The sequence below is a fragment of the Aeromonas sp. L_1B5_3 genome (genome assembly GCF_963866575.1).
Classification (GTDB): Bacteria; Pseudomonadota; Gammaproteobacteria; order Enterobacterales; family Aeromonadaceae; genus Aeromonas; species Aeromonas jandaei.
In genome coordinates this window covers 57,672-114,280 of the sequence record NZ_CAWMDN010000113.1, presented here as the reverse complement: position 1 = coordinate 114,280, position 56,609 = coordinate 57,672, and the positions used below count along the sequence as shown (strand labels likewise).

Sequence of the window (56,609 nt, the reverse complement as noted above, 5' to 3'; positions counted from 1 at the left end):
CGCGGCTGGTCGGTTCGGCACGGCGGATGATCTCGGCCAGCGAGATGCCATTCCAGGGCAGCACCATCGACCAGGCTTCGACGCAGCGCAGCCGGTAGATCCGCTCCTCCAGCTCGGTTTTGTTGATGAGATCCCACACATCCAGAGTGAAGGGTTTGGCGACTTCCCCCTCCACCTTCAACGTCCAGGGTTCGGGTTTGAGGTAATGGGCGTTGCGGGCCGGATCCGTCTTGTCGGTACCGAGCTCATAGAAGTTGTTGTAACTGGTGGCCTTCTCTTCCGGTGTCAGCACCAGATCGGCTGGCCGCGGGGCCTGCTTGCTGTTGAGCGGTTTGGTAACTAGCTGGGGCGCATCCTCTTTACCGCGCAGCAGATCGAGTACTCCCGCCTGAGTGGGGAAAGCGAGGGTGGCCGCACCCAGACCCAGCCCCTTGAGAATGAGGCGGCGATCCTGATAAACGGCTTCCGGGGTAACATCCTGTTCGGTGAGATGATGGGGGGCACGACGTTTGATCAACATGAAAAACTCCCGGGGCAGTTAGAGGCGACAGAGATAAGACCCGCCCCGGCAGATTTTTATTTCACACCGGATTACATCAGGTGGTACAGGGGCAGCGCCTTGGCCATGGTTCCGACCAGAAACAGCACTACGAATACCAGCAGGGGAACGATCACATTTGGCACCATCAGACTCACTCCATGAGCAGGACAGGGCCTCTAACTATGGTCGAGGGTTTGGCCGGTCACCAATGAATTTTTTTCGCGAGCGCAAGCGTATTCCTGAGTTGAAAAAGGTGATGGAGATCACACACAATTCCGCCCCCGCTTGCCGCCCCGATTGCCGGGGGTAGGCTGCCCGTTTTCGTGAAGCCAACTGAAGAGTCACGCCATGAGCCCACTGATCGCCATCGCTATCACCACAGGTATTCTCTCCGCCGTATGGGGCTGGCTGGCCGTCGCGCTAGGCCTGCTCTCCTGGGTCGGCTTCCTCGGTTGCACCAGCTATTTCGCCTCCAGCGGCGGCTACAAGGCGCTGCTGCAGACCATCTTCTGCAACGCCAGCGGCATGCTGTGGGCGCTGCTGCTGATCCATGGCGGTGACCTGTGGGGTGCCGGCGTGGCGGGTTATGTGATGACGGGTGTGGTGGCGACCCTGATGTGCGTGCAGGCCAAGCTGCAGTGGCTCGGCTATATTCCCGGCACCTTTGCCGGCTGCTGCGCCACCTTCGGGGCGGCGGGCGAGTGGCGGCTGGTGCTGCCCTCGCTGGTGATTGGAGCCCTGTTCGGTTATCTGATGAAGGCGAGTGGCCTCTGGCTCTCCCAAAAGACCCTGAAGCCCCGCAACTCGGATGGCGTCACCGACCCCGCCTGAGCGATATCCACTGCGAAGCGGCCCTCCCATTCAGGGCCGTTTCGCACAGCGTTACCCTTTCGATTTGAAGTTTGCCGCCTCAATGCCGTGCCGGTTCAATAGTTTGTAGAAATCGGTACGATTCCTCCCCGCCATGTTGGCTGCCAGAGTCACGTTGCCCTCGGTGGTGCGCAGCAGCCGGATCAGATACTCCTTCTCGAACTCGGCCCGTGCCTCGTTGAACGAGGGGATGCCACCGCCACCACCGCTCAGGGCCGACTCCACCATGGATACCCCAATCACCGGGCTGCAGCAGAGGCTGGCCAGCTGCTCCACCACGTTGCAGAGCTGGCGCACGTTGCCGGGCCAGGCCGCCGCTGCCAGCATCGCCAGCGCCTCGGGTGAAAAACCCATGGCGGCGCAGTCGCTGTTGCGACTGCGGTAGTCATCGAGGGCCTGACGGGCCAGCAGGGGGATATCCTCGCTGCGGGCACTGAGAGATGGCAAGGTGATATTGGCGACGTTGAGACGGTAGAAGAGATCTTCCCGAAAGCGCCCCTCCTCCATCGCCCTGACCAGATCCTGATGGCTGGAGCTGAGCACCCGCACCTCCGGGGTGCCCTGACCATACTCCTCCATCACCTGCAGCAGTTTGGCCTGCAGCGACTCCGACAGGCTGCCGATCTCGTCGAGAAACAGGGTCGCCCCCTTGGCCTGCTCGAACAGACCGGAGTGCCCATCCTCCCCGAACAGCTGCAGATCGAGGGCCGCCCAGGGAATGGCGGCACAGTTGATGGTGTGCAGCGGCCGATCACGTCGCTGGCTCGCCTGATAGAGCGCCTGCGCCATCGCCCCCTTGCCGGAACCGGACGGCCCCATGATCAGCACGGGCACCTCCATGGTGGCGATGCTGTGCGCCTGGATCAGCAGCTGCTCCAGCTGGGGATTGCGGGTCAGGATCAGCGACTGCCACTCCAGCTGCTGCTTCGGGCGGGTCAGGCTGAGGGCCTGCTCTATGGTGGCCAGCAGCTCATCCTTGTCGATGGGCTTGGTCAGAAAGCTGAACACCCCGGAACGGGTCGCCTGAATGGCATCGGGGATGGTGCCGTGGGCGGTCATGATGATGACCGGCAAGCCGAGCCACTGGGCCTGGATCCGCTCGAACAGCGCCAGCCCATCCATGCCACCCATGCGCAAGTCACTCAGCACCAGATCGGCGCGCTGCTGCCGCAAACGGTCGAGCGCCCCCTCCGCACTGTCGGCGGTATCCACTTCATAACCCTGACTGCGCAAGCGCATGCTCATCAGTTTGAGCAGGCTGACGTCGTCATCCACCAACAGGATCCGGCTCATGGTACTACCTCGCGATGTTCATTCAGCTTGCGCTGGTTGAGCTGCTCGTCGATGGCCGAGAGCTGCTCGATCTGGCGGCGCAACTTCTGGATCTCCTGACTCTGGTCATCGCGCCGGCTATCGCGGGCCAGCAGCTCCTCGCCAAGGGCGATCCAGCTGCGCAAAAACGCCTGAGCGTCGAGCCCCAGCTCCGGCAGCATCTTCTTCAGGCGCGCCAGACCGGCGCGGCGAGTGGCGACTGCCTCGGCGGGGTGAGAATCAACCATCGCCAGACTGACCCGGCTCTCGAGGTCGTCAGCCCCCTTGAGACGCTGCCGCTCCTGCACCCGCTGCTGGGGATGGCTGGCCAGCAACCAGTCGGAGTATTGCAGGCGCACCTGCATCTCCTTGTTGGCAAACTCCATTCGCTTGGCAAAAGCGATATCGGAGGACTCCTGCCGTGCCTGCGGCGGCAGCCAGGAGCAACCCGCGAGCAGCCCGGCTAGCAGGGCTGGAAATACGCGCTGTATTTTCATAGACCTCATTTCAACGTCAACCTGAAGCAGACATCTGCCTGTTCATCCTTCACCAGAACCAACTCCCCTCCCAGGCTGGAGGCAGACTCGCGAGCGATGGAAAGCCCCATGCCAGAGCCTTTCAGGACACCTTGCCGCACTGTGCTGCCCTGCTCGAAGGGTTCAAAAATGCGCTGCCGGTCTGCCTCGGGGATCTCGGGCCCCTCATTGGCAACCTCCAACCAGCTCGCCTGCTCCTCTGCTCCGGCGCGGATCCAGATATTGCCACCCTGGGCACCATAACTGACGGCGTTGGAGAAGAGGTTATCGAGGATCAACCTCAACCGGTAGGGCTCAGCCCACAAGGTAACCGGTTCGGTCGGCAAGTGTACACGGATCTGCTTGGACTCCAATGCCAGCCGATACTCGGCAGAAAGTTCTGCCAACATGGGCAACAGGGGAACCGGCTCCAGCTCGAACGTCTCCTGCTGGGTGAGGCGGTTGAAATCGAGCAGCCGCTCGATAAGGGTCTGCAAGCGGCGACTGTTCTCATCCAGCATCTGGCAGATCTCCAGCTGATCCGGTGTCAAAGGCCCGACCAGCTGCTCACAGAGCAGATCCGAACCCTCGCGCAGCACCGCCAGCGGGGTCTTCAGCTCATGGGAAACATGGCGCAGGAACTGGTATTTTTGCAGCTCCAGCTCCTTGAGTTTGTCGTGCAGCCAGAGGATCCGCTCCCCCAGCAACACCAGTTCGGCGGGGCCATCCACCGGCTGTGGATCTGGCTCGACCCCCGCGCCCAGACTCAAGATACGCGACTCAATTTGTCGTACCGGATGGGTGATCAGGTAGGTGAAGATAAAGACCAGCAGCAGGCTGATCACCGCCACCACAGCGCTGACCCACCAGAGCTCTTTGGTCAGGGCATCGATGGCCAGACGTACCCGATCCATCTGCTCGTCAACCCGGCTGCGGGTGCCCGCCTCGAGCTGCTGACTCAAGCGATTGAACTGGTCGAGGATGTCACCCGCCACCGCCTTTTTGGCCTGCCCCCCCTCCTGCAACGAGCCAAATTGCGCGAGCAACTCATCAAGGCCGCCATAGAGCTGGGGGTCGGAGAGGGAGTTGCGATGCTCTGCCAGCAGGCGGTGATACCCCTCAAGCTGCAGCCGGTAGCTGGCCAGACTGCGGCTATCCCCCAGCACAGCAAAGCGGCGCAGGGTGCGCTCGATATCGATGGACTGGGCGGTAAGCAGGGTGGCGCGGCGGGTGTCCTTGACCGCCCGTTCCATCTCGTCGCTGGTGAGCTGGCTCAGGTGGGTCAGGGCATTGGTGTTGTGCCAGATCATGCCACCGAGCGGCATTAGCACCAGCACAAACCCTATCAATACCACCTGCAGCAGGGAGCGTGGGCGAACCTTGGTCATCGTCTCTTCTCTTGCGTTCTCACCGGTGCGCCAGCATAGCCCTCAGCGCCCAAAAAACAAAACCGGCCAACAGGCCGGTTCGGATTATCTGGATTGTGGTGACTCACGCCAAAGCGACAGAAGCCAGACAGATGGTCAGGATCATCGCCAGCGCGCCCGAGGCGGTCAACAGCGCCCATTTCAGCTCAACACTCATGCAAACCTCCTTTCTGCCAATCAGTGCCGGATCACAATAGATAAGACAATGTTACGCCATAGTTAATCCAATAACCGTGAGCTGCGTATACATTTCAGATGAGCCCCAACCAAGGATGGTGAACATGTTCTATCTGTGTAGCATTGGTTCCAATCTAGACCCAAATAGTCATGTCACCAAGGTGCTGGAGGAGCTGGCCAGCCGTTTTGGCCGTCTGCAGACCAGCTCGGTGATCAGCACCAAGCCGGTGGGGATGCACTCCAGCCATGACTTTCTCAACTGTCTGCTGATCCTGGAGAGCGAGCTGGATGCCTCCGCCCTGAAACAGACCTTTGTGGCCATGGAAGTGGGTCATGGCCGCGACCGCAGCGATCCCCTCTGCAAGGTGCACGACCGCCCGCTGGACATCGACATTCTCGCCAGCAACCCGCACGGCGACTTTGCTGCGGAGCAGGTCGACTCCTACCTCATCGAGCTGCTGGCCGAACTCTACGGACGCGGCGAGGTGCACGATCCCAAGGTTGCGCTGCAGCTGCATCTGCCCGCCGGCTCGGGTAAAACCGTACATATCCAGTCGATAGGTCTGGAGCCCGCAACGGTTTGCATGCCATCAGAGCACGGCCAGAGCGCGCCCCCCATCCACCTTGATGCTGGCCCCGGTCATATAGCTGTTCGCCATCAGTAACTGCACCGCCTGCCAGATAGGCTCCAGCCCTCCCTCCCGCGCCAGCGGCGTTTTCGCCAACACCTGCTGGCGCCACGCCTCGTCATGCTCGTCGAGAAACAGGATGGGGCCCGGCTCTATGGTGTTGACCCGGATTGCCGGGGCCAGTTCGCGGGCAAAGCTCATGGCCAGCGAATGGGCTCCCGCCTTTGTGGCCACATAGCTGGCAAAGCGCGGGGCCGGGGCGTGGATGTAGATATCGGTGATGTGGATGATGCTGGCGTTGGCGTTGCTCGCCAGTTGCGGCGCCAGCGCCCGGTTGAGCTGGAAGGGGGCCGCCATGTGCACCCGGTAGAACTGATCAAACTGGGTAAGCTGCGCCGCGGGCTCGGCCGCCTGTGGCTCGAACGCCGAGGCGTTGTGGATCACCAGCGCCAGATCCTGATGGGATGCCAGCACGTCGATCAACTTACCCACCTGCTCTTCACTCGCCAGATCGGCCTGCACCAACTCGACACCCAGAGCCCGCAGCCGCGCCAGCTCGGGTCGCTCGCTGCGATAGCTGCCGGTCACCTGCCAGCCCGCAGCCACCAGCTGCTCGCACAGATAAAACCCTAGCCGACGGCCACAACCGGTTACCAATGCACGCATAAGACATCCCTCTCCTTTTATCCTCATCCATGAGTTGCACCGTTAACGCAGTATCAGCCGGGTCGCACCGACGCCACTTCCGGTAACAGAGCTAGACCTGGTAGCGCCCCTTGTCACCAATATCAAAATGGAGGGGCATCCGCCACTTGGCCAGCGCCAGCAGGGTAAGCAGAGCCCCGCTCACCAGGGCAACCAGTGCCGCGGCCCATGCCACTTGCAACCACTCCAGCAACCACAACAGCGGCAGCAGCAATGGCACCAGCTTGATCCCGGGGATCGCAAAACAGAACTGCTCCTTGAAGGCCAGCCCGGATAGGGTGACCAGGGTGGCCCCCAGCACCAGTGCATCCGGTGCTCCGATGGACAGCAAGGCCAGTGCGGCCCATCCAGAACCCTGAAGTATCAGCCGAATCCGCTTGTCGTAGATGTGCAGCGAAAAGGCGCAGATAGCGCTTGCCAGCGCCAGCAACATCAACCATTGTGCCGGTGGCAACAGGTCACCATGACTCAGCAAGGCCGCACCGCGACAGAGTAGCAACAGCGCCGCACCGCTCAAGCCAAGGCGATACAGGAGGACGGTCAATTTGTCTATCCCGTCCAGCGGGCTCTCGATTTCAGGGTTTGCCATACACTGTCGCCTCTACCAATCAGGAGCCACCCAATATACGGGGAGCAGGCTCCAAAGTTCTTCATTCGGGTTCAGGAGGGGTAGTTTGCGTGTAACCCATCTGCTTTGGCTACTACTGTTCCCGCTCAGCCTATGCGCCAGAGAGCTGGTAGTCTGCGGCACCATGGAGCACCCGCTCAAATTTCTCGATGCCAATCAGCAGCCCCGTGGCCTCGATATCGACATCATCACCGCCATCTTCGGCAAGCTGGGGATCCCTGTCCGAATCGAACTAATCGACTCCGGCGCCCGCCTCACCCGCAATGCCGAAACCGGTCTCTGCGATATGGTTCTGACCCACTCCTACAATGCAGCACGCGCGCGCTATCTCATCTACCCCCAGCAGGCCCACGTTCGCCACAGCTGGCACTTCTTTGTACGCAAGGCAGACCTGCTGAAGATCCGTTACGAGACGCTGGCCGACCTCAAACCCTGGCGCATCGGCGTTACCAGGGATTTCTCCTATACCCCCGAGCTCACCGCAGCCATGGCCGATCCGGCCTACCACTTCCAGCAAATTCCGATGAATCGGCTGCAACTGCGCAAGTTGCTGGCCGGGCGGATCGATACCGTGCCCATGCCGCTGGTCACCGCCTTTGCCCAGATCAGGGACGAGGGTCTGGAGGGCAAGCTCGACTACCTGCCCAAACCGCTCAAAAGCAGCCCCTACTTCAACACTTGGACTCGCGCCAAAGCGGACAAGAGTACCCCGGCCCAGATGGCCGCCTACGATGCCGAACTGCTGCGCATGAAACGGGATGGCCGGCTCAAGGCGCTCTACGACAAGTACGGCATTCCCTATATCGAACCCTGATCAGCCGGTCAGGGCTTCACGTCCCGCAGGATCGGATTCTGCAGCGAGATCAGGGTTTCAGTGGACTGGATCTCGTCGATGGTCTGGATCTTGTTGATCAGCACTATCTGCAGCTCATCGATGGAGCGGGTCATCACCTTCATGAAGATGCTGTAGTGGCCGGTGGTGTAGTAAGCCTCCACCACCTCGTCCAGCGCCTGCAGCTTGGCCAGTGCCGAGGGATAGTCCTTGGCGCTCTTCAGATTGATCCCGATAAAGCAGCAGACGTCATAGCCCAGCTTCTTGGGGTTCACCTGCACCCGCGTCCCCTCGATGATCCCCGCCTGCTTCATCTTCTCCACCCGCACATGGATGGTGCCCGGGCTGACCGCCAGCTGCTTGGCCAGTTCGGCATAAGGAATACGCGCATTCTCCATCAGGGCGGTGAGGATGGCCTGATCGAGATTATCGATCCGGTAATTTTCCGGCATTTTTTTGCCCTCCAATTAACGATACATCATTAAAATCACCATTATTTTGAAGAAAAAAACACACTAAGCCTATTTATATTATCGAATATTGAATTTAGTTGGCAATCCGTTGAAGAATCACCACATCCAACGGGGTTTGAAACAGGAATTCAGCATGAAACAGCACTACATTCGCAGCCAACAGCAGATCAGCTTCGTCAAAGAGATGTTCTCCCGCCAACTCGCCCAGCAGCTGGGTCTGATGGAGGTACAAGCCCCCATTCTGAGCCGGGTCGGTGATGGCACTCAGGACAACCTCTCTGGCCACGAGAATGCAGTGCAGGTCAAGGTGAAGACCCTGCCGGAGCACAGCTACGAAGTGGTGCACTCACTGGCCAAATGGAAGCGCCAGACTCTCGGTCGCTTCGGCTTCGGCCCGGGCGAAGGGATCTACACCCACATGAAGGCGCTGCGTCCGGATGAAGACAAGCTCACCCCCATCCACTCCGTCTACGTGGATCAGTGGGACTGGGAGAAGGTGATGCCGAGCGAGCGCCGCGATCTGGCCTATCTGCAGGAAACCGTGCGCGGCATCTGGGCCGCCATCAAGGCCACCGAGCGCGCGGTCTGTGCCGAGCACGAGCTGACCCCCTTCCTGCCGGCCGAGATCCAGTTCCTGCACAGCGAAGAGCTGCTGACCCGCTACCCGGATCTCGATGCCAAGGGGCGCGAGCGGGCCATTGCCAAGGAGCTGGGTGCCGTATTCCTGATCGGCATCGGCGGTGCCCTCTCCCACGGCGAACGCCACGATGTGCGCGCCCCGGACTATGACGACTGGAGCAGCCACAGCGAACTGGGTCTGGCAGGTCTGAACGGCGACATTCTGGTGTGGAACCCGGTACTGCAGGACAGTTTCGAGATCTCCTCCATGGGGATCCGGGTCGATGCCGAGGCGCTGCGTCGCCAGCTGGCAATCACCGGCGATGAAGATCGCCTGCAGTACGACTGGCATCAGGATCTGCTGGCCGCACGGATGCCGCAGACCATCGGCGGTGGCATCGGTCAATCCCGTCTGGCCATGCTGCTGCTGCAAAAAGAGCATATCGGTCAGGTGCAGGTCGGCGTCTGGCCAGCCGAGATGAAAGCTGCCGTGCAAGGCATGCTGTAACGAATGAAGGCCATGCCGGCGTCATCGCGCGGGCGTGGCAACAGGCAGGTGGCCGTCGGGGTTGAGCGAGCGCATCCCCGGCAGGCTGTAAGAAGCGAGGCCAGCAGTGGCCGCGCTTCGCAATCGGGGGCTTGCCCCTGCGACCCGCTCAACCCACGTCAGGTCGCTTCACTACATTCCTCCCGGCAATCTTCGGATTGCCGTTTTTTTTACGCCGAAAACAGGTGCTCAAAACCGGCCCCGATATGACGCTGGCGGGGCAACCCCACCTTTCTGCTGCCGGTGCAGTGGCAGGCAAACAACTGCTCCACCGCCTCTTCCTGCAGATAAGCACCGAGTGCTACCGCCCGCTCTGGGCCGGAAAACTTCAGGTGCAGGCCGCCGATGACGGCGTGGATCCGCTCGTCGCCACACACCTCCTTGGCCCGTTCGATGATGTTTTCGACCCCAGCATGACCGCAGCCGATAAAGACGATGAGTCCCTGCTCACTCTTGTAGGCCAGCGCCGAGTCGTCGCTGATCAGATCTTTCTCTACCCGTCCGCCCCGCACGATGTAACCGAGCAAGGATGGTGCAGCCAGGTCACGCCGCATGATGCTACCGAGAAACACCAGACGATCCGAAAGCCACACCGGCTCGGCCGAGCAATGGGGGAGCAAACCTCTGGCCGGCAGCGACTCCCGAGCCAACGCCCCCGACAGGCGATAGAGGTTACGCCGCCAGAAAGGAAGCGACAGGAAATAGCCCCGCTCGCAGAACACGTCCGGACAGGCGATGAGCGGGATGGGTTTTGGATAGACGGGTAGCGAGCCGATCCCACCCACATGGTCGTAATGACCGTGAGAGAGCACCACATGGGTGAGCGAAGCAAGATCGATCCCCATCATGGCGGCGTTGTGGCGCAGCGCCCGGCCACGGCCGCTGTCGAACAGCACCCTGAGGCCGTCACACTCCAGCAGCAGCGCCAACCCTCGCTCGGGCAGACACTCCGGCAGATGAACCTCGTCATCCACCAAGACGGAAAACTTCAGCATTTCAGTCCCTCAGAAAACAAAACGCAGGCATCAAGCCTGCGTTTTTTATCGACGGTCCCGTTACTGGGTCATGGTGAGGCCGTTGCTGTCGGCCCCCAGCAGCAGTTTCTTGCCGGGGACGATGCGGCCGGAGAGCAGCGCCTGCGCCAGCGGGTTCTCCACCTTCTGCTGGATTGCCCGCTTGAGGGGTCGTGCCCCGTAGACGGGGTCGAACCCGGCGTGAACCAGCTTGTTGAGCAGCGCTTCGCTCACCTCCACCTCGTAACCCTGAGCCTCGAGACGGCCCATCAGGCTCTTGAGCTGGATCCGGGCGATGGACTTGATGTGCTCCTCGCCGAGTGGATGGAACACCACGGTCTCGTCGATCCGGTTGATAAACTCCGGCCGGAAACTGCGGGTCAGCACATCCATCAGCATGGCCTTCATCTCGTCGTAATCCTTCTCGGAGTGGTGCTCCTGAATCAGATCCGAACCGAGGTTGGAGGTCATAATGACCACGGTGTTGCGGAAATCGACGGTACGACCCTGACCATCGGTCAGGCGGCCATCATCCAGCACCTGCAGCAGGATGTTGAACACATCTGGGTGCGCCTTCTCCACCTCGTCCAGCAGGATCACCGAGTAGGGACGACGGCGTACCGCCTCGGTCAGATAACCGCCCTCTTCATAACCCACGTATCCGGGAGGAGCCCCCACCAGACGGGCCACGCTGTGTTTCTCCATGAACTCGGACATATCGATCCGCACCATGGCATCCTGGGTATCGAACAGGAACTCGGCCAGCGCCTTGCACAGCTCGGTCTTGCCCACCCCGGTGGGCCCCAGGAACAGGAAGGAGCCGATGGGACGATTCGGATCGGAAAGACCGGCACGGGAGCGACGAATAGCGTTGGAGACCGCATCGACCGCCTCTTCCTGGCCAATCACCCGGCTGTGCAACTGCTCTTCCATCCGCAGCAGCTTGTCGCGCTCCCCTTCCAGCATGCGGGCGACCGGAATCCCGGTCCAGCGCGCCAAGACATCAGCGATCTCCACATCTGTAACCCGGTTGCGCAGCAGACTGGTCTCCTGCATCTCGGCTTGCGTGGCGAGATCCAGCTGTTTCTCCAGCTCCGGAATGCGGCCGTACTGCAGCTCGGACATCCGGCCCAGGTCGCCTGCGCGGCGCGCCACGTCGAGATCCTGACGGGCCTGCTCCAGCGCTGCCTTGATGTGCTGGGTGCCGGCAAGGGCGGCCTTCTCGGCCTTCCACACCTCGTCCAGCTCATTGTATTCACGATCTTTTTCGCCAATCTCCTGATTGATCAGCTCCAGCCGTTTGCGGCTGGCGTCATCGTCCTCTTTCATCAGCGCCTGCTGCTCCAGCTTGAGCTGGATGATGCGCCGCTCGAGGCGATCGAGCGCCTCGGGCTTGGAGTCGATCTGCAGCCGGATGCTGGCCGCCGCCTCGTCGATGAGATCGATGGCCTTGTCCGGCAGCTGGCGATCTGCAATGTAACGGTGCGACAGCTGGGCCGCCGCCACGATGGCGGGGTCGGTGATCTGCACATGGTGGTGCAGCTCGTAACGCTCCTTCAGGCCGCGCAGGATGGCGATGGTATCCTCCACGCTCGGCTCTTCTACCAGCACCTTCTGGAAACGGCGCTCCAGCGCAGCATCCTTCTCGATGAACTGGCGATACTCATCCAAAGTAGTGGCACCGACGCAGTGCAGCTCGCCCCGTGCCAGCGCAGGCTTGAGCATATTGCCCGCATCCATGGCCCCCTCGCCCTTGCCGGCCCCGACCATGGTGTGCAGCTCGTCGATAAAGAGGATGACGTTGCCCTCCTCCTTGGCGAGATCGTTCAGCACGGCTTTGAGCCGCTCCTCGAACTCGCCGCGATACTTGGCACCGGCCACCAGCGCCCCCATGTCCAGCGACAGCACCCGCTTGTTCTTGAGCCCTTCCGGCACCTCGCCGTTGATGATGCGCTGGGCCAGCCCTTCGACGATGGCAGTCTTGCCGACGCCGGGGGCACCGATCAGCACGGGGTTGTTCTTGGTACGGCGTTGCAGCACCTGGATGGTGCGGCGGATCTCGTCATCCCGGCCGATCACCGGGTCGAGCTTGCCGAGTTCGGCCCGCTCGGTCAGATCGATGGTGTACTTCTCCAGCGCCTGACGGTTCTCCTCGGCGTTGGCATCCTCCACCTTCTTGCCGCCACGCACCTTGTCGATGGCCGCTTCGAGTTTCTCTTTGGTCAGCCCCTGAGCGCGCAGCAGCTCGCCCAGCGTGCCCTTCTCGTCGAGGGCCGCCAGCACGAACAGTTCGGATGAGATGAACTGATCCTTGCGCTGCTGGGCCAGCTTGTCGCAGACGTTAAGCAGGCGGCCGAGGCCGTTGGAAAGCTGTACATCCCCTTCCACACCGCTGACGCGCGGCAGGCGATCCAGCTCCTCGCCAAGGCGGGAGCGCAGGGCATTGATATCCATCCCGGTCAGAGTGAGCAACGGACGGATGGAGCCGCCATCCTGATTGACCAGTGCGGTCATCAGATGAACGGGTTCGATGAATTGATGGTCACGACCCAGCGCAAGAGACTGGGCATCGGAAATAGCAATCTGGAATTTGCTGGTAAGGCGATCGAGGCGCATTGCACTCCCCCTTCAAACAGGCAGACGCCGCTTGCGCGGCAAACAACATAACTTTCTGAGATGAAAGATGAGGCCCGTACGGGCTATTTCAAGGGGCGGTGCTGGTTATTTTTTCTGCAAGACGGGGCGAGAGCGGGATCCCCGCCCTTGCACTATGCAGGGCGGGGAGCTTCATCAGGACGCCAACCAGATGATGGTGGCCATCCGGCCGGTCTGGCCGTCGCGACGATAAGAGTAGAACTGCTCGCTGTCGCTGAAGGTGCAGTATTCGCCACCATAGACGGCGGTGACGCCGGCGCGGGCAAGACGCAGCCGGGCCAGCTGGTAGATATCCGCCAGCCATTTCCCCTCATTGGGCGAAGGGACGAACGCCGCTTCTGCTTCGGCCTGCTCGGCCATAAAGGCCTCGCGCACCTCGCCACCCACTTCAAACGCAGTGGGGCCGATGGCCGGGCCAAGCCAGGCCAGGATCTCGCCCGGCTCGCAGCCCATGGCGGCGATGCTTGCCTCCAGCACGCCATCTTTCAGTCCGCGCCAACCGGCGTGAGCGGCAGCCACCACTGTGCCGGCCCGATCGCAAAACAGCACCGGCAGACAGTCGGCGGTCATCACTATGCAGGCCTGATCCGCCTCATGGGCGCAGGCGGCATCGGCATCCGGTGCCTGCTCATAATGGCTGCTGACCGGATGAACGACGGTGCCGTGCACCTGATTGAGCCAGTTGAGGGGCCCCGGGATGGCGGCCACCTGCTGCAGCCGGGCCCGATTGGCCTCGACCCTGGCCGGTTCATCCCCTACGTGGGCGCCCAGATTGAGACCGGCAAAGACCCCTTCGCTGACACCACCGTCACGGGTGGTCGAAAGAGCCCGGACGCGTGCTGGCGCCGGCCAGTCGGGTTCAATCCATTTCATTGCTCACTCCTTCACGCTCTATCGTTCAAATGGAAACGGGGCTCTTGGCTGCAACCAGTCAAGACGCCCCGTTTCAAGGTTCTGTGTGCTACGCGCTGTATCGGCGGGTTACGGCAGAAGTCGTCGCAACACTGCCAGATTTACCACTATTTCCAGACCAGCTCGTCCGGATTGGCCAACGTATCCGCACGCAGCACCTCCATCAAATCCAGCATGTCCTGCGGCGTGGGGGAGTGCCACTGCATGACCTCACCGGTAATGGGGTGAGCCAGCTGCAGCATAGTCGCGTGCAGAGCCTGACGACGGAAGCCGCGCAGGGCCTCGGTCAGTTCCGGCGTGGCGTTGCGCAGCGGGCGCAGACGGCCACCGTAGGCCGGGTCACCCACCAGCGGATGCTTGATGTGAGCCATGTGGACACGGATCTGGTGGGTACGACCGGTTTCCAGACGCAGACGCAGACGGGTGTGGCCACGGAACTTCTCATGTACCCGGTAGTGAGTCACGGAAGGACGGCCATTGGGTACAACGGCCATGTGGGTACGCTGGGTCGGGTGACGACCGATAGGGGCATCAACGGTGCCGCCGGCGGTCATGTGACCGATGGCGATCGCTTCGTACTCACGGGTGATCTGGCGCGCCTGCAGCGCGTCTACCAGATGGGTCTGGGCCGGAACTGTCTTGGCAACCACCATCAGACCTGTAGTGTCTTTATCCAGACGGTGCACGATACCGGCACGGGGCACCTCGGCAATACCGGGGTAGCGGTGCAGCAGGGCGTTGAGAATGGTGCCATCCGGCGTACCGGCGCCCGGGTGGACAACCAGACCGGCCGGCTTGTCGATCACCAGAATGTGTTCGTCTTCGTAAACGATGTTGAGCTCGATATCCTGCGCATCGAAGCGGGTGTCATCTTCCAGCTCTACATCCACATGCACCTGTTGCCCAGCAATCACCTTCTCGCGCGGGGTATTGGCAACCTGACCATCCAGGGTCACTTTGTCCTGTAAAATCCACTCCTTGATGCGGGTTCGGGAGTAGTCGGGAAACAATTCGGCCAGGGCCTGGTCGAGTCGCTGCCCGAATTGGTGATCCTGGAATTCGCCTGTCAGTTCAATATGCTGGCTCATGTATGGTCTCTTGAGCGGGGGGTATCAATTCGAAATAATCCGGGTATTCTAGCTTTTCTTTTAGCCAAGCATAACGGATACTTTGCCAATTTCGTGGAAATGGACCGGATGTTGTTGATGGGAAAGAAGTCTCACCTGCTGATGTCGCTCGCCTTGGTCGCTACCTTGATCACAGGCTGTTCCAGCACCAAACCCAAGGTACCCGACGAACCGCCGGAGACCCTGTACCAGAAAGCACGCCTCAAACTGGACGTTGGCAATTACGTGCAAGCCACTGAATTGCTGGAGGCTTTGGACTCTCGCTACCCGTTCGGCGCCTACTCCAACCAGGTGCAGCTTGACCTCATCTATGCCTACTACAAGCAGGATGATACCGCTCAGGCGATCGCCAATATCGACCGTTTTATCCGCCTCAATCCGGCGCACAAGAACATCGATTACGTCTTCTATATGCGCGGCCTGACCAACATGGCTGCGGATTACAACTTCTTCCAGAGCCTCTTTGGCATCTCCCGCGATGACAAAGACCCGGCCTATGCCCGCCAGGCATTCCAGGACTTCAAGACCCTGTTGCAGAACTACCCCAACAGCGTCTATGCCGCCGATGCCCGTGCCCGCATGATTGGTCTGAAGAACCGTCTGGCCAAATATGACCTGAGCGTCGCCGAGTACTACGTGAAGCGCGATGCACTGGTCGCGGCTGCCAACCGGGCCAAGCTGATTGTCGAAACCTACCCCGACACAGCCGAAACCGAAAAAGCGCTGGAGATCATGGTCGAGTCTTACGACACCCTGAAGATGCCGGAGCTGGCCAAGCATGCTCGCGAAGTGCTGGCCAAGAACTACCCGGAAAACCGCCTCGCCCGCAGCTGAGTGCGAATAAACCGGTAACAGTAAAAAACCGATGCCAAGGCATCGGTTTTTTTATATCTGCAATCAGCCCGGCCGGGGAAAACCCGTCATCAATAGCGGTAGTGAAGCCCCACACCGCGGGCATCCCCCTGCATGGCAACCGGCGCTACCACCACATTGCGCGATAGTGGTGTCGTAAACAGATAGCTAATCCCGGTCGCGATGGCCGCTCCGGCGATGATATCGCGCCAGTAGTGCTGCTCGGCATTCTCTCTCGACCAGCCCACAGCACCGGCCGCAATGTACGCCGGCAACCCGTAGTGCCAGCCATAACGGATCTGCAGATAGCTGGCGCCGCTGAATGCCGCCGCCGTATGGCCGGAGGGAAAACTCTGGCCAGAGCCGGATGGTCGCTCTGCATCTATGGTGAACTTCATCCCCTGCACCAGCGCCGTGGTGGTGGCAAAAGAGTAACCGAACTGCTTCAGCCCCTCGATATCATCCTCCCCCCATGAGATGAGTGCCGCCGCCACCGGAATCACGACCTGGCCGATATCGCCATAGGTTTCAAAACCACTGCCGGCGTGGCTGGCAGGAACCTTGAGCAGGAAAAGTGGAACAATTACCAAACGTACATATTGCGTCATCCGACGATCCTGAAGTGGAAATAAATAGATCAATGGCACTGCTCTGCCGCAACCAGCGTCAGCAGCTGCCCCTTGTCCGAACGAAGAGAGGTCTGTGCCAGCAGCTGATAGGGGATCCCCTCCAGCAGATTTGCTATCTCCTGCGCCGTACCGTTGACCAGCACCGCATCAAATCTGGCATCGTGACAGGCAAGCACATCCCTCACCCCCTGCCCGTCCAGATTCACTACCTGCATCTCTTCATAGACAGAGAGCAGACCTAGCTCGGTTTCACCCAGCCGCCAGCCGGCGATGCGATCCCGCGTCTCGAGCGGTATCCCCTCCAGCAGATGAGTCATCTTGCCCGAAACCCCCTTGGCGGCATCGATCAGCGGGTAGACCAGCGCAAAGGTGAGCAGAAACATGATGGCCACCGAGCTGGTGACATGAATGGCGCCATGTACCTCCTTGCGCCGCAACAATAGCTCCAGCGCCATCACGAACAGGGTGATCGCTGGAATATACCGCCACCCCAGCTTGCTGGCGGCTAGCTGCACTTCTGCCGGAATCTGGCTGGCAAACGGCAGCGGCAAACCCAGCAGGGGGAGTGCAATGATGGCAACGCAGAACAGCAGCATGAAGTAGAGCCACCCCCGACCATAACGGGCAGTCCACAGCGGCCAGCTCAGACTGACCTGACCCAGCATGATGGCAAATACCGGCAATAGCGGGAAAAGATAGAGAGTTCGCTTGGTCGAAGAGATTGTTAACAATAAAAGGGTTCCCAGCGCCCAGCACAGCAAAAATAACCGCTCACGACTCCACTCCCGCTGTTTCACCGTTTGCCAGCCCCAATAAAAAATGAATGGCAACCATGGGATGGTATATTCCACCATGCCCCACAAATAATAGAGATAGGCACCTTTCTTGATATGACCCAGTTCGGTCGAAGTGCCGGTAAGACGGCCAACCTGATTCTGCCAGAACCACTCATGCCACAAGGCATCGCCATCAGCATGATTAATTAGCTCACGAACCCAGGCTGCGATTGGCAATATAAAAAACAACAACACCAGCAAGTGTTGGAATATAAAAACGGGAACACTTTTCTCGTTTACTGCTTTGCGGGCAGCAAAGAGAAAAAGGGGCAACCAGCCGAAAAATACCGTCAACGGCCCGATCGGCCCTTTTGCCATAAAACAGCCAGCCAGACCCAGCCCGGCAATAATCGCCATCAAGTTGCGATGCGCCAGATAATATTCGGCGAATGCCCAGATGGTAAATACGACAAAGAAGGCGAGCGCACTGTCCGTCCTGATCCAGTGCGTATTGATAATGAATCCCTCCATGGAGCCCAGCGCGATGACCGACCAGAGTGCCGCCGACCTGTTGCCAAGCAGGCGATAGGCCAGCAGGCCGGTGAAGAGCAGCATGCCTGCCGCCCAGACCACGCCCGCCAAACGCAGGGTGTTGGTTATCCCCAGCCAGGATGCAAACCCATCAAGAAACGGCAAAGCGGCCATGTAGAAGAGCGGCGGCTTCTCGATAAAGCTGCGCCCGCCTAGGGTCGGCACCACCCAGTCACCACTGCGGTACATCTCGAGTGCAATGGCCGCTTCGCGGGGCTCATCAGGCGTCCAGAGCTGATGATCAAACTGGCCAAACAACAGCACCAGAGTCACCAGCAGCAACATCCAGCAGAGCTTGCGCCCCGAGATTTCAGGGCGTGGCATGGCTCATTCCTTCTGCGATGGTCTCCCCGCGTCCGATGGCGTAGTAGGAGAAACCCAAGGTTTTCATCTTGTGCGGGTCATAGAGATTGCGACCGTCGATGATGAGCGGCATGGCCAGCATCTTCTTGAGCTGGGCAAAGTCAGGCGCCTTGAACTCGTTCCACTCGGTGCAGATGACCAGTGCATCGGCCCCCGCCAGCGCAGCCTCCTTGGTGCCCATCAGCGACAGCTCGGGCTGGCAGCCATAAATGCGCTGCGCCTCCTTCATCGCCACCGGGTCAAAAGCCTGCACCCGCGCCCCCTCCTGCCACAGTGCCTCCATCAGCACCCGACTCGGCGCTTCGCGCATGTCATCGGTATTGGGTTTGAAGGCGAGCCCCCAGATGGCGATGGTCTTGCCCGCCAGCGACTCGCCCCGCTCTTGAAAGTGAGTGGCCAGCGTATCGAAGAGCTTGAACTTCTGCCGCTCGTTGACCCGCTCCACCGCGCGGATGAGCGGCGTGTCGTAGTCGAGCGCCGCGGCTGTCGCCAAAAACGCCCTCACATCCTTGGGAAAACAGGAGCCGCCATAGCCGCAACCGGGATAGATAAACTGGTAGCCAATGCGCTGATCGGCACCGATCCCCTGCCGCACCAGCTCGATATCGGCACCAACCCGCTCGGCCAGCCCGGCAATCTCGTTGATAAAGCTGATCTTGGTAGCCAGCATGCAGTTGGCTGCGTACTTGGTCAGCTCGGCACTGCGCACGTCCATGAGCAGAATGCGGTCGTGATTGCGGTTGAAGGGTTCGTACAGCTCGCGCATCACGGCTCTGGAGCGCTCCTTGCCGGTGCCGATGACGATACGATCCGGGCGCTGGCAATCACGGACGGCCGCCCCCTCTTTGAGAAACTCGGGATTGGAGACCACATCGAACTCGAACTGCTTGCCGAGCTCTGCCTGCTGCTCCCTGACCCAGTGGAATACCTTGTCTGCCGTACCAACCGGCACGGTGGATTTGTTGACGATGATCACCTCGTCGACACGATGTTGGGCAATCGACCTCGCCACCGCCCTGACGGCGCTCAGATCGGCCGAACCATCCTCGTCAGGGGGCGTACCGACGGCGATGAATTGCACGTCACCGTGGGTAACCGCCATGGATATATCCGTGGTGAATTTCAGCGAGCCATTTTGTAGCGTCTGGTGCAGTAATGAATCCAGCCCGGGTTCATAAATAGGTAATTCACCACGGGACAAACGGCTTATTTTTTCTGCATCGAGATCAATACAAACAACCTGATGGCCAACGTCAGCCAATACAATTGCTTGTACCAGGCCAACATAGCCACTGCCAAAAACGGTGATATTCATAACGACTGTTCCATAATGCGTGATGATGGAAGCTTTACATCGTTTATTAAATTGCACTACGGGCAATTTGTAACAAGCAATGTCAACACAGTATAACTCCAGGCCAATCCGGCAATGTCAGCGACTAGAATAATCACTCTAAATAGAGCCGAGCATCAAATTAAATTAAAGGAAAGTGTTTTTTTGTTACGAGATATTTCTATTTAAGGCTTCAAATAAAATCACCTGCAATTGTTACCAAGTGTTGCTGTGCGCTTGAATAAAAACTCGCTATTCAGTTACCTTCGAAAATATATCGAAGGATATAAATTTCTGCGCCATGCATATTTCCAGTGAAAATCGGCAACACCGGTTTTCATTGCTATTTGATCTCTTGCGACATTAAGACTGGAGTCGTATGAAAAACTTTCTGCCATTCTCGAAACCCGCCATGAGCGAGGCCGAGATCAATGCCGTCAGCGAGGTTTTGCAATCGGGCTGGATCACCACGGGCCCGAAAAATCATGAGCTGGAGCAGCGCTTCTGCGAGACCTTTGGCTGCCAGCATGCGGTGGCGCTCTGCTCCGCAACGGCCGGTATGCATGTCACCCTGATGGCACTGGGGATTGGCCCGGGTGACGAGGTGATCACCCCCTCCCAGACCTGGGTCTCCACCATCAACATCATCACCCTGCTGGGGGCCACCCCCGTCTTTGTCGATGTGGACAGGGATACCCTGATGGTCAGCGCCGGGCAGATAGCGCCGCTCATCACCCCCAACACCCGGGCTATCATCCCGGTTCACTACGCCGGGGCGCCGGTCGACCTCGACCCCATCCTCGCCCTGGGTCGCCAGCACGATATTCCGGTCATCGAAGATGCCGCCCATGCGGTCGGCACCCGCTATCGCGCCCGCTGGATCGGCGAGACCGGCACCGCCATCTTCTCCTTCCACGCCATCAAGAACCTCACCTGTGCCGAAGGGGGCATGCTGGTGACCGATGACAAGGCGCTGGCCGACAAGGCTCGGATGCTGAAATTCCACGGTCTGGGGGTCGATGCCTTCGACCGGATGACGCTGGGCCGCAAGCCGCAGGCCGAGGTGATCATGCCGGGCTTCAAGTACAACCTGGCCGACATCAATGCCGCCATCGCGCTGGTGCAGCTGGCCCGCCTGCCCGAGCTCAACGCCCGGCGCGCCATCCTGGTTGCCCGCTATCGGGAGTTGCTGGAGGGATTGCCGTTCGAACCGCTTGCCATCCCCGACTATGCCCATCTGCACGCCTGGCACCTCTTCATGGTGCGGGTCGATCCGGCCCGTTGCGGCCTCGATCGCGATCAACTGATGCAGGCGCTGCAGGAGCGTGGCATAGGCACCGGCCTGCACTTCAAGGCGGCCCATACCCAGAAGTACTACCGGGAGCGCTACCCGGCGCTCTCGCTGCCCAATACCGAGTGGAACTCGTCACGGCTCTGCACCCTGCCCCTCTTCCCCGACATGACGCTCTCCGACGTGGATCGGGTCGTGGCAGCCCTGACCGACATACTGGAGTAACGACACGTGAACCATAACGATATCAAGCGGGTATCCGTCATCATCCCCGTCTACAACGAGGAGGAGAGCCTGCCCGAGCTGCTGCGGCGCGTCACCGAGTCCTGCGAGCAGCTGAGTCAGGATTACGAGGTGATCCTGATCGACGATGGCAGCCGCGACCGCTCCGCCACCATCATCAGCGAGGCAGCGGCCCGCGAAGGGAGCAAGCTGGTCGCGGTGCTGCTCAACCGCAACTATGGTCAGCATGCCGCCATCATGGCCGGTTTCGAGACCGCCAAAGGGGATCTGGTGATCACCCTGGATGCCGACCTGCAGAACCCGCCGGAAGAGATCCCGCGGCTGGTCGCCACCGCCATGGAAGGGTATGACGTGGTCGGCACCATCCGCCGCAACCGGCAGGACTCATGGTTTCGCAAGACGGCCTCGCGCTTTATCAACAAGTCGGTACAGCGGGCCACCGGCGTCCAGATGAGCGACTACGGCTGCATGCTGCGCGCCTATCGCCGCCACATCATCGACGCCATGCTCTGTTGTCAGGAGCGCAGCACCTTCATCCCCATTCTGGCCAACAGCTTTGCCCGCCGCACCACCGAGCTGGAGGTGGGCCACGCCGAGCGGGCCCACGGCGAATCCAAATATGGCCTGATGCACCTCATCAACCTGATGTACGACCTGGTCACCTGCATGACCACGGCCCCGCTGCGCCTGCTCAGCATCGTTGGCAGCGTGGTGGCGGGGATCGGCTTCACCTTCTCGATCCTGCTGATCCTGCTGCGCCTGCTGATGGGCGCCGACTGGGCAGCAGACGGCGTCTTCACCCTGTTTGCCATTCTCTTCACCTTTGTCGGCGTGCAGCTGATCGGGATGGGGCTGCTGGGTGAGTACATCGGCCGCATGTATACCGATGTGCGTGCCCGCCCCCGCTACTTCATTCACCAAATCGTTCGCTCCACCCCGGATGCTTCGCAACAGGAAACTCAATCATGAAAGTTGTCATCTTTGCCTATCACGATATCGGCTGCACCGGTATCGAGTCCCTGCTTCAGGCCGGCTATCAGATCCAGGCGGTCTTTACCCACGCCGACGACCCGGGCGAGAACCGCTTCTTCGACTCGGTCGCCCAGCTCTGTGCCGAGCACGACCTGCCGGTCTTCTCCCCCGAAGACGTGAACCATCCGCTCTGGATTGAGCGCATTCGCGAGCTGGCACCGGAGGCCATCTTCTCCTTCTACTACCGCAACATGCTCAAGCAGGAGATCCTCGATATCCCGACCGTCGGGGCCTTCAACCTGCACGGCTCCCTGCTGCCCGCCTATCGTGGCCGCGCCCCCATCAACTGGTGTCTGGTCAACGGCGAGACCGAGACCGGCATCACCCTGCACCGGATGACGGCCAAACCCGATGCCGGCGATATCGTCGCCCAGCAGGCGGTGGCCATCGCCGACGACGACACGGCGCTGACCCTGCATGGCAAGGTGCGTCAGGCTGCCCATGCCCTGCTGGAAGGTGAACTGGTCAAACTCAAGCGCGGGGAGAGCCGCTTCACCCCGCAGGACGAGAGCAAGGCGAGCTACTATGGCCGCCGCACCCCGGCCGATGGCGAACTGCACTGGCACCGTCCGGCCCGCGAGCTCAACAATCTGGTACGCGCCGTCACCCAGCCCTATCCGGGGGCCTTCAGCTTTGCCGGCGATCGCAAGCTGACGGTCTGGAAATCGCAGCCGCTGGCGATCCAGAGCGACCGGCAGCCAGGCACCATTCTCTCTCACGACCCGCTGCGCGTGGCTTGTGGTGAGGGCGTGCTGGAGATCCTGGCCGGTCAGGCCGAAGGGGGGCTCTATGTACGCGGCACCCAACTGGCCCGCGAGCTGGGGCTGGTCGAGGGAATGAAGATCGGCGCCAAGGCGAGCAATGCCCTGCGCAAGGCGCGCCTGACCCGGGTGCTGATCCTCGGCGTCAACGGCTTTATCGGCAACCACCTCACCGAGCGTCTGCTCCAGGATGGCGGCTACGAAGTGTATGGCCTCGACATCGGCTCCAGCGCCGTGGACCGCTTCATCGGTCACCCCAACTTCCACTTCGTGGAGGGGGACATCAGCATCCACACCGAGTGGATCGAGTACCACATAAAGAAGTGCGACGTGATCCTGCCGCTGGTGGCCATCGCCACCCCCATCGAGTACACCCGTAACCCGCTGCGGGTGTTCGAGCTCGATTTCGAGGAGAACCTCAAGATCGTCCGCTACTGCGTCAAGTACAACAAGCGCATCATCTTCCCCTCCACCTCCGAGGTGTACGGGATGTGTGACGATCACAGCTTCGACGAGGATGAATCCCGCCTCATCGTAGGCCCCATCAACAAGCAGCGCTGGATCTACTCCGTCTCCAAGCAGCTGCTGGATCGGGTCATCTGGGCCTACGGCAAGAAAGAGGGGCTCAACTTCACCCTGTTCCGTCCCTTCAACTGGATGGGGCCGCGCCTCGACAGTCTGGACTCTGCCCGCATCGGCAGCTCCCGCGCCATCACCCAGCTCATTCTCAATCTGGTGGACGGTACCCCGATCCAGCTGGTGGATGGCGGCGCCCAGAAGCGCTGCTTCACCGATATCGAGGATGGCATCGAAGCCCTGTTCCGCATCGTCGAGAACAGGGACGATCGCTGCAACGGCCAGATCATCAACATCGGAAACCCGGACAACGAGGCGAGCATTCGCGAGATGGCGGAGGTGCTGCTCGCCAAATTCGATGCCCACCCGCTGCGCGACCACTTCCCGCCGTTCGCCGGCTTCAAGCTGGTGGAGAGCAAGTCCTTCTATGGCGACGGCTATCAGGATGTCTCCCACCGTCGTCCGAGCATCCGTAATGCCCGCAAGCTGATCGACTGGGAACCGACCATCGAGATGGAAGAGACCATCGGCAAGACGCTGGACTTCTTCCTGCAAGGGGCGGTCACCACAGGAGTCGAGCATGACTGAGGTGGGTCTGCGGATCGACGTCGATACCTTCAGGGGGACCCGTGACGGGGTACCCCGCCTGCTGCAACTGCTCGACCGGCATCAGGTGAAGGGGAGTTTTTTCTTCTCGGTCGGTCCCGACAACATGGGGCGCCACCTGTGGCGCCTGCTCAAGCCCCGCTTCCTGCTCAAGATGCTGCGTTCCAACGCAGCATCTCTGTATGGGCTCGATATCCTGCTGGCCGGCACCGCCTGGCCCGGCAAGCCTATCGGCAGAGAGTTGGGTTCCCTGATGCGCGACACCGACAGCGCCCGTCACGAGGTGGGGCTGCACGCCTGGGATCACCACGGCTGGCAGGCCAACACCGGCCGCTGGGACGAGGCCGAGCTGATCCGCCAGACCCGGCTCGGGGTCGATGCCCTGAGCAACATTCTGGGGCGCGCGGTGGATTGCTCCGCCGCCGCTGGCTGGCGAGCAGACCCGCTCACCACCCAAGCCAAGGAGCAGTTCGGCTTTCGCTACAACAGCGACTGTCGCGGCTGCGGCCTGTTCCGCCCCATTCTGGAGGACGGGCGGCCCGGCATCCCGCAGATCCCGGTCAACCTGCCCACCTTCGACGAGGTGGTGGGGCATCAGGTGACGGTCGACGGTTTCAACCACTTCCTGCTGGAGCAGCTGACCGCCACACCGCAACCGGGCCCCCATGTCTACACCATCCACGCCGAGGTGGAGGGGATCGTCATGGCGGATCAGTTCGATGCCCTGCTCGGCGAAGCCAAATCGCGCGGTATCCGTTTCGTCCCCCTTGGCGAGCTGCTCCCGTCCGACCCGACTCAACTACCGACCGGTCACCTGCTGCGCGGCACCCTGCCGGGGCGCGAAGGGTGGCTCGGCTGCAAGGCAGCCCCATGAACCAGCTCACCAGATTGCAACCGAGGATCTCATGAAGATGACCCGATGGGCCCTGCCCCTTTTCTTTCTGCTCTTTTACCTGCTGCCACTCAACCAGCGGATGCTGTGGAGCCCGGACGAAAACCGTTACGCCGAGATCAGCCGGGAGATGGTCACCACGGGTGACTGGGTAGTGCCCCACTTCCTCGGCCTGCGCTACTTCGAGAAACCCATCGCCGGTTACTGGTTCAACAGCCTCAGCCAGCTGATGTTCGGCGAGAGCAACTTTGCCGTCCGCTTCGCCTCGGCCGCCTCGACCGGGCTGAGCGCGTTGCTGGTCTTCTGGTTTACCCTCCAGCTCTGGCAGTGCCGGCGCAAGGCGTGGTTCGCCAGCCTCATCTATCTCTCGACCCTGATTGTCTACGGCATCGGCACCTACAGCGTACTGGATGCCATGGTGACCCTCTGGCTCAACGCCGCCATGGTGAGCTTCTACCTCATCCGGCAGGAGGGGCCGCCCGGCCGCAGGATGGCGGGCTATCTGCTGTTTGGTCTCGCCTGCGGCATGGGCTTTCTCACCAAGGGGTTTATCGCGCTAGCGGTGCCGGTAATCGTACTTGTCCCATATATGCTGACCCGGGGGCGCCTGCTCGAACTGGTGCGCTTCGGACCGCTGGCCATCCTGAGCGCCGCCCTGCTGGCCGCCCCCTGGGCCATCGCCATTCATCAGCGGGAGCCGGACTACTGGCACTACTTCTTCTGGATTGAGCACATCCAGCGCTTCGCCTCGGAAGATGCCCAGCACAAGTCCCCCTTCTGGTACTACCTGCCGATGGGACTGCTCGGCACCCTACCCTGGCTGGGGCTGCTGCCGGGCGCACTGAAGCAGGGGTGGCAGGAGCGCAAGGTCGGCCCGCAGACTCTCTATCTGCTGGCCTGGCTGGTACTGCCCTTTATCTTCTTCAGCATCGCCAAGGGCAAGCTGCTCACCTATATCCTGCCCTGCTTCGCCCCGCTGGCCATCCTGCTCGCCAACAGCGCGGTCAATGCCCTCAGGGAGGGTCGCGCTCAGCCATTTCGCCTCAACGCCTGGATCAACGGCCTGTTCGGTCTCGTCTGCGTAGGGGTGCTGGCGGTACTGGCCTTCTCGCCACAACATGCGGTCTACGGCCGCTACGAGATGGGCAAGCTGGCCATTGCCATGGCGATCTTCGCCAGCTGGTCGCTGCTCGGCTTAATCCAGCTGGTGGCTCCCGTCCGCAGCTGGCAGCTGAGCGCCCTCTGCCCCATGGTGCTGGCCGTAGCCCTGCCGCTGGCACTGCCGTTATCGCTGGTGGACTCCAAACTGCCGGAGCACTTCATCAAGGCCAACCGGGAGATCCTGATGGAATCCCACACCCTGCTGGCCAACGAGGTGGGCACCGCCTCCTCCATCGCCTGGGAGACCAAACGCAGTGAGGTCAACCTGTTCGACAGCATGGGCGAGCTGAGATATGGCCTTGGCTATCCGCAGGGCAAGGGGCGCTATGTCACGCAAGAGGAGTTCCCGAACTGGCTGGCACAGGCTCGCCAGGAGGGGCAGGTCGCCCTGCTGCTGCGCACCGACGATGACGAGCAGATCGCCGCGCTGCCCCCGGCAGACAAGACCATTCGCAGCCACCGCTTCACCCTGCTCGTCTACCACGGGAATCGCTGATGGATATCCTGCTCCTCCTGCTGGTCAGCCTCCTCACCAGTGCGGGCCAGATGCTGCAAAAGCAGGCGGTCATCAGCTGGCAACGCATACCGCAAGGCCACTGGCAGAAGCTCGCCTCTCCCTGGTTGCTGGGGAGCATTGCAGCCCTTGGCTGCGGCATGCTGCTCTGGATCTATCTGCTGCAACGGCTGCCGCTGAGCATGGCCTACCCCATGCTCAGCCTCAATCTGGTGCTGGTGCTGCTCGGCTCGCGCCTCTTTTTCCGCGAGCCGGTGAGCTGCCGCAACTGGCTGGGGGCTGCCGCCATCATTGTCGGCGCCCTGCTGCTGGGAGGTCTGTTATGAAGGGTTATCTCTACGTGTTGGGCAGCATAGTGCTGGTGACAGTGGCGCAGCTCTGCATGAAGTGGGGGGCGATAAGCCTCCCTGAGTGGCAAGCCGATCCCGCCGTGATGCTGGCTCACCCCCTGCCGCTCCTCACCATCGCCATCGGCATCCTCTGCTACGGGCTGTCGCTGCTCTGCTGGCTGGCGGCACTGCACTCGACGCCGCTCAATATCGCCTACCCGCTGCTCAGCACCAGTTACGGGCTGGTCTATCTGCTGGCGGTGAGCATGCCGGCCTTTGCCGAACCGCTGGTGGCGAGCAAGGCGGCAGGCGTTGCGCTTATCTTCTTCGGCGCCGTGCTGGTCGGCAGCAAACCGGCGACAGGCAAGCCGGTGCGGCAAGATCCCCCTGCCAATCCCTGAGGCAGTTTTAAGCAAAAAGAAGAGGCGGCACCCTGTGCCGCCTCTTCTCATTTTCCGCCTGACCAGCGCCTGTTACTTCGCGACGTTGCCCGCCACGTTCAGGGCATCCCAGGTGCGGGAAAAGGGGGGCGCATAGGCAAAGTCCAGCATGCCTAGCTGCTCGGTGGTTACCCCCATGGTGATGGCAACCGCCAGCGCGTCGATGCGGTGTACCGCCCCCTTGCGACCGAGGATCTGGCCGCCCAGCAGCCGCTTGCTGCCCGCCTCGTAGACCAGCTTGACGTGAATGTCGGACTGACCCGGGCAGTAGTTGGTGTGGCACTTGTCCTTGATCACCACGGTGCGATAGTCGATCCCCATCGCCTTGGCTTCCTGCTCGGAGAGACCGGTACGGCCCGCCTCCAGCCCCAGCACCTTGAGCGCCGCAGAGCCGAGGGTGCCCGGGAACTCCTGCTCGGCCCCGGCCAGGTTCTCGCCCACCATGCGCCCCAGCTTGTTGGCTATGGTAGCGAGCGGCACATAGACCTGCAGCTGCTTCACGCTATGCCAGACGCTGGCGCAATCACCGGCCGACCAGACATTGGCCAGCGAGCTGCGCCCTTGGCGATCCACCTTGATGGCGCCGTTGCCGAGTCGCTCGATGCCGGTATCGGCCAGAAACTCGGTGTTGGGCTTGACCCCGGTGCAGACCACCACGATATCGGCCTCGTACTCGCCCTGGCTGGTTCGCACGCCGGTCACCCGGCCATCCCCCAGCAGCGCTTCAACCCGCTCGCCAAGATGGAGGGAGACTCCCTGCTCGCGCAGTTCTGTTTCGATATGCTGGGTGATCTCGCCATCAAACGCATCGGGGATGACCCGATCCGCCAGCTCGATGAGACGCACCTCCTTGCCCTGATGAACCAGCGCCTCGACCACCTCCAGCCCGATAAAGCCGGAACCGATCACCACGGCGCGGCGATTGTTCTTGTCTTGTACCGCCGTTTTCAGCGCCAGTCCGTCGGCCATCCGGCGCAGACCGAATACCCCCTCCTGCTGCAAGCCAGGGATGGGGGGCATCACTTCGCGGGCACCGGTGGCGATCATCAGCCGATCGTAGCGGTCGGTGAAGGTGTCGCCGTTGTGCTCGACCATCAGCGTCTGCGCGGCAGCATCCAGACTCAGCACCCGGTGGCCAATCTTGACCTCGATCCCCTTGGCAGCGAACTGCTCCGGGGTGAACTCGGCCATGTAGCCGGGCTCCTGAAACTCGTCGCCGACGAAGTAGGGCAGGCCGCAGGCACCGAAGGAGATCACCTCGGATGCCTCATACACCACGATTTCGGCATCGATGGCCAACCGGCGCGCCTTGGCGGCCGCACTCATACCGGCGGCTTCGCCACCGATGATCACGATTCTCATAGTTGCTCCTGTCAATGACGCAGGGAGGGCATGCCCTCCCTGTGGTTGATGGCGGGAAGGTTGCCCCTCCCGCAGCGGATCAGATGGTGGACTCTTCGCCGTCCAGACTCACTTCGTGATCGCTGTTGAATACGTTCATGTCGGTCTCCCCCAGCAGGCGGCTGGTGACCGTGCCCGCGGTGATGGAGCCGGAGACGTTCAGCGCGGTACGGCCCATGTCGATCAGCGGCTCGATGGAGATGAGCAGACCGGCCAGCGCCACCGGGAAGTCCAGCGCGGAGAGCACGATCAGCGCGGCAAAAGTAGCGCCGCCGCCAATGCCGGCCACTCCGAAGGAGCTGACGGTGATGATGGCGATCAGAGTCATGATGAAGCTCGGATCCATCGGGTTGACCCCGACAGTCGGTGCAATCATCACAGCCAGCATGGCCGGATAGATACCGGCACAGCCGTTCTGGCCGATGGTGGAACCGAAGGAGGCGGCGAAGTTGGCGATCCCCTCCGGAATGCCCAGCGACTTGGTCTGGGTCTGCACGTTCATCGGGATGGACCCCGCACTGGTACGGGAGGTGAAGGCAAACGCCAGCACCGGCGTGATCTTCTTGAGGAAGCGAGCCGGGTTGATGCCGACCATGCCGACCAGCAGCAGGTGCACGGCGAACATAATGGCAATGGCGCCGTAAGAGGCCATCACGAAGCTGAGCAGATTGATGATGTCAGCGTAGTTGGAACCGGATACCACCTTGGTCATCAGGGCCAGCACGCCAAACGGGGTCAGGCGCAGCACCAGGGTCACCATCCGCATCACGATGGCGTGGGCCACGGCGATGAAGTGGCTGAAGCTGGCGAAGATCTCCGGCTTCTTGCGGGCAATACCGGTAGCCGACAGACCGATGAAGATGGAGAAGATCACCACGGCGATGGTAGAGGTCTTGCGACCGCCGGTCATGTCGAGGAAGGGGTTGGCCGGAATGAACTCCAGCACCATCTTGGCAAAGGACATGCTCTCGACGCTGCCGAGGGTGCTCTGCAGCGCCGCACCACGAGCGCTTTCCGCAGCACCGGCAGTGAGCCCTTCCGCAGTCAGACCAAACAGGTTGGACATCAGGATGCCAGCCCCTGCCGCGATAGCGGTGGTGAAGATCAGCACGCCGATGGTCATGGCGCTGATCTTGCCAAGGGCGGTACCGCCGTTGAGCTTGAGGATGGCGCTGATGATGGAGACCATGATGAGCGGGATGATGATCATCTGCAGCAGCTTCACATAGCCGCTACCGACGATATCGAGATAGTCGATGGTCTGGCCAATCACCGCAGAACCCGCTCCGTAGAGCAGCTGCAGGGCGGCCCCGAACAGGATACCCAGCCCCAGACCGGCAAACACCCGGCGGGTGAAGCTCACATGTTTTTGCTGCAACCGATAGAGGAAGAACAGCAAGAAGGCCGCAATGGCCAGATTACCGATAACGCTAAGTGTCATGAGATGACCCCCCAAAAAGCGGGCAATGCCCGGGAAACAAGAGCAAGCACGACGCATGCCCTGGCAACCGTGTCGGACGGCCTGACCCGTCACGACATAAACAAGGGGGTCTGAGCCCCCTTTGTTTCTACAAACTTATGGCTTCTGCTGTTTCGCTCGCATGATGTTGATGATCTCGATATCTGTATCCAGCATCCCCTCTTTGGAGAGGCGGCCCAGATTGGCGATGGTCTGGTCCACATCGTCGGAGACGATCCCCTCGCTCTGGGGCACATGCAGGTTGTTGATAGCCATCAGCGAGGATTTCACCGCCGCCGAGGTCGAGGTCGAGACCTTCATGGAGCAGGCGCTGCCGGCGCCGTCACAGATGATGCCGGAGACATCGCCAATCATGTTGTTGATGCAGTGGCTGATCTGCTCGAACTGGCCGCCCAGCAGCCAGGTGATGGCCGAGCCGGAGCCCATGGCAGCGGTGCTGGCGGCGCAGAGGGCCGACAGCTTGTTCTGATAGGTCTTGATGTAGATGGCCACCAGATGGCTCATCACCAGCGCCCGGGTCAGCTGCTCGTCGCTCGCCTTGAGGAAGCGGGCCGCCGCGACCACCGGCATGGTGGCGGCAATACCCTGATTGCCGGAGCCGGAGTTGGACATGGCGGGCAGCATGGCGCCATCCATCCGCGCATCGGAAGCTGCGGAGGAGAGGCGCATCGCCAGCGTCATCAGGTCATCGGAGAGCAGCTTGCGTTCCACCTGCTCGGTGAGGATCTTGCCGATGCGCAGGCCATAGCCCTGCAACCCCTCGTCCGCCAGCGCCTGATTCATGGTGGCGGCTTCGCGGATGAAGTCGATCTCCGCCAGCGGTACCTGCAGGGCAAAATCGACGATCTCGCGCAAGGTCATGGCAGGCTTGCTGGAAGGGGCAGGCTGGATCTGCACGCCGGGAGCGTTGTCCTGCTGCATCAGCAGCTCGCCATCCTTCTCCATCAGGATGATGCGGGTGTGGTCGGTACAGATCACCACCCGGGCGCTGTGACCCTCCACCTCGGCCAGCACCTCGGCGTAGAGCACGTCCGGCACATCCTTCACGTCCACCTTGATGGCGGGCAGCAGCGCCTTGGCGGCTTCCACCTGATCTGACGTGAGAGTCTTGAGCACCTCCAGCCCGGCATCCGGGTTGCCCCCTGTGATGCCGACCGCAGCGGCCACCGGCAGACCGATCATGCCGGTGCCCGGCACCCCGACCCCCATGCCGTTCTTGAACAGGTTGCCGCTGACCCAGACGCTGATACGGGTCGGATCCTGCCCCAGCAGCTTGCGGCAGTTGGCCGCAGCCAGGGCGACCGACATCGGCTCGGTGCAGCCAAGGGCCGGCACCACTTCACGCTTGAGCAGGGTAATAAAGTCGGTCCATTGTGCTTTCATCTGTGCAATCTCATCTTGGTGGCGCAATGCCTGTCATCGCCACAGGCAACAGCATGGCAAAAAAGGGTGACCCGGGGTCAGCATCAATTCGGGGCGCGCCGCAACGGCGTCGCGAGAGAGGTAGCCGCCTGATGGCAGCTCCATGCAAATCAACTGAATTTGATTCTAATATCAATAAAATCAAATTAAGTTGCGCAATATCGCTTTTTTCAGCGCCATTATGCCCGTCTTTTAACAAAGTGCGACAAATTGTGAGGCAACGCACAGAGGGCGGGCCCGCCTAGAGGTGATAGCGGGCCAGCAGCTGCTTGTAGGCGGGGGTTTGCTTGAACTGTTTCAGAGCGGCAGAGAAACGGATAGCCAGCTGATCGTGGCCGGGTTTGTGGGTAAATCCGAGAAAGTTGCGGCTATCGTCGGTCAACATATAGGAGCCGTGGCTCACCTGATCCTGCAGCCCCTGGGTGTGCAACAGATAGCGCCCGACCAGCTCGTTGAGCACCACCCCGTCCAGCCTGCCCGCCATCATCAGGTGGAGCTGCTTGACGGCATTCCCCTCCCCCGTCATCGGCACCCGGATCACCCCGGTATCGGTCAGAAAGGATTTGCTGTAGGCGTAATCGGCCTGAATGCCGACCCGTAACCCCTTGAGGTCGGCCAGCCGGGCAACGTGGAGCGGGCGATCCACCGGATAGAAGAGCACCTCGCCACTGTAGGAGAGCGGCTCCTCGGGATAGTAGAGCCAGCTCTTGCGGGCTTCGGCAAAGAAGATATCGATCACCGCATCTCCTTCGCGCAGCATCGCCTGCTGCAATACCCGCTTCCAGGGGAGCACCCTGATTTCGGTGCGATAGCCAAGCTGCTGCAGCACGGCACAAGCCAGATCGAGATCGGCCCCCACCAATCGACCACCATCATCACGCATCACGTAGGGTGGCCACAGCTCGGTCAGCAGCGTCAGGGTCGGCGGCTCGTCCGCCGCCATGGCCGAACCAGTACCAAACAGGGAGGCCAGCAACCAGCCGTACAACCCGATCCTTCGCCAACCCTGACACCACATCATGGAGATCCCTCATGGTCCGTATGGATTGAGGATATACAAGGGATGGGCAATAAAAAAGGAGGCCGAAGCCTCCTTGATATCCCATCTCTGAATGGCACTTACAGTGCTTTCAGGATTGCCTCGACGCTGGCCTTGGCATCGCCAAACAGCATCTGGGTATTCTCTTTGAAGAACAGCGGGTTCTGGACACCGGCATAGCCAGTGTTCATAGAGCGCTTGAAGCCGATGACGTTCTGCGCTTTCCACACTTCCAGCACCGGCATGCCGGCGATCGGGCTGCCCGGATCTTCCATCGCGGCCGGGTTGACGGTGTCGTTGGCACCGATCACCAGCACGGTGTCGGTATCGGCGAAGTCCTCGTTGATCTCGTCCATTTCCAGAACTATGTCATACGGTACTTTCGCTTCCGCCAGCAGCACGTTCATGTGGCCAGGCAGACGACCGGCAACCGGGTGAATACCGAAGCGCACCTTGACGCCGCGGTCACGCAGCTTCTGGGTGATCTCGGCAACCGGATACTGAGCCTGTGCCACCGCCATACCGTAGCCCGGGGTGATGATGACGGAGCTGGAGTTCTTCAGCAGGTCAGCCACTTCCTCGGCGCTGGTTTCGCGGTATTCGCCCATCTCCTGATCAGCCGTGGAGGCCACGCCATCGGAGCCGAAGCCACCGGCGATCACGGAGATGAAGGAGCGGTTCATCGCCTTGCACATGATGTAAGAGAGGATGGCACCGGAGGAACCCACCAGCGCACCGGTGACGATCAGCAGGTCATTGGAGAGCATGAAGCCCGCCGCTGCCGCCGCCCAACCGGAGTAGGAGTTCAGCATGGAGACCACGACCGGCATGTCGGCACCACCGATGGAGGCAACCAGATGCCAGCCAAAGGCGAAGGCGATCAGGGTCATCACCAGCAGAGCGAAGGTGGAGCCACCAGCGTTGACGAAGTAGACCATCAGCGCCAGAGACGCGACCACGGCCAGCAGGTTCAGCTTGTGGCGGTGCGGCAGCATCAGCGGCTTGGAGGAGATGAGACCACGCAGCTTGCCGAACGCCACCACGGAACCGGTGAAGGTCACGGCACCGATGAAGACGCCGAGGAAGATCTCGACCAGGTGGATGTTCAGCATGGCGCCGGTCAGGTGCTCGACCTGGGCAACGCTGGCTGCCTGCTCGAACGCCGCACGGGCGGCGGCCAGAGTGGCATCCAGGTTGGAACCGACGGAGACAACCACTTCAGCCGGTGCGGAGGGGTGCAGATCGATGAAGCTGTTGAAGCCCACCAGCACTGCCGCCATACCCACGAAGCTGTGCAGCACGGCCACCAACTCGGGCATCTCGGTCATCTCGACCTTGAGCGCCAGACGCACGCCGATGGCACCACCGATCACCATGGCCAGAATGATCCAGTGAACGCCACTGGTCTCCGGGTTGAACACGGTCGCGATCAGGGCGATGGCCATACCCGCGATACCGAACAGGTTGCCATGTTTGGCCGTCTCTTGCTTCGACAGTCCCGCGAGACTGAGGATGAAGAGCACGGCGGCAACGATATAGGATGCTGTTACCAGTCCTTGAGACACGTTAAACCCCCTTAATCCTTACGGAACATCTTCAGCATGCGCTGAGTGACGGTGAAGCCGCCGAAGATGTTGATACTGGCAATCAGCACGGCGATGAAGGCCAATGCGGTAACCAGAGTCGACCCTTGCCCGATCTGCAGCAGGGCACCGACCACGATAATGCCGGAGATGGCATTGGTGACCGACATCAGCGGCGTGTGCAGGGCGTGAGAGACGTTCCACACCACGTAGTAACCGACCACACAGGCCAGGATGAATACGGTGAAGTGGGAGAGGAAGGCTGCCGGGGCAACGGAGGCGATCCAGCCGAAGGCGGCGATGCCGAGAGCACCGAACACGAACTTCTTGTTGGAGGGCTTGGCCTCTTCCTTCTTGGCTGCCGGTTTGGCGGCGGCCGGTTTCTGCGGGGCCGCAGAGACGGAGATAGCGGGCGGCGGGAAGGTCACTTCACCGGCCTGGATCACCGTCATGTTGCGCTGAACCACGTCTTCGAAGTCGATGGCAACGTTGCCGTCCTTCTCCTTGCACATCAGCTTCATCAGGTTGACCAGGTTGGTACCGTAGAGCTGGGAGGATTGGGCAGGCAGACGACCCGGCAGATCGGTGTAACCAATCACCTTGACGCCGTTGGCGGTGACATGCAGTTCGCCCGGCACTGTGTATTCACAGTTGCCGCCGGCCTGAGCGGCCATGTCCACGATGACGGAACCCGGCTTCATGCTGTCGACCATCTCTTTGGTGATCAGCTTCGGAGCCGGCTTGCCCGGGATCAGGGCGGTGGTGATGATGATGTCCACCTCTTTGGCCTGCTGGGCAAACAGCTCCATCTCGGCCTTGATGAACTCTTCGCTCATCACTTTGGCGTAACCATCGGAGGAGGAACCATCCTCACCGCCGAAGTCGAGCTTGAGGAACTCGCCCCCCATGGACTCGATCTGCTCGGCCACTTCCAGACGGGTATCGAAGGCACGCACGATGGCACCGAGGGAACCGGCAGTACCGATGGCAGCCAGACCGGCTACGCCGGCACCGATCACCAGTACCTTGGCAGGCGGCACTTTACCGGCAGCAGTGATTTGGCCGGTGAAGAAGCGACCGAACTGGTGCGCAGCTTCAACAACGGCACGATAGCCACCGATGTTGGCCATGGAGGAGAGGGCATCGAGGGACTGGGCACGGGAGATCCGCGGCACCATATCCATCGCCATTACATTGATGTTGCGCTCGGACAGCTTCTTGACCAGCTCGGGGTTCTGGGCAGGCCAGATGAAGCTGATCAGAGTGGCGCCATCTTTAATTTGTGCGATCTCGGCATCGGTCGGCGCATTGACCTTGAAGATAAGGTCGGCTTGCCAGACATTCGGCACCACGCTGGCACCGGCAGCCTCGAAGGCGGCATCATCGAAGCTGGCCGACAGGCCTGCGCCGGTCTCGATGGCGACCTCGAAGCCGAGCTTTTTCAGCTGCTCGACGGTAGCCGGGGTCGCTGCGACCCGGGTCTCACCGACGAGACTCTCTCTCGGTATTCCAATCTGCATGACTATTCCCTGATGGTTAATAAACAATCGCTGCCCAGTGTCTCATTTCTGGCGAAACAAGACATGACCAAAGTGCAGGTCTTGGGCTCTTTGTTATGAAAATCAGTAGGCTTTACCTCAACCTCCTGTCATGGTCAGGCCCCCGCTTTTCAGGCGCGAAGGTGATTAGTATCAAATTTTGGAGTTTTATTACAACCGCACGCCCGACAGCACGCGTACAGATTTCAGCCCATCCCCGCCGAGGATTAAAAAAAACAAACCAAATTAGAGGCTTATACCAGTAAAAACGGCTGAAAAAAGTGATCCAACCAGTCAAAAAAAATGTTTCACCGGCTCTCTATCTTAGCGTTTTTTGTTCTTACGAAATGCGCCGGAGCTCTGTACGGCTGCGGCAAAGGCCGAAAAATAACAATTTCACAACAATGACAGGGCCGCACTCCCGCCAGCTGGCAGGAGGCGGCCCTCGATATTCAATCGTTTCGCCGGTTGGCGCCCGATCCGGGGCCTTTACCAGGCAGCTTCATAAATATGCTGACTCTGCACCAGATCGATATCGCCGTGCTCGCCCAGACGGCTCATGCCGTGCTCACCCAGCTTGCCGATCAGGGTATCGATACCCAGATCTTTCAGACCGTAGTCGCGCAGCCGGGTCTTGACCCCCATCCGCTCGAAGAAGTCGCGGGTCGCGGCGATGGCATCGTCGATGCGCTCCGCTTCGCTGCCGCTGCGCAGACCCCATACCCGCTCTGCGTATTGCAGCAGCTTGGCATGCTTCTGTTTGCGCTTGGCCTGCAGCAGGGCGGGCAGCACGGCTGCCAGAGTCTGGGCATGGTCGAGGCCATGCAGGGCGGTCAGCTCGTGACCCAGCATGTGGGTGGCCCAGTCCTGCGGCACACCGGCACCAATCAGGCCGTTCAGCGCCATGGTGGCGCTCCACATGATGTTGGCGCGCACCTCATAGTTGTGCGGCTCGGCCAGCGCCTTGGGGCCCTCTTCAATCAGGGTCAGCAGCAAGCCTTCGGCGAAGCGATCCTGCACCTTGGCGTTGACCGGATAGGTGAGGTACTGCTCCACGATGTGGACGAAAGCATCCACTACCCCGTTTGCCACCTGACGCTCGGGCAGGGTGTAAGTGAGCACCGGATCGAGCACGGCGAAGCGCGGCATCACGAACGGCGAGAAGAAGTGTACCTTGTCGCCACTGCTGCGACGGGTGATGACGGCCCCCATGTTCATTTCGGAACCGGTCGCCGGCAGGGTCAGCACGGAACCGAGCGGGATGGCGGAGCGCACTTCGCTGCCGACGGTCTCGAGAATGTGCCAGGGATCCCTGGCCGGATCGTAGTGCGCGGCAGCGGCGATAAACTTGGTGCCATCGAGCACCGAGCCACCACCAACGGCGAGCAGGAAATCGACCTGCTCGGCACGGGCCAGCTCCACAGCGCCCATCAGGGTCTCGTAGGCCGGGTTGGGCTCGATGCCACCAAATTCAAACAGAGTGAAGCCAGCCAGTTCGCTGCGGATCTGCTCCAGCAGGCCGCTGCGTACCACGCTGCCGCCACCGTAGGTGATCATGACACGGGCATCGCTCGGGAGCTGGTCGCGCAGCTGGGCGATCTGCCCCTGGCCGAACAGGATTTTGGTCGGGGTATGGAGAGTAAAGTTGTTCATCGACATTGCCTTCTTCTGATAGTCAGGGCGGCCTGGCCGCGAAATCGTGATTGCATTTTTCTCCAGAACAACCCTACCATCAAGACAACATCCTGCTTGATTCTTGCCTATTTCTACAAAGCAGCGAAAACCGGAACAGTCGAATCAAAGAGCCCCCATGCAAAACCGTTACAGCGACCTCGCCGCCAGAGTGGCCCGCCACGTCACCACCCCCGGCATCTCCCCGTCCCCGGTGAAACAGGTCAATCTCATCTACACCACCGAGTACCACGGCCGTACTCCGGTGCTCTACCAGCCGCGGATGATCGTGATCCTGCAGGGGCACAAGGTGGGCTATCTGGCGGATCAGGTATTTCGCTACGACCCCAACCACTACCTGCTGATGACCCTGCCGCTGCCCTGCGAGTGCGAGTGTTTCGCCTCCCCCGAACAGCCCCTGATCGGTTTCTCCATCGAGATCGATCTGGTCATCCTGCAGGAGCTGTTGCTTGAGCTGGGCGATGCCCTGCCCGCCCCCGCTCCGCAAAAGAGCGGCGTCCACTCGGTCCCCCTGTCGGAGACCATGTTCTGCGCCGCCGAGCGGCTGATCGAGCTGATGGACAACCCGCTGCACGCCAAGGTGCTGGGGCCGCAGACGGTGCGGGAGATGCTGTTTCACGCCCTCACCGAGGGGGGCGGCCCGGCGTTGCAGGCGCTCGCCAACCGCCACAATCATGTGGGCCAGATTGCCCGGGTGCTGCGTATGATAGAGCAGCGCTACGCCGACAACCTCACCATGGAGGAGCTGGCGCGGGAGGTGAACATGAGCGTCTCCGCTTTTCACCACCACTTCAAGGCAGTCACTGCCACCTCGCCGCTGCAGTACATCAAGTCGTTTCGCCTGCACAAGGCGCGCCTGATGATGTTGCACGACGGCATCAAGGCGGGGGCAGCCGCCGCCAGAGTCGGTTACGAGAGCAACTCCCAGTTCAGCCGGGAGTACAAACGGTTCTTCGGCAGCACGCCGACAGATCAGGCCTCCCGCTTTCGGGATGGCCAGCTTCGCATCATAGAGGGATAACGAGAGAGGGATTACCTATGCGTTCACTGCTTTGTCTGTTTACCGTCTGGCTGCTGACGGCCTGCACCGGCCTCGCCGACGGCATCCGCCCCGTCACCGGCTTCCAGCTCGACCGCTATCTCGGCACCTGGTACGAGATTGCCCGCCTCGACCACGGTTTCGAACGCGGGCTGGAGCAGGTGAGTGCCACCTACAGCCTGCGGGACGATGGCGGCGTCAAGGTGCTCAACCGCGGCAAGCAGAGCGATGGCAGCTGGCGCGAAGCCGAAGGCAAGGCCTACTTCGTCGGCAGCCCTGACGAGGCGCGGCTCAAGGTGAGCTTCTTCGGCCCCTTCTACGGCGGCTACAACGTCATCGATCTCGATCCCGATTACCAGCTCTCGCTGGTGGCCAGCTACAACCACGACTACCTCTGGATCCTCGCCCGCTCACCCAACCCGCCCAAGGCGAAGGTGGATGCGCTGGTCGCCAAGGCGAAATCGCTGGGCTTTGCCACCGACCAGCTTATCTGGGTCAAACAGAGTCATTGACCCCTGCCACCGGTGGCGAAACGCCTTCGCCACCGGCTTGCTTTTCCTTTCCAGTGAATACCCCGCCCCCACCTTCACCGCCATAAAAATACCGCTGGTTGGTTGTTGCCAATATATTGCGAAGCTGCATCAGGCCCTGCCAATAACGCAACAAATAATAGCCATATTGTCAGTTCTGCCTTGCCACACAGGCACCGACAATCATTGCCACAGTTGATTAAGGTGAAACGAAATAGCGTCAAAATAACGGGATTCACCGTTGACCAGAGAGCAATAAACAAACAGCAAAACGTAATTAAAAACCAAACGAATCCCACCAAAGTGATTATTTGTTGCCATCCCCGGAGTCTGGTGATAAACAACTCGGCTACCAAAAATTACACATAAATATTCACTTTAACGAGGTGGCTAATTGGAATGGATTAAACTGAGCGGCATTCTTATTATTTTGTTGGGTTTTTATTTCAAACTCGACACCCTGGCTGTCGTACTGGTGGCCGCCGTCACCACCGCGCTGGTCTCCGGTCTCTCCATGACCGATTGCCTCTCCCTGCTGGGGGAAGCCTTCGTCTCCAACCGCATGGTGACGCTGTTTCTGCTGACCCTGCCGATGATCGGCATCTGTGAACGCTACGGCCTCAAACAGCAGGCAGTCACCCTGATCGAGCGGATCAAGAAGCTCACCCCGGGCAAGTTCATGACCCTCTATATGTTTATCCGCGAACTGGCCGGTCTCTTCTCGGTGCGGGTTCAGGGTCACACCCAATTTATTCGTCCGCTGGTCAACCCAATGACTCAGGCCGCCGCCACCAAGGTGCACGGCAAATTAAGCGAAGAGGACGAGGAATATATCAAGGCACGGGTTTCCGCCACCGAAAACTACGGCAACTTCTTTGCCCAGAATACCTTCGTCGCCTCCGCCGGGGTATTGCTGATCGTCGGTACATTTGAATCTCTTGGATATAGCGTCTCTGCCGTCGATATTGCCAAGGCATCCATGCCAATCGCCATTATCGCCCTGCTGATGGTGGCTATTTCCAATATGTGGTTTGACCGTCAGATGGCCAAGACATATACCGTGAGCAGCAACAAGGAGGAGCAACAATAATGGCGACCCTCATCCCCAACATGCTCGAATTCTTTTATGTGCTGATCGGCGTCATCCTGTTCGGCAGCGCCTGGCGCGTCCTGCGTGACCCCAGCCACCCGGCCAAAATCGGTACCGCCCTGTTCTGGACCATCCTGGGTGTGCTGTTCGCCTTCGGCAGCTATATCCCCAATGTCATCAATGGCGTGCTGATCCTCGCCATGGGGGTCATCACCCTGCTCAAGCAGGTGAAGATCGGCAAGCTGGAGCAGGCGAGCGAGGAGGAGTCCCTGCGCCACGCCAACCGCATCGGCAACCGGATCTTCCTCCCCTGCATCCTGCTGGCCGTGCTGGCGGTGGTGATCGCCCAGTTCACCCCCCTTGGCGGTCAGGTCGGTATCGGTCTGGCGGCGGTCATCGCCTTCGTCATCACGGTACTGCTGACCCGTGCCACCCCCGCTACCGTAGTGGGTGACTCGGATCGGATGATCCAGCAGGTCGGCATCACCGGTATTCTGCCGCAACTGCTGGCCGCCCTCGGGGTGATCTTCAACAAGTCCGGCGTCGGCGATGTCATCTCCCACGGCATCTCTACCGTGGTGCCGGTCGGCAGCCCCTTCGTCGGGGTGGTTGCCTACTGCCTCGGCATGATGGTCTTCACCATGATCATGGGCAACGCCTACGCCGCCTTCACCGTCATCACCGCCGGTATCGGCATCCCCTTCGTCATCGCCCAGGGCGGTGACCCGGTGGTGGCCGGTGCGCTGGCGATGACCGCCGGCTTCTGCGGCACCCTGATGACCCCCATGGCCGCCAACTTCAACGCCCTGCCCGCCGCCCTGCTGGAGATGAAGGATCTCAACAAGGTGATCAAGGTGCAGGTGCCGATGGCGCTGACGCTGGTGCTGATCCATATCGCACTCATGTATTTCTGGGCATTCTGACCATTCGGGAGAAGATGATGAAAGTACTGATTACCGGTTTTGACCCCTTCGGCGGCGAGCCCATCAACCCGGCATGGGAGGCGGTCAAGCGCCTGCCAGAGACCATTCTGGACGCCACCGTGATCAAGGCGCAGATCCCCACCGTCTTTGGCAAGTCAGCCACCCTGCTGGCGGAGCTGATGCGCCAGCACCAGCCTGACGTGGTGATCAACGTCGGTCAGGCGGGTGGCCGCTTCGCCATTACCCCGGAGCGGGTCGCCATCAACGTCGACGATGCCCGCATCCCCGACAACGAGCAGCAGCAGCCCATCGACGAAGTGATTCAGGCCGATGGCGCACCGGCCTACTTCTCCCGTCTGCCCCTCAAGGGAATGGTGCAGCGCATCAAGGAGAACGGCATTCCGGCGGCGGTTTCCAACACCGCCGGCACCTTCGTCTGCAACCACATCATGTACCAGCTGCACTACCTGATCGAGAAAGAGTTCCCGGCGGTGCGCGGCGGCTTTATCCACGTTCCCTACATCACCGAGCAGGTAGCGGACAAGGTTAACCAGCCCTGCCTCGCCATGAGCGAGATTACCCGCGCTCTGGCACTGGCCATCGAGGCGGTGGTGCTGCAGCAGGATGGCGATATCAAGGTCGTGGGCGGCGAGATCTCATGAGCCTTTGCCAGCCACGCCCGCTGTTCGTCTACGGCAGCCTGATGGACGGGCTGTTCAACTACCGCCGCTATCTGGCTCACCATGTGAGCCAGACGCCGCTGCGCGCCCGGGTGCGCGGCGCCCTCTATCACCTGCAGCACAAGGGTTACCCCGCCCTGCTGCAGGGGGATGACTGGGTCTATGGCGAGCTGTTTGTGCTGGACGACTTCCCTGCCGCCATCGCGGCCCTCGACGAGATGGAGAACTTCCACGGCGAGGATGATCCTCAGAGCGAATATCTGCGCCAGCTCATCGAGGTGGAGATCTTCGACCCGGCGCAGGGGCGTTATGTCGGCCAGCAGCAGGCCTACCACTACCGCTACGTGGTGCAGCACGATCCCAAGTGGCAGCAGGGCAAGCACTACCTGCCCGACGGCAACTGGCGTGCCTTCCATCTGGCGCAGCTGGAGAGCGCCGCCTGACGGTCAGCGACAATAACAAAGGGCAGCCCGCGGGCTGCCCTTTTTCATGGAGGATGGCCTGAGGATCAGAGCCGGAAACGGCCGATCTCCTGCTCCAGACGCTCGGTCAGCGCCTTCAGCTCGGCCGCCTGCGCCGCCTCCTGATTGGCCTGCTCGGCCAGCTCTTGCGAGACATGGCGGATATTCTCGGTGTTGCGGCTGATCTCGCTGGTCACCGAGGTCTGCTCTTCGGCCGCCGCCGCGATCTGGGTCGCCATGTCGCTGATGGAGCCGATCGCCTCGTTGATCCGCGCCAGACTCTGGTTGGCGGACTCCGCATCCTCGACGCTGGTGCCCGCCAGCTGGCGACTGGTCTCCATGCCGCCCACGGCGCGGCGGGTGGTCTGCTGCAAGGTCTCGATCATCTGCTGGATCTCGTCGGTGGAGTCGTGGGTGCGGCGCGACAGCACCCGCACCTCATCCGCCACCACCGCGAAGCCGCGCCCCTGCTCACCGGCCCGCGCCGCCTCGATGGCCGCGTTGAGTGCCAGCAGGTTGGTCTGCTCGGCAATGCCGCTGATGGTGGCCAGAATGCCGCTGATCTTCTGGGCGTGGGCATCCAGCTCGTTGATGATCTGGCTGGCATCAGCCACCTCGTCCGCCAGCCCGGTGATGCTGCGCTGGCTCTGACCGACCTGCGATTGGCCGGCGACAGCCAGCTTGACCGCCTCGCCGGAGGTGGTAGCGGCAAACTCGGCGTTGCCGGCGATCTCCTGGGTGGCGGAGGCCATCTCGGTCACCGCGGTCGCTACCATCACGATCTCGTCCTGCTGCTGACGCACCCGCTGGCTGCGGGAGTGGGCGCCGGCTGCCTGAGCACGGGACTGGGCCGCCAGCTCGACGGTGACGTCGCGCAGCCGGCTGACAATGCCGTGCAGCCGCGCCACGAACTGGTTGAAGTTGCGCGCCAGCTGACCTACCTCATCCTGACTGCGGGTGTCGATATGGACGGTGAGATCCCCCTCGCCGTGAGCGATGTCGTGCAGCGCACCGGCCACCCGGCCCAGATCGGCAAACAGATACTTGAACATGGCGGTGAGCAGGGCGCTGAACACCAGCATCAGCGCAAGCGTCAGCCCCACCAGCTGCCACAGCAGGGAGGCGAGCGGCGCCTCCAGCACGTCGCGATACATCACCATGGCCAGCAGCCAGTCGGTGCCCGGCACCGGCTGTACCGCCAGCAGCACGTCGCGCCCGTCGAGGGTAGCGGCATGCAGCTCGTTGTTCTCGCGGCCCCACTGCTGGAAGGTGGCCGCCGACAGATCGGGAGAGAGCTCGCCAATCTGCTTGAGCGCCAGCTCCTTGTTGGGGTGACCGACGATGAGGCCGCTGCTGTCGAGCAGCATGGCGTACCCCTCGCCCTGCACCTGCATCGCCAGCACCTCGTCGATCAGCTTGTCGAGCGCCAGATTGGCCCCCACGGCGCCTACCAGCTCGCCCTGATGGCGCACCGGCTCGGAGAGAGTGACCACCAGCTTCTGCATGGTGACGCTGACATAGGGGGCGGTGACGATCAGCTGTCCCGCCTTCACCGCATCCTGATACCAGGGGCGTTCGCGCGGGTCATAGTTGCCGGTGTTGAGGGAAGGATCCTGGCGGGTCATCACCCCCTGAGTCGAACCAAAGTAGGTGAGGCCGAAGCCGCCCGAGGTATAGGCCTGCTTCAGGTGCGGCACCAGCTCGGCCTGCGGGTTGTCGGCGATCAGGTTCACCAGCGCGTGCACCGTGTTCTTGCGATCCGCCATCCAGTCGCCGATGGCGACCGAGTAGGCGTGACCATAGTTGACCGCCTCGCTCTGGATGGCGCTCATGGTGCGGGATTTGAGGGTGTGAAAGGCAACGATGCCGAGCAGTGATGCCATCAGCAGCACCACCCCCAGACTGGTTGCCAGCAGCTTGCCGCGCAAAGAGAGGGTCATGACGACAGATCCTTGTTGTTGTGACGAAGCAGGGAAAGACCCTGATGTAATAGAGGCTATCGGCCACTCTCTGAACAGACTTTAGTGAATCTGTATATTTTTACATCTATCAACAACAGAAGCCGCTATCCGTGTGAGCAAGATCGCTATTCCATGCTGCTGACCATCACAACAACAAAGCAGCAGGCCGCCCGAAGGCGGCCTGTCACTTACCCCTGATATGCACCGGTGGAGTAGGTCAGCTCATAGCTGTGGCTGTAGATCTCGATGATGTTGCCGAAGGGATCTTCCATGTAGACCATGCGGTAGGGCTTCTCGCCCGGGTAGTACTCGCGCACCGGCATCCGCTGCTTGCCACCCGCCGCGACGATGCGCGCCGCCAGCCCCTCGACATCCGGATCCTGCACGCTGAAGTGGAACACCCCGGTCTTCCAGAATTCGAAGTTGTTTTCGCGCTGCTCGCTGTTGGGGAACTCGAACAGCTCGATGCCGATCTTGTCGCCGGTGGAGAGGTGAGCGATGCGGAAGGAGCCCCAACCCGGGCCAAACACGTCGTTGCACATCACGCCGATGGCGGAGTCATCCTCGCTGATGGTGGTCGCCGGCATGATGAGATACCAGCCCATCACCTTGGTATAGAACTCGACCGCCTTGTCGAGGTCAGTCACCGTGATGCCGATGTGGGAGAAGTTGCGCGGGTAAGTCATAAGTCACCTTGAAATTGTGTGTGGGAAACAGGTGACATGATAGGAAGAGGCGCCATAATGAAAAATAAGGTCAAACTAATGGAAGGCATAAATTAAATTTATGGTTAATCCACTCTGGCTCCACACCCTGGTGGTGGTGCATGAAACCGGCAGTTTTACCCGTGCCGCCGATCGACTGGATCTCACTCAGGCCGCCGTCAGTCAGCATATCTCGCGCCTCGAGGCCGAATTCGGCCCCCTGCTGCTGCGCAAACCCCGTCTGCTGGAGCTCACCCCGCGCGGGCTGGTGCTGCTCGACTTCGCCCGCCAGCAGGAGCAGGCCACCGAACAGCTGCGAGCCCGTCTCTCTGACGACGATCCTCACCGCGGCGCCATCACCCTCACCACCCCCGGCAGCATCGGCCTGCTGCTCTATCCCCTGCTGCTCGACCAGCAACAGGAGCACCCCGGACTCACCATCCAGCACCGCTTTGCCCCCACCCCCGACATAGTGCAAGCGGTACTGGCAGGGCGCAGCGATCTGGGACTGGTGGATCAACCACCGGAGCACCCCAGCATCGCCGCCGAGCCCTTCGCCCGCGAACCCCTCTGTCTGGTGGTACCCAACGACGGCGAGGAGCAGAGCTGGCAGCACCTCTGTCAGCTCGGCTTTATCGATCACCCGGATGGCCGCAGCATGGCTCAACGCCTGCTGGGACGGCGCTACCCCGGCCAGCGCTTTGACGAGATCCCGCTGCGCGGCTTTACCAACCAGATCGGCCTGATCCTGGAGCCGGTCGCCCGTGGCCTTGGCTTTACCGTGCTGCCCCGCTTCGCCGTCACCGCCTTTGCCCAACAGGAGAAGATCCGGGTGCTCCAGAGCCGGATCGAGGTGATCGACACCCTCTGGCTTATCTACCGCGCCGAGTGGCCGCTCCCCGCCCGCCACCTGCGGTTGGTGGAAACCCTCAAGACGCAGGTCGGCGCCAGCTGATGCACAAACAACAAGGCCGCCTCAAGGGCGGCCTTTTACTGTCCGGCGGCAGGGTTATTTGACCCGCGCCAGCGCCGTATTGATCCTGAGGTTGGTCGCCTCCAGCCCCGGCTGCTGGCCGTAGAAGTCGAACTCCAGCTCGACCCCGGGGCGGAACAGCAGGCAGTGGGTGGAGCCACCGAAGTGGAACATCCCGAGCTGCTCACCCTTCTCGATCCGCTGCCCCGGCTGCACCGTCACCTCGCAGCTCGACACTTCGGCCATCCCGACCGGCACCACGCACATCAGACCGATTTTGGGATTGTCCGCCTCGATAAAGATCAGGGCGCGGGTCGCCACCGCGGTGAGGAAGGGTTGCGACTGGTTGGGGGCGCTCGGGTCGGCGCCATCGAGGTTGCCAAAACCCTGATGGCGGTTGGCCAAGTAGTAGCTGCCGTTGACCACCTTGACCGAGCGCACTGTGCCGCTCACCGGGCTGTGCCAGCGGTGATAGCTGAGAGCGCTGAGGAAGGCCTGATAGATGGTGCCCCCCTCGAACTGGGCGGCGCGCGGGTCGAAGTCGAGCAGGTTGTCCAGCGAGTAGGGCTGCCCCTTGAGCCAGAAGGAGTCCTGCCGACGCACTCTTTTGGCCACCTGCAGCGGGGCCGATTCGCAGGCGTTGGCGATCACGTTGTCATCGTCGGGGGCAGCAACCGGCCGCACGCCGGGGCGAAAGCTGCGGGTGAAAAAGTCGTCCCAGCTGGCAAACCCTTCATATTCGGCACCCGGGGTGGAGTGGAAGATCCCCTCGAAGCTGTCCGGTGTGGGGTTGTCTCCGGCACCGAGCGCCCCCTGCGCCACCTTGACCATCTCCCGTTTCGCCACGTCCCCCAGCCAGGGGACGATCAGGGTCTGACGATCAAGCGGACTGACCGACTCGGTCAGCACATAGCGTGACGCCGGGCTTTGCAGGAAATTGGCCCAGTAGCCGAGGATCTTGCGCAGCTGCTGGTTCACCAGCTCGTTGGCAAAGAAGCCGTAACCGGCGGCCGTCGCCATGGGCCAGTTGAGCAGGGCATTGATGGGGAAGCCGATGAGCCCCGCAGGTTCGTGGCTCTGCACATCCTGATAGGCCTCCGGCGCCGTGGTCATGATGCCGTTGAGCAGCAGCAGAAACTCTTCGAAGCTGCGCACCTCGACCTGACCGAGCGGGGTTCTGTGCTTGTGCTGCCACGCCTCGTCAAACATCGCCTGCGCCTGCAGATGCAGCGCCGGCTCCTGCTCGACCAGCGCCTTCAGCTCGGCGATCGGTGCCACCAGCGGGCGGGGCTGACGGGTAACCGCCTGTCGCAGCCGCTGCACCCAGCGCTCCACATGCACCTGATCCCGGGGTACCCAGCCGCCGGCGTGGGTGTGATTGTGACGAGTCTCCACCGCTTTGTTCATCGATCTGTCTCCTTGGATTGAAGCGCCTCAGGCCAACCGGATGCAGTACAGACGCCGGGCAACAGGGCACCATCTGACAAGAAGCAAGGTGTAGCACAGGGGTAGAGAGGCCTCAATTGACAGATGTGGCAGAGGCAAACGGCAAGAAAGAGAGCTAGCGGGGAGAGTGGCAAACGCCAGAAAGCGAAAAGCCAGCTCGATGAGCTGGCTTTTCTTGAATTAAATGGCAGGGGCGGCAGGACTCGAACCCGCAACCATCGGTTTTGGAGACCGCTGTTCTACCAATTGGAACTACGCCCCTGCAACAAACGAGGCGTAGTATACAAAGCGGGTTTCAAAGGTAAAGGCTTTTTTCACACTTTTAATGCGATTGCACAAATCCCGAACAAGTCGCGCCGATTTGTGCAGCAACGAGGGGTAACTTGCTGTATTTCCAGACTCAGCGGGGTAGGAATGGGGCATAAATGGGGGTAGGGTGAAAGCAGGTACCGGGAGGCTGCTTATGCTCAATTACCGACTGCTACAACAACTTGCGCCCCTCAACTTCAGGGACGAACGCAAAACAGAGTCCCTGCCCGACTACCTGACCCGGGTCGCCCCGCTGGTGCCCTTCATCCCCGAAAATGTGCTTTCCCAGTGGATTTACCGTCATTGGCGCGGTTTTGAGTCCAACTGGAGCTTTATCGATCTCGCCAGCCACCAGTTCGCATGCGAAAGCTGGCCCACCGCACAGATTATCGAGCAGATAGACTCCCGCCATATGGAGGTAATCGAGCGCTGGGGCGAGATGCTGCGCAGCAATCGCTATGTCCGTCGCTCCTGGCTCGGCGAGAAGATGCTGAGCGAAGGGAGCTGGCCCGAGCCGGTGATCGTGCTGGCGCCGGAGGCGGGAGCCAGCTACCCGAATGGCCATCCCCTGCCCCACCCCTTCTGCCTGCTGGAGGGGCACCACAGACTCGGTTATCTGCGTGCCATGGCCCACGATGGCGAGCCGTTGCAAGCAGTGCATCAGGTGTGGGTTTGCCGTCCCGTTCGCGCCACTTAAACGTTTTTCAGGCCAAAACAGGCATGGAAAATAAAATTTTGACAATTAAAAATGCAGCCCTATAATCTGTCCGGTTTTGAACAAGGTCGGGACAGGAAGATGCCGTTTTTGATGAAAAAAACAGCTTTGCAAACGGGTGGAGCGCACCAGAGCGGCCCCGTTGTTTCCGGTTTCCGACCCGATGTTCCCCAGTTATTTTTAAAAAAAGCCCCTGTTTCCAGGGGCTTTTTTTTGTGCCCGAAAAACCTCCAATGATGTCAAAGGGAATGCAGACGATGACCAATCCACTCTACAAGAAACATGTCATCTCCATCACGGACCTGACCCGGTCTGAAATGGAACTGGTAGTCTCAACCGCACAACGGTTGAAGGCCGAGCCCGACACCCGCTTGCTGAAAGACAAGCTGGTTGCCAGCTGCTTCTTCGAAGCCTCCACCCGCACCCGCCTCTCCTTCGAGACCGCGGTGCAGCGCCTCGGCGGCAACATCATCGGCTTCGCCGACGGTGGCAACACCAGCGCCAAGAAGGGCGAGACCCTGGCTGACTCCATCAAGATCATCGGCTCCTACACCGATGCTGTGGTGATGCGTCATCCGAAAGAGGGGGCGGCCCGCCTCGCCTCCGAGTTCTCCCGCGTGCCGGTCATCAACGGCGGCGACGGCTCCAACCAGCATCCGACCCAGACCCTGCTCGACCTCTTCTCCATCCGCGAGACCCAGGGCAAGCTGGACGGCCTCAACGTCGCCTTCGTCGGTGACCTCAAGTACGGCCGCACCGTCCACTCGCTGGCGCAGGCTCTCAGCCTGTTCAACTGCCGCTTCTTCTTCATCTCCCCGGAAGCGCTGGCGATGCCGGATTACATCTGCGAAGAGCTGGAAGAGAAGGGCATTCAGTTCAGCATCCACGAGACCATGGAAGAGGTGATGCCGGAGCTGGACATCCTCTACATGACCCGCGTCCAGAAAGAGCGCTTCGACGAGACCGAGTACAAGCACATGGCCGCCAAGTTCATCCTGGAGCTGGCAACTCTGGAAGGGGCCAAGCCCACCATGAAGATCCTGCATCCCCTGCCCCGCGTCGACGAGATCGATGTGGCGGTCGACAAGACCCCTCACGCCTACTACTTCCAGCAGGCGGAGAACGGGGTCTATGCACGCCAGGCACTGCTGGCACTGGTACTGAACGAAACTGTCTAAGGGAAAGGGGAACAACATGTCTGACAAGAACCAACTGCAAGTCGAAGCCATCCGTCACGGCTCCGTCATCGACCACATCCCCGCCGGCCAAGGCATCAAGATCCTCAAGCTGTTCCAGCTGGTGGAGACCCAGGAGCGGATCACCGTCGGCTTCAACCTGAAATCCGGCGCGCTCGGCAAAAAAGATCTCATCAAGATCGAGAACACCCGCCTGACCGAGCAGCAGGCCAACCAGCTGGCGCTGTTCGCCCCGAAAGCGACCGTCAACATCATCGAAGACTTCAATGTGGTGAAGAAGCATCAGCTGGAGTTGCCGGAGTTCATCGCCGGGGTGTTCCACTGCCCCAACTCCAACTGCATCTCCCACAACGAACCGGTTGAGAGCTACTTCCGGGTACGCGAGATGAAAGGCGCGGTGCGGATGAAGTGCAAATACTGCGAGAAGTCCTTCACTCAGGACATCGTCAGCGAACGCTACTGATATCCAGACTCAAAAGATATTCATGTGGGCCCCAAGGGGCCCATTTTTGAACCCTGTCACATCACCAAATTCCCAGTCGGCTATAATTTGCCATCCAATATGGTAAGGCCCGCTCATTCTCTGCCAATCACACGATTGCCCCGATTTTCTGCTAACAAGCAGCAAATTTGGCAGATATCGAGCGATCATCCCCGATCATCGTCAAAGGAAGTCGCCGTGGTCAAAACCCTCAGCCGTCCCGTTGCCCAAGAGCCCGATCTGGCCCAGCTGGATGCCTGTCGCCAGATCATCGGCCAGCACTGCTACAGCACTCAGGAAGAGATCCGCCGCGAGCTGTCGGAGCGGGGCTTTGCCGACATCAGCCAGTCCACCATCTCTCGCCTGCTGCGCCGTCTCGGCGTCGCCAAAGCGCAGAATGCCAACGGCAAGAAGGTCTACACCCTGGTCGACGAGCAGCTGGAGCCCGCCGGCAGCACCCGCTCCATCCACGACATGGTGCGCGAAGTGGTGCACAACCAGCAGATGGTGCTGATCCACACCACTCCCGGCGCCGCCACCGTGGTGGCCCGCCTGCTCGATCGCAACGCCAATCCCGAGATCATGGGCGCTGTGGCCGGCAACGACGTGGTGCTGGTCGCGCCGCGCCATATCAGCCGTACCCGTCAGGCCCACGCCGCCGTGGTGCGTACGCTGGAGCAGGCGCGCTAGCTACTGCCACACATAGAACAAGCAAAAGGCGACCTCAGGGTCGCCTTTTTGTTGGCCGCTACTTTGTGTCCATCACTACTTGCGCCCATAAAAAACGGGAGCCAGCGGCTCCCGTTTTCAGCGTTATCTTGTCTCTGGATTAGAGCATGGCACCCAGGCTCAGGCAGGCCACGATCAGCACGGTCAGGATACCGAGCAGCGGAGCCACCCACTTCAGGTAGCGCACATAAGGCACCTTGGCGATGGCCAGACCGCCCATTACCACGGCGGAGGTCGGGGTCACCAGATTCACCAGACCGGAGGCAGACTGGTAAGCAGTCACTACCAGCTCGCGGCCTACGTTGGCGAAGTCGGCCAGCGGCGCCATGATCGGCATGGTCAGCACAGCCAGACCGGAGGAGGACGGCACCAGGAAGGAGAGCACCACTTCCAGCAGGAACATCACGTTGATGAACACCACGGTGGAGAGGCCGGTCACGATCCCTTCTGCGCTGTGCAGGATGGTGTGGGTGATCATGCCGTTGTCCATTACCACCACGATACCGCGGGCGATACCGATGATCAGGGCCACACCCAGCAGGTCGCGAGCACCGTCGATGAAGTTGGAGGTCAGCTCCTCCTCGCTCATCCGGGAGATGAGACCGACGATGATGGCGGCAGCCAGGAAGACGCCGGAGATCTGCGCCATCCACCAGCCCAGCACGGCCACACCGTAGATCATCACGGCGAAGGCTGCAACGAAGATACCCAGCACGATTTTACGGGTCAGGGTGAACTCCAGCATCTGGTCGCTCTTGTTGCCGAGGAAATGGGCACGGTTTTCATCCCACTTGTCAGCCACCAGGGATTTGCTCGGGTCGTTGCGCACCATCTTGGCGTAACGCATGACGTAGGCAACGCAGATCAGCCAGCCAGCCACCAGCATGGCGACGCGCAACCAGATACCGTCGGTGAAGGAGATACCGGCCGCGTTGGCAGCGATAACGGTCGCAAACGGGTTGATTGTGGAACCAAGAGTACCGATACCGGCACCCAGCAGCACGGTTGCAGCAGCCACTACCGGGTCGAAGCGGGCGGCCATCATCACCGGCACCAGCAGGGTGTAGAAGGGCAGCGACTCTTCGGCCATGCCGTAGATGGTGCCGCCTGCGGCGAACAGTGCCATCAGGATCGGGATCATCCACTCTTCACGGCCACGCAGACGATCGGTCACACGTTCGATACCGGCATCGATGGCACCGGTCTTGGTCACAATGCCAAGAAAACCACCGATGATCAGGATAAACAGGGAGACGTCGATGGCGCCTGCCTGATAAGTGTCATGGTTGTAGAGACCATCGATCGGCGCCAGCAGCACGTCGACGATCCCCTGGGGATTGCCCTCTACCAGCTTGTAGGTACCCGCCACCGGCACTTCTTTGCCGAGGGCTTCGTTCATGGTCATCTCATATTTGCCGGCCGGCACTATCCAGCTCAGGGCGGCCACCAGGGCGATCAGCACAAACAGTATCGTGTAGGCTGACGGGAACTTGAATTTGGTCATGGTCCAGCTTCCTTCTGTGGGTGTGGTATCCATGCAGGCTGCGGGTTGTAGGGTTAGAGGTATTATGCCGCTGTCACATGGTCGAAAAGCCGGGGGTCACCCCCCGGCACCACTACTGCGACCTTAGTCGCCCAGCGTAGCAACCATCACTGCCTTGATGGTGTGCATCCGGTTTTCGGCCTCGTCGAACACGATGCTGTGCTCGGATTCGAACACGTCCTCGGTCACTTCCAGACCTTTCATGCCATATTTGTCAGCCACTTCCTTGCCCATGGTGGTCTCATCGTTGTGGAACGCCGGCAGGCAGTGCATGAACTTCACATCCGGGTTCTTGGTGGCGTTGATGACATCCATGTTGACCTGATACGGAGTCATCAGTTTGACGCGCTGATCCCAGGCTTCTTTCGCTTCACCCATGGATACCCAGACGTCGGTGTAGAGGAAGTCGGTGCCCAGCACACCCTCTTTGACATCTTCGGTCAGGGTGATGCGTGCGCCGGTCTCTTCGGCGATCAGGCGGCACTTGGCAACCAGCTCCTCTTCCGGCCAGAAGGCTTTCGGCGCGACCAGACGGATATCCATACCCATTTTGGCTGCGCCGACCATCAGGGAGTTACCCATGTTGTTGCGGGCATCACCCAGGTAGGCGAACTTGATTTGATCCAGACGCTTGCCCTTGCCGTGCTCCAGCATGGTCATGAAGTCAGCCAGGATCTGGGTCGGGTGGAATTCGTTGGTCAGGCCGTTCCAGACCGGTACACCGGCGTAGGCACCCAGCTCTTCCACGATCTCCTGACCGTAGCCACGGTATTCGATACCGTCATACATGCGACCCAGTACCCGGGCGGTGTCCTTCATGGACTCCTTGTGACCGATCTGGGAACCGCTTGGGCCAAGGTAGGAGACTTGTGCGCCCTGGTCGAAGGCCGCCACTTCAAACGCACAGCGGGTGCGGGTGGAGGTCTTCTCGAAAATCAGGGCAATGTTCTTGCCGACCAGATGCTTGCGCTCGTAGCCACCGTATTTGGCTTTCTTCAGGTCGATGGCCAGATCGATCATGTATTGGATTTCGCGCGGGGTGAAGTCCAGCAGTTTCAGGAAGTTACGGTTACGCAGATTAAAAGCCATGATGAGTTCTCTCTATATTTGTTCAGACCAATTTAGGCAGTAGTGTTGACTACGCATTCTTCAGTACAGATTTGTGCAGACCCCGGAGGGCCGAGTTTCAATTACGCATTCACGGTACGGGTGGCGACGATATTGGTACCGGCTTCACCCTTGAGGATGGCGAGGCCATCTTCCAGAGAGCCGATGCCGACCATGCCGCCGGTCGCTTTGACAAATTCACAGGAGGCTTCGACTTTCGGTCCCATGGAACCTGCGTCGAACTTGACCCCGGCCAGCTCGTCCGGGCTGGTCACCCGCAGCGGACGCTGGGTCGGTTTGCCCCAATCCAGGTAGACGGCATCGGCATCGGTCAGGATCAGCAGGGCGTCGGCCTTGATCTGCTTGGCCAGATAGGCGGCAGACATGTCCTTGTCGATGACGGCTTCGATACCGGTCAGGCTCTGGCCATCCCAGGTCACCGGGATACCACCACCACCGGTACAGATGATGAGGTGGCCCTGGGCAATCAGGGTTTCGATGGCGTCGCCTTCTACGATGCGCTGGGGCAGCGGGGACGGCACTACGCGGCGGAAGAACTTGCCGTCAGCCTTGACCACCCAGTGCTTCTCTTCTGCCAGGGTGCGGGCTTCAGCCTCTTCGTAGACGGGGCCGATAAATTTGGTCGGGTTGGCGAATGCCGGATCCTTGGGGTCGACCTGCACCTGAGTCAGCAGCGCGGTGACGTTGCGGCTCGGCATCAGGTTTTTCAGCTCCTGGATCAGCATGTAGCCGATCATGCCCTGGGACTCGGCACCCAGCACATCCAGCGGATAGGGGGATACCTTGGTGTAGGCGCTGTTTTGCAGGGCCAGCAGGCCGACTTGCGGGCCGTTGCCATGCACCAGCACCACGTTGTACTCCTGAGCGATCAGGGCGATGGTCTTGGCGGCAGTTGCGATGTTCTTGCGCTGGATATCCGCTTCCAGTGGCTCACCACGACGGAGCAGTGCATTGCCACCCAGAGCGACGACGACAGTTGGTTTTTTCATAGTGGTTAATCTCGAGTTTGGTTCTGTGTGGCGCCAGCTTCTGCCGGCGCCACGCCGTCTCATCAGATGCTGTCGCGTTCCATCGGGCAGCTCATGCAGCGGGCGCCGCCGCGGCCACGGCCCAGTTCATCACCCGGAATGGAGAGAACTGTGATACCGGCTTTGTCATACTTCTCGTTGGTGTAGGTATTGCGCTCGTAACCCACCACCACGCCGGGACGCACGGTCAACACGTTGTTGGCGTCGTTCCACTGCTCGCGTTCGGCTTCGAAGCTGTCACCGCCAGTGGTGATGATCTTCAGCTGATCCACGCCCAGTGCTTTCTCGATAGCGGTGACGAAGTAACCCTCTTCCTTGATGTTCATGCCGGTGGCGCCGCCCGGAGTCAGGCTCCAGCACTGCACATCCTTGCGGATCACTTCCGGATAGACGGAGAAGGTATCGACATCCATATGGGTCATGACGGTATCCAGGTGCATGCAGCTGCGGTGTTTCGGCAATTCCATGGCGATGACCTGTTTGGCCTGACCGTGTTTGAACAGGCTGCGAGCCAGGTGCTCGACACCTTGCGGGGTGGTGCGCTCGGACATGCCGATCAGCACGGCGCCGCGGCCGATAACCAGTACGTCGCCACCCTCGATGGTGGAGTTGTCGTAGTCACGCTCCTCGTCACCGAAGTACTTGATGAAGTCCTGACCGGCAAACATCGGGTGCCAGCGGTAGATGGCCTTCACATGGTTGGTCTCGCGGCGACGAGCCGGCTTGGCCATCGGGTTGATGGAAACGCCGCCGTAAACCCAGCAGGAGGTGTCGCGGGTAAAGAGGTGGTTGGGCAGCGGCTCGATGATGAAATCGGTCGGTGCGTGCATGCCTACTACCATGTTGACGCCACTGTAGGGCATCTCGGAGTAGGTCAGGCCGCCGGAGAGAATGCGGGCCAGCTCGCGGTGCGGCATGTCAGCCAGGAAGCAGCGCACATCGTTGGCAAAAGAAGAACCGAGGCGATAGTCGGAGACCTGATGTTGCAGCAGCCAGGTTTTGGCTTCCGGCACATCCAGAGTCTCGGCCAGCAGATTGGTCAGCAGGAAAACTTCGACATTCTGATCGCGCAGTACCTGAGCGAATTTGTCGTGCTCCTGACCGGCGCGTTCAACAGACAGGACGTCATCAAACAGCAGATCCTGGCAGTTGGAAGGAGTCAGACGCTTCAGACTGAGGTTGGGGCGGTGCAACATGACACGGCGCAATTGGCCAACTTCAGAACCTACATAAAATTTGCTCATGATTATATTCCGTCTAGCAGTGGTCCCTGCGAGTGATTGAATAGATTCCTTCTATTCATGCTCGTGGCTAAGGCGGGATATTCTTTATGTAGGGTACTCGGCTTGTGTTCTATCCTGCCCTTGCCTTTCGAGAGCGAGGTTAGACCTGCCAATCACTGCAAACTTAGAGATTGATCACATTCACTCGGAACTGAATAAATTCATGAAAAGATCTTTGATAGGGGTAACAAATCCCACATTCTCTTATTCACCAAGCCCGCATACATACTTAAAAAAAGCCCTTTATATTTCATATTGAAAGCCATTTCATTCATGACACCACTCTCAAAATGGATAGAAACAAAAAGAAAATACAATTAAATTCAATCGGTTAGGTTAAATTAAAAATATTCCATGAATTTACCATGCACTAATATGAATAATGTCACCCTCTCATCCCCCCTAACCAATAAATAAAAAGTCACCCATCCTTCTCACTCTGCATAATTCTTTTCTTGTCCCAGATCATGGCATTCACGCCAGCTTGGTCGCACAGCGGCTCATATCATTACCGCCCAGCTATCGGTTGCTCATTAATATGCACAAAGTCAGCATCTTGGCCGCCAGAGATTCAGTACCTGCCATCAGGTTTCTTTTGAGAGTTTTTTCATTGGCTGAATTTATTCGCTCTTCCTTGCGCTGGGTCGAACCTCGGCTTAACTCAAAAAGTGATCCAGATCACGTATGAATGGTGTTACCAAGGAGTTGTTATGAAAATGAAGTCCATGCTGCTGTTCGCAACCCTGTTGCTGCCTCTCGTACCCAGCCTCACGCAGGCAGAAGGAGCCCCGGCCGTGCCCATGGTGGTATGCCATGTCGACAAGGCCCCCCAGACGCTGGTACCCGACTATGTGTGCCGCTCCAGC

General features: G+C 60.5%; 53 protein-coding genes and 1 tRNA gene (2 of these 54 cut by a window edge). 24 read left to right on the top strand and 30 right to left on the bottom strand.

Annotation, left to right across the window (positions count from 1 at the left end; all coding sequences use genetic code 11):
- Positions 1-520, bottom strand: partial view of a protein-methionine-sulfoxide reductase catalytic subunit MsrP gene (gene msrP, locus AACR93_RS10700; RefSeq protein WP_043850756.1) — the 5' portion only. It extends 485 nt beyond the left edge of the window; 520 of the gene's 1,005 nt are visible here — the first part of the coding sequence; the start codon lies at positions 518-520; its stop codon lies beyond the left edge, outside the window.
- Between the two features lie 369 nt (positions 521-889).
- Between msrP and AACR93_RS10695 the strand changes: the two genes are divergently transcribed.
- A complete protein-coding gene (locus AACR93_RS10695; RefSeq protein WP_043850755.1) occupies positions 890-1,372 on the top strand; it encodes a DUF1097 domain-containing protein in 483 nt (160 codons plus the stop codon).
- 51 nt (positions 1,373-1,423) lie between these two features.
- On the opposite strand, the gene AACR93_RS10690 is transcribed toward AACR93_RS10695, so the two are convergent.
- The 4 genes from AACR93_RS10690 to cydH all read right to left on the bottom strand — a co-directional run bounded on the left by AACR93_RS10690 (position 1,424) and on the right by cydH (position 4,821).
- Positions 1,424-2,704, bottom strand: a complete 1,281-nt coding sequence (locus AACR93_RS10690; RefSeq protein WP_043850754.1) for a sigma 54-interacting transcriptional regulator — start codon at positions 2,702-2,704, stop codon at positions 1,424-1,426.
- Entirely contained in the window at positions 2,701-3,228 is a 528-nt protein-coding gene (locus AACR93_RS10685; protein WP_370689172.1) for a hypothetical protein, read from the bottom strand. Before AACR93_RS10685 ends, AACR93_RS10690 begins: the two co-directional genes overlap by 4 nt.
- Positions 3,225-4,625, bottom strand: coding sequence for a sensor histidine kinase (locus AACR93_RS10680; protein WP_043850752.1), 1,401 nt, complete (start codon positions 4,623-4,625; stop codon positions 3,225-3,227). Before AACR93_RS10680 ends, AACR93_RS10685 begins: the two co-directional genes overlap by 4 nt.
- Before the next feature lie 103 nt (positions 4,626-4,728).
- On the bottom strand, positions 4,729-4,821 hold the full coding sequence (gene cydH, locus AACR93_RS10675; RefSeq protein ID WP_005341891.1) for a cytochrome bd-I oxidase subunit CydH: 93 nt from the start codon (positions 4,819-4,821) through the stop codon (positions 4,729-4,731).
- Positions 4,822-4,945: 124 nt separating this feature from the next.
- Between cydH and AACR93_RS10670 the strand changes: the two genes are divergently transcribed.
- Positions 4,946-5,506: a 2-amino-4-hydroxy-6-hydroxymethyldihydropteridine diphosphokinase gene (locus AACR93_RS10670; RefSeq protein ID WP_043850751.1), complete on the top strand. Its 561-nt coding sequence runs from the start codon at positions 4,946-4,948 to the stop codon at positions 5,504-5,506.
- Here AACR93_RS10670 and AACR93_RS10665 read toward each other — a convergent pair.
- Positions 5,432-6,136: an SDR family oxidoreductase gene (locus AACR93_RS10665; RefSeq protein WP_043850750.1), complete on the bottom strand. Its 705-nt coding sequence runs from the start codon at positions 6,134-6,136 to the stop codon at positions 5,432-5,434. The genes AACR93_RS10670 and AACR93_RS10665 overlap by 75 nt on opposite strands.
- A gap of 91 nt (positions 6,137-6,227) precedes the next feature.
- Positions 6,228-6,764: a DUF2301 domain-containing membrane protein gene (locus tag AACR93_RS10660; protein ID WP_043850749.1), complete on the bottom strand. Its 537-nt coding sequence runs from the start codon at positions 6,762-6,764 to the stop codon at positions 6,228-6,230.
- An 85-nt stretch (positions 6,765-6,849) separates the two neighbouring features.
- Here AACR93_RS10660 and AACR93_RS10655 point away from each other — a divergent pair, with 85 nt between their 5' ends.
- A complete protein-coding gene (locus AACR93_RS10655; RefSeq protein ID WP_043850748.1) occupies positions 6,850-7,617 on the top strand; it encodes a substrate-binding periplasmic protein in 768 nt (255 codons plus the stop codon).
- 8 nt (positions 7,618-7,625) lie between these two features.
- Here the strand turns inward: AACR93_RS10655 and asnC are convergent, their stop codons facing one another.
- On the bottom strand, positions 7,626-8,087 hold the full coding sequence (gene asnC, locus AACR93_RS10650; protein ID WP_005339783.1) for a transcriptional regulator AsnC: 462 nt from the start codon (positions 8,085-8,087) through the stop codon (positions 7,626-7,628).
- Positions 8,088-8,241: 154 nt separating this feature from the next.
- Between asnC and asnA the strand changes: the two genes are divergently transcribed.
- Complete coding sequence (asnA, locus tag AACR93_RS10645; RefSeq protein ID WP_043850747.1) at positions 8,242-9,234, top strand: aspartate--ammonia ligase; 993 nt, start codon at positions 8,242-8,244, stop codon at positions 9,232-9,234.
- A gap of 209 nt (positions 9,235-9,443) precedes the next feature.
- Here the strand turns inward: asnA and AACR93_RS10640 are convergent, their stop codons facing one another.
- From AACR93_RS10640 to rluD, 4 genes are all read right to left on the bottom strand, one after another.
- Positions 9,444-10,268 (bottom strand): MBL fold metallo-hydrolase, encoded by an 825-nt coding sequence (locus AACR93_RS10640; RefSeq protein WP_043850746.1) that lies wholly within the window; start codon positions 10,266-10,268, stop codon positions 9,444-9,446.
- Positions 10,269-10,328: 60 nt separating this feature from the next.
- A complete protein-coding gene (gene clpB, locus AACR93_RS10635; protein WP_043850745.1) occupies positions 10,329-12,902 on the bottom strand; it encodes an ATP-dependent chaperone ClpB in 2,574 nt (857 codons plus the stop codon).
- Between the two features lie 174 nt (positions 12,903-13,076).
- A complete protein-coding gene (pgeF, locus tag AACR93_RS10630; RefSeq protein WP_043850744.1) occupies positions 13,077-13,814 on the bottom strand; it encodes a peptidoglycan editing factor PgeF in 738 nt (245 codons plus the stop codon).
- 146 nt (positions 13,815-13,960) lie between these two features.
- Positions 13,961-14,941, bottom strand: coding sequence for a 23S rRNA pseudouridine(1911/1915/1917) synthase RluD (gene rluD, locus AACR93_RS10625; protein ID WP_043850743.1), 981 nt, complete (start codon positions 14,939-14,941; stop codon positions 13,961-13,963).
- A 117-nt stretch (positions 14,942-15,058) separates the two neighbouring features.
- On the opposite strand from rluD, the gene AACR93_RS10620 reads away from it, so the two are divergent.
- Positions 15,059-15,814 carry an outer membrane protein assembly factor BamD gene (locus AACR93_RS10620; RefSeq protein WP_033114826.1) on the top strand — a complete coding sequence of 252 codons (756 nt, stop codon included), beginning with the start codon at positions 15,059-15,061 and terminating at the stop codon, positions 15,812-15,814.
- A gap of 89 nt (positions 15,815-15,903) precedes the next feature.
- Here the strand turns inward: AACR93_RS10620 and AACR93_RS10615 are convergent, their stop codons facing one another.
- From AACR93_RS10615 to AACR93_RS10605, 3 genes are read right to left on the bottom strand one after another with little or no spacing between them, the layout of a single operon-like run.
- Positions 15,904-16,440, bottom strand: a complete 537-nt coding sequence (locus AACR93_RS10615; RefSeq protein WP_043850742.1) for a phosphatase PAP2 family protein — start codon at positions 16,438-16,440, stop codon at positions 15,904-15,906.
- 29 nt (positions 16,441-16,469) lie between these two features.
- Positions 16,470-18,152, bottom strand: coding sequence for an ArnT family glycosyltransferase (locus tag AACR93_RS10610; RefSeq protein ID WP_043850741.1), 1,683 nt, complete (start codon positions 18,150-18,152; stop codon positions 16,470-16,472).
- Entirely contained in the window at positions 18,139-19,506 is a 1,368-nt protein-coding gene (locus AACR93_RS10605; protein ID WP_043850740.1) for a UDP-glucose dehydrogenase family protein, read from the bottom strand. Before AACR93_RS10605 ends, AACR93_RS10610 begins: the two co-directional genes overlap by 14 nt.
- 397 nt (positions 19,507-19,903) lie before the next feature.
- On the opposite strand from AACR93_RS10605, the gene arnB reads away from it, so the two are divergent.
- From arnB to arnF, 7 genes are read left to right on the top strand one after another with little or no spacing between them, the layout of a single operon-like run.
- Entirely contained in the window at positions 19,904-21,040 is a 1,137-nt protein-coding gene (arnB, locus tag AACR93_RS10600) for a UDP-4-amino-4-deoxy-L-arabinose aminotransferase (RefSeq protein WP_043850739.1), read from the top strand.
- Between the two features lie 6 nt (positions 21,041-21,046).
- Complete coding sequence (arnC, locus tag AACR93_RS10595) at positions 21,047-22,027, top strand: undecaprenyl-phosphate 4-deoxy-4-formamido-L-arabinose transferase (protein WP_042031885.1); 981 nt, start codon at positions 21,047-21,049, stop codon at positions 22,025-22,027.
- Positions 22,024-24,015, top strand: a complete 1,992-nt coding sequence (gene arnA / locus AACR93_RS10590) for a bifunctional UDP-4-amino-4-deoxy-L-arabinose formyltransferase/UDP-glucuronic acid oxidase ArnA (RefSeq protein ID WP_043850738.1) — start codon at positions 22,024-22,026, stop codon at positions 24,013-24,015. The genes arnC and arnA overlap by 4 nt, the downstream gene beginning before the upstream one ends.
- The gene (gene arnD, locus AACR93_RS10585; protein ID WP_043850737.1) at positions 24,008-24,907 is read left to right on the top strand and encodes a 4-deoxy-4-formamido-L-arabinose-phosphoundecaprenol deformylase; all 900 of its coding nucleotides are present in this window, start codon (positions 24,008-24,010) and stop codon (positions 24,905-24,907) included. The genes arnA and arnD overlap by 8 nt, the downstream gene beginning before the upstream one ends.
- A 31-nt stretch (positions 24,908-24,938) precedes the next feature.
- Positions 24,939-26,582: a lipid IV(A) 4-amino-4-deoxy-L-arabinosyltransferase gene (gene arnT, locus AACR93_RS10580; RefSeq protein ID WP_043850736.1), complete on the top strand. Its 1,644-nt coding sequence runs from the start codon at positions 24,939-24,941 to the stop codon at positions 26,580-26,582.
- Entirely contained in the window at positions 26,582-26,926 is a 345-nt protein-coding gene (locus AACR93_RS10575) for an EamA family transporter (RefSeq protein ID WP_043850735.1), read from the top strand. The genes arnT and AACR93_RS10575 overlap by 1 nt, the downstream gene beginning before the upstream one ends.
- Positions 26,923-27,330, top strand: a complete 408-nt coding sequence (gene arnF / locus AACR93_RS10570) for a 4-amino-4-deoxy-L-arabinose-phosphoundecaprenol flippase subunit ArnF (protein WP_043850734.1) — start codon at positions 26,923-26,925, stop codon at positions 27,328-27,330. Before AACR93_RS10575 ends, arnF begins: the two co-directional genes overlap by 4 nt.
- 72 nt (positions 27,331-27,402) lie before the next feature.
- Here arnF and AACR93_RS10565 read toward each other — a convergent pair whose 3' ends face one another.
- The 7 genes from AACR93_RS10565 to yqhD all read right to left on the bottom strand — a co-directional run bounded on the left by AACR93_RS10565 (position 27,403) and on the right by yqhD (position 37,485).
- On the bottom strand, positions 27,403-28,731 hold the full coding sequence (locus AACR93_RS10565) for a CoA-disulfide reductase (RefSeq protein ID WP_043850733.1): 1,329 nt from the start codon (positions 28,729-28,731) through the stop codon (positions 27,403-27,405).
- Positions 28,732-28,810: 79 nt separating this feature from the next.
- Positions 28,811-30,211 carry an L-cystine transporter gene (locus tag AACR93_RS10560; RefSeq protein ID WP_042031893.1) on the bottom strand — a complete coding sequence of 467 codons (1,401 nt, stop codon included), beginning with the start codon at positions 30,209-30,211 and terminating at the stop codon, positions 28,811-28,813.
- Between the two features lie 135 nt (positions 30,212-30,346).
- Positions 30,347-31,633: an L-cysteine desulfidase family protein gene (locus AACR93_RS10555; RefSeq protein WP_043850732.1), complete on the bottom strand. Its 1,287-nt coding sequence runs from the start codon at positions 31,631-31,633 to the stop codon at positions 30,347-30,349.
- A 280-nt stretch (positions 31,634-31,913) separates the two neighbouring features.
- The gene (locus AACR93_RS10550; protein WP_043850731.1) at positions 31,914-32,693 is read right to left on the bottom strand and encodes a substrate-binding periplasmic protein; all 780 of its coding nucleotides are present in this window, start codon (positions 32,691-32,693) and stop codon (positions 31,914-31,916) included.
- Between the two features lie 98 nt (positions 32,694-32,791).
- A complete protein-coding gene (pntB, locus tag AACR93_RS10545; RefSeq protein WP_041209536.1) occupies positions 32,792-34,276 on the bottom strand; it encodes a Re/Si-specific NAD(P)(+) transhydrogenase subunit beta in 1,485 nt (494 codons plus the stop codon).
- An 11-nt stretch (positions 34,277-34,287) separates the two neighbouring features.
- The gene (gene pntA, locus AACR93_RS10540) at positions 34,288-35,814 is read right to left on the bottom strand and encodes a Re/Si-specific NAD(P)(+) transhydrogenase subunit alpha (RefSeq protein WP_042031897.1); all 1,527 of its coding nucleotides are present in this window, start codon (positions 35,812-35,814) and stop codon (positions 34,288-34,290) included.
- A gap of 507 nt (positions 35,815-36,321) precedes the next feature.
- Complete coding sequence (gene yqhD, locus AACR93_RS10535) at positions 36,322-37,485, bottom strand: alcohol dehydrogenase (protein ID WP_043850730.1); 1,164 nt, start codon at positions 37,483-37,485, stop codon at positions 36,322-36,324.
- A gap of 157 nt (positions 37,486-37,642) precedes the next feature.
- Between yqhD and AACR93_RS10530 the strand changes: the two genes are divergently transcribed.
- The 6 genes from AACR93_RS10530 to AACR93_RS10505 all read left to right on the top strand — a co-directional run bounded on the left by AACR93_RS10530 (position 37,643) and on the right by AACR93_RS10505 (position 42,229).
- Positions 37,643-38,545, top strand: coding sequence for an AraC family transcriptional regulator (locus tag AACR93_RS10530; protein WP_043850729.1), 903 nt, complete (start codon positions 37,643-37,645; stop codon positions 38,543-38,545).
- Between the two features lie 17 nt (positions 38,546-38,562).
- Positions 38,563-39,075 carry a lipocalin family protein gene (locus AACR93_RS10525; protein ID WP_043850728.1) on the top strand — a complete coding sequence of 171 codons (513 nt, stop codon included), beginning with the start codon at positions 38,563-38,565 and terminating at the stop codon, positions 39,073-39,075.
- Positions 39,076-39,487: 412 nt separating this feature from the next.
- A complete protein-coding gene (locus tag AACR93_RS10520; RefSeq protein WP_043850727.1) occupies positions 39,488-40,183 on the top strand; it encodes a DUF969 domain-containing protein in 696 nt (231 codons plus the stop codon).
- A complete protein-coding gene (locus tag AACR93_RS10515) occupies positions 40,183-41,106 on the top strand; it encodes a DUF979 domain-containing protein (protein WP_043850726.1) in 924 nt (307 codons plus the stop codon). The genes AACR93_RS10520 and AACR93_RS10515 overlap by 1 nt, the downstream gene beginning before the upstream one ends.
- A 17-nt stretch (positions 41,107-41,123) precedes the next feature.
- On the top strand, positions 41,124-41,768 hold the full coding sequence (gene pcp, locus AACR93_RS10510; protein WP_043850725.1) for a pyroglutamyl-peptidase I: 645 nt from the start codon (positions 41,124-41,126) through the stop codon (positions 41,766-41,768).
- Positions 41,765-42,229 carry a gamma-glutamylcyclotransferase family protein gene (locus AACR93_RS10505; protein ID WP_043850724.1) on the top strand — a complete coding sequence of 155 codons (465 nt, stop codon included), beginning with the start codon at positions 41,765-41,767 and terminating at the stop codon, positions 42,227-42,229. The genes pcp and AACR93_RS10505 overlap by 4 nt, the downstream gene beginning before the upstream one ends.
- Before the next feature lie 65 nt (positions 42,230-42,294).
- On the opposite strand, the gene AACR93_RS10500 is transcribed toward AACR93_RS10505, so the two are convergent.
- Positions 42,295-44,187 carry a methyl-accepting chemotaxis protein gene (locus AACR93_RS10500; protein ID WP_043850723.1) on the bottom strand — a complete coding sequence of 631 codons (1,893 nt, stop codon included), beginning with the start codon at positions 44,185-44,187 and terminating at the stop codon, positions 42,295-42,297.
- A 209-nt stretch (positions 44,188-44,396) separates the two neighbouring features.
- Entirely contained in the window at positions 44,397-44,894 is a 498-nt protein-coding gene (locus AACR93_RS10495; protein WP_043850722.1) for a lactoylglutathione lyase family protein, read from the bottom strand.
- Between the two features lie 100 nt (positions 44,895-44,994).
- Between AACR93_RS10495 and AACR93_RS10490 the strand changes: the two genes are divergently transcribed.
- The gene (locus AACR93_RS10490; RefSeq protein WP_043850721.1) at positions 44,995-45,867 is read left to right on the top strand and encodes a LysR family transcriptional regulator; all 873 of its coding nucleotides are present in this window, start codon (positions 44,995-44,997) and stop codon (positions 45,865-45,867) included.
- A gap of 54 nt (positions 45,868-45,921) precedes the next feature.
- On the opposite strand, the gene AACR93_RS10485 is transcribed toward AACR93_RS10490, so the two are convergent.
- The gene (locus AACR93_RS10485) at positions 45,922-47,292 is read right to left on the bottom strand and encodes a phosphatidylserine decarboxylase family protein (RefSeq protein WP_043850720.1); all 1,371 of its coding nucleotides are present in this window, start codon (positions 47,290-47,292) and stop codon (positions 45,922-45,924) included.
- Positions 47,293-47,516: 224 nt separating this feature from the next.
- A tRNA-Trp gene (locus AACR93_RS10480) sits at positions 47,517-47,593 on the bottom strand.
- Between the two features lie 201 nt (positions 47,594-47,794).
- On the opposite strand from AACR93_RS10480, the gene AACR93_RS10475 reads away from it, so the two are divergent.
- From AACR93_RS10475 to AACR93_RS10460, 4 genes are all read left to right on the top strand, one after another.
- Positions 47,795-48,337 carry a hypothetical protein gene (locus AACR93_RS10475; protein ID WP_043850719.1) on the top strand — a complete coding sequence of 181 codons (543 nt, stop codon included), beginning with the start codon at positions 47,795-47,797 and terminating at the stop codon, positions 48,335-48,337.
- A 275-nt stretch (positions 48,338-48,612) separates the two neighbouring features.
- On the top strand, positions 48,613-49,533 hold the full coding sequence (pyrB, locus tag AACR93_RS10470) for an aspartate carbamoyltransferase (protein WP_041209522.1): 921 nt from the start codon (positions 48,613-48,615) through the stop codon (positions 49,531-49,533).
- Positions 49,534-49,549: 16 nt separating this feature from the next.
- Positions 49,550-50,014 carry an aspartate carbamoyltransferase regulatory subunit gene (gene pyrI, locus AACR93_RS10465; protein WP_043850718.1) on the top strand — a complete coding sequence of 155 codons (465 nt, stop codon included), beginning with the start codon at positions 49,550-49,552 and terminating at the stop codon, positions 50,012-50,014.
- Positions 50,015-50,230: 216 nt separating this feature from the next.
- Positions 50,231-50,722 carry an arginine repressor gene (locus AACR93_RS10460; RefSeq protein WP_041209520.1) on the top strand — a complete coding sequence of 164 codons (492 nt, stop codon included), beginning with the start codon at positions 50,231-50,233 and terminating at the stop codon, positions 50,720-50,722.
- Positions 50,723-50,861: 139 nt separating this feature from the next.
- On the opposite strand, the gene AACR93_RS10455 is transcribed toward AACR93_RS10460, so the two are convergent.
- The 4 genes from AACR93_RS10455 to arcA all read right to left on the bottom strand — a co-directional run bounded on the left by AACR93_RS10455 (position 50,862) and on the right by arcA (position 55,704).
- Positions 50,862-52,265, bottom strand: a complete 1,404-nt coding sequence (locus AACR93_RS10455; RefSeq protein WP_043850717.1) for a YfcC family protein — start codon at positions 52,263-52,265, stop codon at positions 50,862-50,864.
- Between the two features lie 123 nt (positions 52,266-52,388).
- Positions 52,389-53,393 (bottom strand): ornithine carbamoyltransferase, encoded by a 1,005-nt coding sequence (gene argF, locus AACR93_RS10450; RefSeq protein ID WP_033114793.1) that lies wholly within the window; start codon positions 53,391-53,393, stop codon positions 52,389-52,391.
- A 101-nt stretch (positions 53,394-53,494) separates the two neighbouring features.
- Positions 53,495-54,421 (bottom strand): carbamate kinase, encoded by a 927-nt coding sequence (gene arcC, locus AACR93_RS10445; protein WP_005356275.1) that lies wholly within the window; start codon positions 54,419-54,421, stop codon positions 53,495-53,497.
- 62 nt (positions 54,422-54,483) lie between these two features.
- Positions 54,484-55,704, bottom strand: a complete 1,221-nt coding sequence (gene arcA / locus AACR93_RS10440; protein ID WP_043850716.1) for an arginine deiminase — start codon at positions 55,702-55,704, stop codon at positions 54,484-54,486.
- A gap of 749 nt (positions 55,705-56,453) precedes the next feature.
- Here arcA and AACR93_RS10435 point away from each other — a divergent pair.
- Positions 56,454-56,609, top strand: the 5' portion of a protein-coding gene (locus AACR93_RS10435; RefSeq protein WP_181364361.1) for a hypothetical protein. Its footprint extends 21 nt past the window's final position; the window shows 156 of its 177 coding nt (coding positions 1-156); its start codon is at positions 56,454-56,456; its stop codon lies off the right edge, out of view.

What these genes read in the sequence shown, in the direction of transcription:
- AACR93_RS10695 (WP_043850755.1), top strand. Translation starts at nt 890, where the DNA reads ATGAGCCCACTGATCGCCATCGCTATCACCACAGGTATTCTCTCCGCC.
- AACR93_RS10690 (WP_043850754.1), bottom strand. Translation starts at nt 2,704, where the DNA reads ATGAGCCGGATCCTGTTGGTGGATGACGACGTCAGCCTGCTCAAACTG.
- AACR93_RS10685 (WP_370689172.1), bottom strand. Translation starts at nt 3,228, where the DNA reads ATGAGGTCTATGAAAATACAGCGCGTATTTCCAGCCCTGCTAGCCGGG.
- AACR93_RS10680 (WP_043850752.1), bottom strand. Translation starts at nt 4,625, where the DNA reads ATGACCAAGGTTCGCCCACGCTCCCTGCTGCAGGTGGTATTGATAGGG.
- cydH (WP_005341891.1), bottom strand. Translation starts at nt 4,821, where the DNA reads ATGAGTGTTGAGCTGAAATGGGCGCTGTTGACCGCCTCGGGCGCGCTG.
- AACR93_RS10670 (WP_043850751.1), top strand. Translation starts at nt 4,946, where the DNA reads ATGTTCTATCTGTGTAGCATTGGTTCCAATCTAGACCCAAATAGTCAT.
- AACR93_RS10665 (WP_043850750.1), bottom strand. Translation starts at nt 6,136, where the DNA reads ATGCGTGCATTGGTAACCGGTTGTGGCCGTCGGCTAGGGTTTTATCTG.
- AACR93_RS10660 (WP_043850749.1), bottom strand. Translation starts at nt 6,764, where the DNA reads ATGGCAAACCCTGAAATCGAGAGCCCGCTGGACGGGATAGACAAATTG.
- asnC (WP_005339783.1), bottom strand. Translation starts at nt 8,087, where the DNA reads ATGCCGGAAAATTACCGGATCGATAATCTCGATCAGGCCATCCTCACC.
- asnA (WP_043850747.1), top strand. Translation starts at nt 8,242, where the DNA reads ATGAAACAGCACTACATTCGCAGCCAACAGCAGATCAGCTTCGTCAAA.
- AACR93_RS10640 (WP_043850746.1), bottom strand. Translation starts at nt 10,268, where the DNA reads ATGCTGAAGTTTTCCGTCTTGGTGGATGACGAGGTTCATCTGCCGGAG.
- clpB (WP_043850745.1), bottom strand. Translation starts at nt 12,902, where the DNA reads ATGCGCCTCGATCGCCTTACCAGCAAATTCCAGATTGCTATTTCCGAT.
- pgeF (WP_043850744.1), bottom strand. Translation starts at nt 13,814, where the DNA reads ATGAAATGGATTGAACCCGACTGGCCGGCGCCAGCACGCGTCCGGGCT.
- rluD (WP_043850743.1), bottom strand. Translation starts at nt 14,941, where the DNA reads ATGAGCCAGCATATTGAACTGACAGGCGAATTCCAGGATCACCAATTC.
- AACR93_RS10620 (WP_033114826.1), top strand. Translation starts at nt 15,059, where the DNA reads ATGGGAAAGAAGTCTCACCTGCTGATGTCGCTCGCCTTGGTCGCTACC.
- AACR93_RS10615 (WP_043850742.1), bottom strand. Translation starts at nt 16,440, where the DNA reads ATGACGCAATATGTACGTTTGGTAATTGTTCCACTTTTCCTGCTCAAG.
- AACR93_RS10610 (WP_043850741.1), bottom strand. Translation starts at nt 18,152, where the DNA reads ATGCCACGCCCTGAAATCTCGGGGCGCAAGCTCTGCTGGATGTTGCTG.
- AACR93_RS10605 (WP_043850740.1), bottom strand. Translation starts at nt 19,506, where the DNA reads ATGAATATCACCGTTTTTGGCAGTGGCTATGTTGGCCTGGTACAAGCA.
- arnB (WP_043850739.1), top strand. Translation starts at nt 19,904, where the DNA reads ATGAAAAACTTTCTGCCATTCTCGAAACCCGCCATGAGCGAGGCCGAG.
- arnA (WP_043850738.1), top strand. Translation starts at nt 22,024, where the DNA reads ATGAAAGTTGTCATCTTTGCCTATCACGATATCGGCTGCACCGGTATC.
- arnD (WP_043850737.1), top strand. Translation starts at nt 24,008, where the DNA reads ATGACTGAGGTGGGTCTGCGGATCGACGTCGATACCTTCAGGGGGACC.
- arnT (WP_043850736.1), top strand. Translation starts at nt 24,939, where the DNA reads ATGAAGATGACCCGATGGGCCCTGCCCCTTTTCTTTCTGCTCTTTTAC.
- AACR93_RS10575 (WP_043850735.1), top strand. Translation starts at nt 26,582, where the DNA reads ATGGATATCCTGCTCCTCCTGCTGGTCAGCCTCCTCACCAGTGCGGGC.
- arnF (WP_043850734.1), top strand. Translation starts at nt 26,923, where the DNA reads ATGAAGGGTTATCTCTACGTGTTGGGCAGCATAGTGCTGGTGACAGTG.
- AACR93_RS10565 (WP_043850733.1), bottom strand. Translation starts at nt 28,731, where the DNA reads ATGAGAATCGTGATCATCGGTGGCGAAGCCGCCGGTATGAGTGCGGCC.
- AACR93_RS10560 (WP_042031893.1), bottom strand. Translation starts at nt 30,211, where the DNA reads ATGACACTTAGCGTTATCGGTAATCTGGCCATTGCGGCCTTCTTGCTG.
- AACR93_RS10555 (WP_043850732.1), bottom strand. Translation starts at nt 31,633, where the DNA reads ATGAAAGCACAATGGACCGACTTTATTACCCTGCTCAAGCGTGAAGTG.
- AACR93_RS10550 (WP_043850731.1), bottom strand. Translation starts at nt 32,693, where the DNA reads ATGATGTGGTGTCAGGGTTGGCGAAGGATCGGGTTGTACGGCTGGTTG.
- pntA (WP_042031897.1), bottom strand. Translation starts at nt 35,814, where the DNA reads ATGCAGATTGGAATACCGAGAGAGAGTCTCGTCGGTGAGACCCGGGTC.
- yqhD (WP_043850730.1), bottom strand. Translation starts at nt 37,485, where the DNA reads ATGAACAACTTTACTCTCCATACCCCGACCAAAATCCTGTTCGGCCAG.
- AACR93_RS10530 (WP_043850729.1), top strand. Translation starts at nt 37,643, where the DNA reads ATGCAAAACCGTTACAGCGACCTCGCCGCCAGAGTGGCCCGCCACGTC.
- AACR93_RS10525 (WP_043850728.1), top strand. Translation starts at nt 38,563, where the DNA reads ATGCGTTCACTGCTTTGTCTGTTTACCGTCTGGCTGCTGACGGCCTGC.
- AACR93_RS10515 (WP_043850726.1), top strand. Translation starts at nt 40,183, where the DNA reads ATGGCGACCCTCATCCCCAACATGCTCGAATTCTTTTATGTGCTGATC.
- pcp (WP_043850725.1), top strand. Translation starts at nt 41,124, where the DNA reads ATGAAAGTACTGATTACCGGTTTTGACCCCTTCGGCGGCGAGCCCATC.
- AACR93_RS10505 (WP_043850724.1), top strand. Translation starts at nt 41,765, where the DNA reads ATGAGCCTTTGCCAGCCACGCCCGCTGTTCGTCTACGGCAGCCTGATG.
- AACR93_RS10500 (WP_043850723.1), bottom strand. Translation starts at nt 44,187, where the DNA reads ATGACCCTCTCTTTGCGCGGCAAGCTGCTGGCAACCAGTCTGGGGGTG.
- AACR93_RS10495 (WP_043850722.1), bottom strand. Translation starts at nt 44,894, where the DNA reads ATGACTTACCCGCGCAACTTCTCCCACATCGGCATCACGGTGACTGAC.
- AACR93_RS10490 (WP_043850721.1), top strand. Translation starts at nt 44,995, where the DNA reads ATGGTTAATCCACTCTGGCTCCACACCCTGGTGGTGGTGCATGAAACC.
- AACR93_RS10485 (WP_043850720.1), bottom strand. Translation starts at nt 47,292, where the DNA reads ATGAACAAAGCGGTGGAGACTCGTCACAATCACACCCACGCCGGCGGC.
- AACR93_RS10475 (WP_043850719.1), top strand. Translation starts at nt 47,795, where the DNA reads ATGCTCAATTACCGACTGCTACAACAACTTGCGCCCCTCAACTTCAGG.
- pyrB (WP_041209522.1), top strand. Translation starts at nt 48,613, where the DNA reads ATGACCAATCCACTCTACAAGAAACATGTCATCTCCATCACGGACCTG.
- pyrI (WP_043850718.1), top strand. Translation starts at nt 49,550, where the DNA reads ATGTCTGACAAGAACCAACTGCAAGTCGAAGCCATCCGTCACGGCTCC.
- AACR93_RS10455 (WP_043850717.1), bottom strand. Translation starts at nt 52,265, where the DNA reads ATGACCAAATTCAAGTTCCCGTCAGCCTACACGATACTGTTTGTGCTG.
- argF (WP_033114793.1), bottom strand. Translation starts at nt 53,393, where the DNA reads ATGGCTTTTAATCTGCGTAACCGTAACTTCCTGAAACTGCTGGACTTC.
- arcC (WP_005356275.1), bottom strand. Translation starts at nt 54,421, where the DNA reads ATGAAAAAACCAACTGTCGTCGTCGCTCTGGGTGGCAATGCACTGCTC.
- arcA (WP_043850716.1), bottom strand. Translation starts at nt 55,704, where the DNA reads ATGAGCAAATTTTATGTAGGTTCTGAAGTTGGCCAATTGCGCCGTGTC.